This window comes from Larkinella knui (assembly GCF_003858645.1).
GTDB classification, from domain to species: domain Bacteria; phylum Bacteroidota; class Bacteroidia; order Cytophagales; family Spirosomataceae; genus Larkinella; species Larkinella knui.
Window position 1 is genome coordinate 1,038,087 of the sequence record NZ_RQJP01000003.1, and the last position, 57,671, is coordinate 1,095,757.

Below are 57,671 nucleotides of genomic sequence, written 5' to 3' on the forward strand. Positions count from 1 at the left end.
TATGTTCTGAAACAGGCTCCCAAGCCGCTGAACTGTGCCCCCAATAGCCGGCTGGGCGCGTCGGTGGACAACGAACCCGACCTGCGGGTGACGCCTAATCCAACCGACGGAGAATTTGAAGTGCTTTTTTATACGGCCACCCGGACTACCAGCGAGTTGTCGGTAGTCGACGAATTAGGGCGGTCGTGGTATAAGCAGACTCTGGACGGCATCGGGCAGCAACGGCAAAAAGTGCGACTATCAGGAGCGCGAGGTACGTATGTGGTGGTGCTTCGGCAGGGGCAGCAGCTCCGCACAAAAAAAATCCTGGTTACCCGCTAATCGCTTCAACGCATTCAAAAACCCTGGTTGCCGGTGGGCAACCAGGGTTTTTGCCTATGAACCGCAGGCGTTTTCGCCGAAACTTAATTGGCAGACCGCCCGATCAGCCGGTAAAACCGTTCCCGGTAGGTTTCCGAAACCGGAATGAGGGCCTGCCGAATTTTGATCCGGTCGCGCTCGATGGATTCGATTTTATCCAGCGCCACCAGCCAGGATTTATGAACCCGGCAGAACCGCTGCGGGGGCAATTGCTGCTCCAGATCACCGAAGGTTTCCAGGGTCATGATTTTTTCGTCACCGGCATAAATGCGCCGATAATCGCGCATGCCTTCAATGTACAGAATGTCATCGAAGGCGACTTTCTGGAGTCGGTATTCGGTTTTTACGAACAGAAACGGATTGCGGTTTTCCCGCTGACCGGTTTTCAACCCGTCCTGAGCGCGGGTCACGGCCTGCAAAAACCGGTCGAACGTATACGGTTTTACTAAGTAATCGACCACCTGTAAGTCAAAGGCTTTCAGGGCATATTGATCGAAAGCAGTGGTCAGGATCACGGCGGGGCGTTTCGGCAGGGCTTCCAGCAACTGGAGGCCCGAAAAACCATCCATTTCGATATCCAGAAATACCAGATCGATCGTCTCCCGCTGCAGAATTGGAATCGCTTCCAGGCCGTTGTCAACGGCGTAGCTCAACGTTAGAAACGGGATTCGTTGCACGTACTCCCGGAGTCGTAACATCGCCAAAGGTTCATCTTCAATGAGGAGACAGTTCATGCGTTTTTACGGGTAACAACAGAGTAACTGAATAGTGGTCGTCAGTGACCTGAACTGTCAGGCTATACGTTTCCCGGTATACCAGTGCTAACCGCTGCCGAATCAACTCATTACCTAACCCACCTTGACTATCGGGCCCGGTTTTCGCCTTGTCGATCAGGTTGATACACTGAAACCGGATTTGGGTTTCGTCAATCACGAAGTGAATGCGGATGGCGTCGCTGACCTTCTTGTTGGTCGCATATTTGAACGCATTTTCAAGGTACGGCACAAAAACCATCGGCGCAATCATCAAGCCGTCGGCCGACCCTTCAATTTGCAAGGTTACATACTGGTCGTTGGTGGTCCGGATTTTCTGCAGGTCGATGTACTTCTGGATGTATTCCAGTTCCTGCGCCAGCGGAATCTGATCAGCCTGGGTCTCGTAAAGCACAAACCGCAGTAAATCAGACAGTTTGTTCAGGTACATCGACGCCCTCGGCGCATCGTGTTCAATCAGAATGTCGATGTTATTCAAGGTATTGAACAGAAAATGGGGATTGATCTGGGCTTTCAGCAGGGCCAGTTCCATACGCAATGCCTTGTTTTCCAGCGTTTCCCGGACGTGAATGTCGGTATACCAGGTGATGAAACCCCGGATGGTGGTGCCCAATATGCCGTTGACCAGCGAAATCAACGCAAATACGATAAATAGAATTTGCAGGTCCTTAGCGGAAAGCAGGATGAGGAAAAAATTCTCGAAGACCACCGACATCAGCAGCGAGAGCGCCACTGCAATCAGCGCAATGATTCCCCCGGTTACGGCGATCGTAACCACCAGACCCCAACTGATAAATTTCTGTATCCTTCGGGTTGTCAGATAGTTGGGAACCAGCCATGCATAAAAGGAATAAAAACTGATGAACCCGGTTAGTAACGAAATTGCCAGCATGATCAGCCAGTCGTCCCAATCTTTGAATGCCTGTTCGGGCTCCTCGCTGGACAGCACAAACAGCAAAGAAACTACCAATGCGTACAGCATCCAGTAACCAACGTGCAACAGAATAACCGTCGTTTTTTTCATCGCTTGACACTAAAAAAATAACCGGCAATGGTTTCCACTTCGGGCAGATTGATGCTCACTCCACTCATGTTGGCAGTAATGGCCACGATCAGATCGTTGTCCGGATACAGGATCAGGAAGGTGCGGCCGCCGTCGATCAGCCCGCCGTGGTGAATAATCTTCCGCCCCTGGCGATCGGTGCCGATTCGCCATCCCAAACCGTACTGCGTGTTCTTGCCGTCGAGCAGAAGCTGGGGCGTCAACAACAACGTTACGGTTTCTTTCCGAAGCAACGTATTTTTCAGCAAACCTTCGCCCAGTTTCACCAGATCGACGGGTGTTGACAAAAGACCGCCACCGGCCCACTTATAACTGTTGTCCACCGGCGCAGCATTGACCAGTTTCTTGTTCTGATGCTCGTAAAACCGCACCCGGTTCGCCACGATGCTGTCGCTGTAATCCGCGCCGGTATCGGTCATCCGAAGCGGAGCAAATACCGCCGTCTGCATGTACGACAAATAATCGGTATGACTCGCGCCTTCGATCACCGCACTCAACAATGAATAGCCGTAAGTGGAATAGTTATAAGCCGTACCCGGTTTGAACAGAAGGCTGTCCTGATCAAAGATCGACAGCCCCTCCTGCACACTCGAATACCGCTTTGGGCAGCTCAACGGATCGTTGTTTCCGTAATGCCGAATCCCGGCCGTGTGCGTCGCCAGCTGACGGCTGGTGAACGGGTATTTTTTCGGCGGAAACCCCGGCACATACTGCTGAACCGGCGCGTCGAGGTCCAGTTTACGGTCTTCAACCAGTTTGCCGATCGCCAGTGAAGTGATTGATTTAGAGACCGAACCCATCCGAAACTTCGTACCGATCGTTACGGGTAGACGCGCTTCCAGATCGGCATAGCCGAACCCTTCCGCCCACAGGATTTTATCAGCCGTACCGACACTAACCGAAAGGCCCGGAATGTCCTGCCGGGTTCGTAGCGAATCGACAAACCGTTCGGCCCACTGAATGGCCTGGCGATAGGCTCTGTCTTTGATCGGTCCGCCGGGTTGCCCCCAAACCGGATGGAAATAAAAGAGGAAGGCAATGGAAAGGAGTTTTTTCATGATGCACGAAGTCTGATTTAAACTTGCATCAAAATTGGATCAACTCCGCCCCGGCTCAAAAATAGTTCTGCCAACCGGGGCAACTTGTCGGTCAAATGCCGGTTTTATGCGGTGTCTTGCGCCTTAATGCCGTCAGATGATTCCGCCTGCCATCATGTTATCTTCCGAAACCGTAATGGCCGCCCCGGAACATTTCCGTAACAACCTCATTATCAAAAGCAAACCAACACCTTAACTGATCACCAGATCGTATTTGGTGAGCAAACCCGGCAGGCTGTGGAGGGAGAACTTTGTCTTTTTCAGCTTGTTCTGCTCGGGGTCTAACGCCAGGTTGTAGGAAGTCGAAAAGTCGGCCTGCGTCAAGGTGTCATTGACAAACACGGCCAGTTCCAGGTTGCAATCCTGAAAAACCGCCCCGCTTAAATCACAATTAATAAAACTGGCTCCTTTCAGTGCGCACTGCACAAACTTCGTCTTTTTCAGGTTGCGGTTAAAAAAGTAGGTCTGATCCAGGTTGCAATTCTGAAAACCAACCGAAAATGCGAAGGGATTGCAGTGCTCAAAATTGACGCCGATCAGTTTGCATTGAACAAAAATCACCTCGTTGAGCTTGGTCCCTTTCAACAAAGCCGAATCCAGCGTACAGTCTTCAAAACGGCAGTTGACCAGGTTCGCATGGGACATTGCGGCTTTGGAAAGATTCAGATTTTTGAAGGTACATGCCTCAAAATCCTGGTAGGGCCATTGGGCCGGTGCGCCCGTTGTCTGGTCAAAAATCTGGTTAAAAACATCCATTTTAGCTACTGTATGCGCTGGACTAGTGAGCAATCCGGCGGTAAAATAAGCCATAAAAGGGCGAAGAAAACAGGTGTTATAGTTTATTTCAGTATTTTTGAAGGGTTTCCGCCTTTCTACAAAAAGCCCAGTCCCTTTACTTTTTCGCTTTATGAAACCACTCTTCCGATTAAGTATTGCGCTGGTGGTTCTGCTTACCCTCTCTTCTGTCGTCTGGTTGACGGTTCGGGAAGATCGCGTCGATTTTAATACGCAAATCAAACCGCTGCTCAACAAAAACTGCATTGCCTGCCACGGTGGTGTCAAAAAAGCGTCGAATTTCAGTGTCCTTTTTGAGCACGAAGCCCTTGCTGCGGCCAAATCCGGCAAACACGCGATTGTGCCCGGCAACGCCGACGCCAGCGAGCTGATCCGCCGGTTGACCCTCGACGATCCGGAAGAGCGGATGCCGCTGGAAGCACCGCCATTGAAAAAAGAAGAAATTGAATTACTCCGAAAATGGATCGATCAGGGGGCCGAATGGGGAAAACACTGGGCCTATCAACCCGTTGAAAAACCGGAAGTTCCCCAAATCGGCACCTTCTGGTCGAGGTTGGGATTGGCGAAAAACGATGAAGTAAGCTGGGCGAAAAATGAAATCGATCACTTCGTGCTGGACAAGATTGCCCACGATACAGAACTCGCTCCCTATTTAAAACCGACACCCGAAGCCGACCGCGTCACGCTCATCCGGCGCGTATCGCTCGATCTGACCGGCTTGCCGCCGACTGAGCAGGAAGTGACTGATTTTCTGAAGGATACATCGCCAAATGCGTACGAGAAAATGGTGGATCGGGCCCTGGCCTCTCCCACCTATGGTGAACGCTGGACGGGCATGTGGCTCGATCTGGCGCGCTACGCCGACACCAAAGGCTACGAAGCGGATCTGTCGCGGCCGATGTGGCGATACCGCGACTGGCTCATCAGAGCCTTCAACGAAGACAAACCGTTCGACCAGTTTACCGTTGAACAACTAGCCGGCGATTTGGTGCCCAACCGCAACGGCAGCCCGCCAACGGATGATCAGCTGGTTGCCACCGGTTTTCACCGCAACACGATGACCAACGACGAAGGCGGTACGCAGGACGAAGAATTTCGTGTGGCCGCGGTGCTGGATCGGGTCAACACCACCTGGGATGTCTGGCAGGGCACCACCTTCGGCTGTGTGCAGTGTCACAGCCATCCGTACGATCCGTTTACGCACGAAGATTATTACAAATACCTGGCGTTTTTCAACAACACCCGCGACGAGGATGTACCCAGCGACACGCCGACGCTGCGGTTTTATAAGGGTCAGGACTCCGCAAAAGTGCAGCAGTTGCAGACCTGGGTGCGTCAGCATGCGACCAATCCGCAGCAGGTAAAAACCGCCGAGCGACTCACGCGACTGACGGAGCCGAAGGTCAATTCGCACAGCTTCGATCAGTACGTCAATGCCTCGCTGATGGGTGCCATGTATACCGCCATTCAGGATGGCGGTTCGGCACGGATCAAAAATATGGATCTGAACGGAAAAAACCGGCTGATTCTGGCGTGGGGAACGAAGGCCGAAAACGCCGTGATGACCATTCATCAGGATAGCGTAACCGGGCCGGTATTGACCCGGCAGCCCGTGCCGAAAACCGGTAGCCCGTGGCGCGACACTACGCTGGTTTTTGCCCTGCCACAGGTTTCGGGACGGCATCATTTGTATCTGACGCTTAGCAGTCCGAAAAACCCGAAAGAATGGGTGATGATCAAATGGGTTTCGGTTCAACCGGCCTTACCGGGCCAGCCGGCAACGGTTTTGGGCGAAATGGATCATAAATTGACGGAAATACTGAATGCCAAAGCCGAACTGGTTCCCATTATGCAGGAAGGCGTTGGTGATCAGGCGCGGGAAACCTTTGTTTTTCAACGCGGTAACTGGCTGGTCAAAGGCAAAAAAGTAACGCCCGACGTCCCGCATTCCCTACCGCCGATGCCCGGGGACCTGCCCCGAAACCGGCTCGGTCTGGCGCGCTGGATGGTTAGTCGCCAGCACCCGCTGACGGCTCGCGTGGCCGTCAATCGCTTCTGGGAGCAGTTGTTCGGCACCGGAATCGTCGAAACCGTGGAAGACATCGGAACGCAGGGAATTCCGCCCTCCCACCGCGAATTGCTGGACTGGCTGGCGGCTGAGTTCATGGAAACCGACCACTGGAGTGTCAAAAAACTGCTCCGGCGCATTGTTCTGTCGGCCACCTACCGCCAAAGTTCCAAAGTATCGCCCGAAGCGTTGGCGAAAGATCCCTGGAACAAAATGCTGATGCGGGGGCCGCGCGTTCGGCTGACGGCCGAACAGGTGCGGGATCAGGCGCTGGCTACCAGCGGTTTACTCAGCAAAAAACAGTTTGGCCCCAGCGTGATGCCCGTCCAGCCCGACGGCATCTGGCAGTCGCCCTACAGCCCGGAAAGCTGGAAGTTGAGTCAGGGCGAAGACCGGTATCGGCGGGCGTTGTATACCTACTGGAAACGGACGGCCCCGTATCCGTCGATGATTACCTTCGACAGTCCCAGCCGGGAATTCTGTCAGTTGCGCCGGTTGCGTACCAACACGCCGTTGCAAGCCCTGGTGACGCTCAACGACCCTGTTTATGTGGAAGCCGCCCAGCACCTGGCCGACTGGATGCGGTATCAAGGAAAAACGCCGGAACAGCAGATTCAGGCCGGTTTTCAGCGGATAATGCTTCGCCCTTTGTCGACCGCCAAGCTGGCCGTTCTGGCGCGGTTGTACCAAAAAGCGAAAATGCAGTATCAACAGCAACCCGAAGAAGCCCGCAAGCTGCTCTCCTGCACCGACGGCACCCCCGAATTGGCCGCCCTGACCATAACCGCCAACACGATGCTGAATCTGGATGAGGTGGTGACCAAGGAGTGACGTAAGAAAAAGACCAGCGAAAGGATGGAGGAAGTAAGAGATTCTGTAACCGCCGAATTGATTTTGGCCAAATACTCTCGGAATTCAGCCATAAAGTATTCCGGCGGGTAATTCATCTGAATCCTTCATGGTGTGATTATCGTTGCCGGAATCCCCGCGTGCGCGACCAGATCGACCCCGCCAGTCCCGAAACATCGTCCGACACCCGAAACCACAAAACCAGGCCCACAAACAGGCCCGCCAGCACCAGTGAGCGTCCGATAATGCTGAGCAAAATCAGCCACAACGAACCGTTCCACTCGGGCAGAATCAGCGATACGCCATAGACCAGCGCCAATACCGCAACGGCTTTGACGCCCGAAAACGTGAACGGCAGAATCCGGAAAAACACCCAGACCAAACCGACTTTACTGAGCGCAAAAAGCAAGGTGGTGAGCGTGGTGGCAAAAGCCGCTCCGTCGATACCGTAGCGCGGAATTAAATAGGCGTTGGCCCCAATGGCGATGCAGGCCATCACGATCATCAGAAACGTGGCATACCGATAATACCGGGAGTAATTGATAATCTCGCCGTTCACGCCGGTGGCCATTTCAAACAGCTTTGCCGAAGCCAGCAGAAACACGACGTGTTTGCCCTGGCGGTAGATGTCGGCTTTGGGCAGCAGACTGAAAATACCGTCGATGTTGGTCCAGATCAGCAGAAAAACCAGACCGCCCGCCAGCAACTGATTCAGGGATGATTTGTGATAAAGCTCCTGAACGTGCGCCATGTTGTTCTGCCGCAACGAATTGGAAACCAGTGGCGTAGAAATCTGCGTGATGGTTTTTCGGGGAATCTCGATAATCCCGGCAATGTAGGTTGCAATGATAAAAATAGCGGCATTAGTCAGACCTTTCCCGCCCGAAAGCATCGTGCGGTCGATGAAATAGACCACCTGCGTGCCGACGCCCCCCATGACCACAAACAGGCCGAAATAGATCATCTGGCGGAACATGCCGTCTTTCAATCGGGCGAAATCGAACCGCAGCGAAAACTTGCCCAGCTGATAAATATACACCAGCAAAATGACCACCGCCAGACCGTACGACGCAATCATGAGGTACAGCATCCAGTCGAAATTGTACCAGCCCAGGCCGAACAGCAGAATCACCAGCACATTCGCCAGTTTCAGGTACACTTCCCGAATAAACGTCGGGATGGCAATGCGGGAATTGTTGCGGCAATAGGCTTCCAGAACGGAAATGTAAATCCAGAAAATCGTGAGCGGCACCACCAGCACATGGTAGGGAATCAGGCCCGCCGATTTTTCGGCAAAATAGTCCTGAATGGGTTGTTCAAACAGAAAATAAGCCGCCGTAAACAGGCTGATGCCGATCAGCGGGAAAGCCAGCAGAAAGCCCAGAAACCCGTTATTTTTCGTTTTATCGTCGCGGAAATAGCCAAAAAACCGGTCGGTGATAAACGGAGCACCGAGGTGCGCAAAGGCGGCAAACAGCAGGCTATTTTCCAGTAATAAACGCGAAATCGCCAGCTGATCGGTCGACAGAAAATGCAGCGAAACGTACAACTGGTTAACAATCCCGATGCCGACTCCGATGTAGGAACCAATGCTGGCTTTCAGGCTTTGACGAATGACAATTCCCATGTGATTTGGTTACCCTCCCTTTCGATAAATGGCGACCACCGTGGCGCCGTCGGACATAATCGGCAGGCGTTTGGCCACAAACCGGGTTGATTTATAGAGCAAAGACGAGAGCAAATTCCGGCCCAGATGCTTTTCCAGCCACAGGCGATAACCGAGGCTCCGGTGCGTGACGGATGCGGGTTCGTTGCGGGTTTCGACCACGGTCAGACCCATTAACTCACCGGCATATTTCAACGAAACCGGGTCCCAGAGCAGCGTGTGGTGGGGCGGCAGATTCAGCGTGTGATACGGGTCTTCCCGGAAATAATACGAGGCATTGTTCGGAACACCGATGGCCAGCAAACCGCCCGGCTTGACGCACCGGGCCGCCTGCCGAAAGAAATCACCGACGTTTGTAACGTGTTCAAAAACCTGGAACGCACAAACCACATCATACTGACCTTCATGCTGTTGCGCGTGGACGTTCAAATCTTCGTTGATGATGTTGACGCCCATTTTCTTGCCGAACGCAATCGCGTCGTCGTTCAGTTCCAGCCCCAGACCGCTGGCCCCTTTTTCGGGAAGCCGCTTCAGGAAATACCCGTTGCCGCTGCCGATTTCCAGTACCTGATCGCCCGACTTGAGGTGCTGAAAAACCAGTTCATGCTCCCATTTCCACGGGCTGTAATAGCCTTTGTAGTGGTGGCCCAAATCGGCGTAAAAGTCCGCATCGCCCGCCAGCGAAAACGGGTAATAAAACCGCAGTTTCGACTGGTTGCATTCATAAATCATCACCTCGTCCAGGCCGGCAAAATACCGGCTGACGTCCATCCCGAACTGATCGCGGTACCGCTGCTCGATGGTGCGGGCGTTCAGGCTCCGAACGGGCGAAACATCCGGCGAGTTGGTGAGGGGGGAGAGTATAGTCATATTTCTATCCAGTTCACGGACTAAACGGAAGTGCCCGCCGGTCCGTGAGCACGTTCTAAAATCTCGTTTAACGCGTTGATTCGGTCGCTCATTTCATATTCGCTGATCATTTTTCGGCGCGCGGTCCGGCCCAGTTCTCCGGCCAGTTCGGGCTCGTCAAGCAGTTGAATCATGTATTTTGCCATGCCCTGAAAATCGCCTTCCTCGACCAGAAAACCGGTCACACCGTGCTCGACGGCTTCCTTAATGCCCGCGTGGCGGGTGCTGACAATCGGCAAACCGGCCGCCGACGCTTCCAGCACGGTATTGGGCGTTCCTTCCGAATCGCCGTTGACCGGATTGACCATCGAATGCTGGGCAAAAAGCCGGGCTTTTTTATGCCATTCGGCAATTTCGGCAGCGGTTTTTACCCCCACCAGTTGAACGGCGTATTTCAACTGCAATTCATCGACCAGCTTCTTACAGGATTCGAGTAGTTCGCCCCCGCCAATCATCACCAGCCGCGCATCCGGGTGGCGATCCAGCACTTTGTCGAACGCCCGAATGGTCAGTTGCGGTGCTTTTTTGGCCGTAAACCGCCCGACGGTCACAATCAGTTTTTCGGCTTTTTCCGGTTCGGCCCCCGAAAACAATTTCGTCTCAACGCCATACGGATTTCGGTGAACTTTCTGAGGGTCAGCGCCCAGCCGGATCAATTGCTCCACCATGTCATTGGAAACCGCCACAATCGCTCTGGCCTGAACAAAAAGCTGGCGGTAGCGGGTTTCAAACATTTTAATCGTCTCTTTCTCAACGGCATCGAATCCATGAAAATGCACGACCAGCGGCACGTTGGCCCGTTTGCAGGCCGCCATCACGTTGCAAGCCGTCGGTCCGTATTCGGCCAACACCACATCCGGGCGGTTTTCTTTCAAATAGCGGGTCAGGAAATGGGTGTAAAAAGCCGGGTACAAGGCCGACACCATCCGCTTCACCCCCACCCGAACCGGCTCGGCCAGCGGCATTCGGATAATCGTGTCGCCGTCGGCCGTGCGATACGGTCGCCAGCCGCCGGACAGCGTCAACGCCGGTTTCAGGTACGCAATTTGGTTGTGAATAAACGTCTCCGAATAGCTATTTTTATTCGGATAGGCAATGCAGAGTTTCATAGTTTCCTCCCGACGACCAAATACGTACACGCGTCCTTATCCTTCGTTTCCTGGGAAGTCGTTTTATCAAACAGACTGATCGATGCCTGCATGATGAGCGCAAACGGTGGCCACAGCCAGCGCGGAATTTTGAACAGAAAACCGTCCTGAAACAACTGCAACCCCATCGCCGACCGTCCGATAATGCCCCGAAACGAAACAATTTCAAACCCGTTGCGGGCCACGATTTTCTGCAAACCGGCCGACGTCCAGCGCCAGTAATCCGTCGGGTCGGGATGGTACATCCAGTAGCCGTGCGTCGTCAGCAACAACAAACCGCCCGGTTTCAGAATTCGGCACGCTTCCTGCAAATAGCCTTCGGGATCTTCGACGTGTTCGAGCACCTGCGTCGACAACACCACGTCCACCTGGGCGTCGTCCATGCCAATGCGGCTGTCGGAGCCGATATAGACGTCAGCGTGGGGATTCCAGTCGAGGTCGATGCCGATGTACTGCACCTGTTCGGGCGGAAAAAGCGACACGTAAGGCTTGGTGCCGCAGCCGTAATCGGCCAGTTTGATCCGGCCGGTTTTCGTCAGCGGATCGATAAACGTGGTTCGGGCATACTGCACCAACTCCCTGAGTTTGATCAGATAATACCGCCGGGGATTGGTCAGTGGAGGTTTAATCCGGTAATGCTCAGACGGATCGTCCGGCATCGCTTCAGCGCGGATTGTTGTCATAATGAAATAGAAACGTCGTGGTGCGGCCCGGTACGGACGGGAATCGGCGGATTGTTAGAAATTCCAAACAAACCAGCCCTGACACACGTACGGTTTGTGATGCGAATTGGCATTGTAAACACAAAGAAAGCAGAGACGATGCAAATAATTAAGTAATCTTGTAATTAGTTTGGGGTTTACGGGATTCGGTTTTCGGTTTTCGGTGGCTGACGCGTGCTTTTAAACACACGATCAAGTGTGTATAGCTATCATGCGCCAGCCACCGAAAACCGAATCCCGAATCCCGTAAACTGAATACCGTAAACCGAATACCAGAATGCCCCTCGCTCCCATCGTTTTATTTTGTTACAACCGGGTCGATCACTTGCGTGAAACGATTAACTACCTGTCGAAAAACCCTTTAGCGAAAGAAAGTATTCTTTATATTTTTTCGGATGGACCGAAAATCAACGCTCCTGCCGGGAAAGAAGACGCGGAAAAAGTAGAAAAAGTTCGGTCGTATTTACCCACCATCGAAGGCTTTGCGGACGTCCGAATCAAGGAAGCGGCAACGAATCAGGGGCTGGCAAACTCCGTAATCCGGGGCGTTTCGGAGGTAATCGGGCAGCACGGACGGGTGATTGTGATGGAAGACGACATCATTTGCACGACCGATTTTCTGGAATTTCAGAACGAAGCCCTCGACTTTTACGAACACCATCCGCTGGTTTTTTCGATTTCCGGGTACTTGTATCCGTTCTCGATTCCGCCCGGTTATTCCGGGGATGTTTTGCTGCTGCCGCGGGCGTCGTCGCTCGGCTGGTCGACTTGGAAAAACCGCTGGGAACTGGCCGACTGGTCGGTGGCCGACTACGCCCAGTTTATTCAGGATTCGAAAGCCCGGCAGGCGTTTTCGGCCAGTGGCAGCGACCTCATTCCGATGTTCGCCAAACAGCAAAAAGGCCTCATCAGCTCCTGGGCAATTCGGTGGAGTTATACACATTTCAAGCAGCAACGGTATTGTTTGTATCCGATCCGGTCGAAAGTCGAACACATCGGGTACGACGCCGGTACCAACTTTGGCCGGTTCAGCCGGTTTCAGAACACGGCGCTTCATGAAGGGAAAATCAGGCTGACGCCCGATGTCCGGGTCGATCCGGAGGTGGTTCGTAATTTAAAAAAACACTTTCGCCCGAGTTGGCTGCGGCAATTGATTAACCGCTACAAATACGGTATTTAAACCGCCCTGCTAATTGCCTTACCCGGGAGGAGTTTTCTGTTAATAGACTGACCTATACCCACATGACAAGCTCCAGCGGAGCGTACTAGCCTATTAGTCAGGGCACTCCGCTGGAGTTTTCGTTACATTCAGGACTAGTTCCTAGTACCAGGTAGCCCCTCCGGGGCTGAATTATCCACAATTCATGTGCGTTAGTCCCTGCTCCGAAAGCCACAGAATTTTGAATCTGGACGGCAGTGGCTATTTTTGCCGACACGCGGGCCTGTTCCCGCTCAATCACGACCAACTTGACGCTAACCGACCACACATTCTGGCTCAATTACTGGGAATCGAAAGAAGGGCTTATTTTCCAAATCCCGGACAAATACCCGTTTCTGCCCTTAATCCGGCAACTGGTGACGACGCATCCCATCCAATCCGTGCTGGAACTGGGCGGTTTTCCCGGCTATTATTCGGTCTGGATGAAAAAACACCTGAACACCGACGCCACGCTGCTCGATTACGTCGTTCATCCCAAAATTCTGCACGAACTGGAAAAAGCGAACGGCTTGCCGGAAGGCTCGGTTGGCGTCATCGAAACCGATTTGTTCCAGTATACGCCCCAACGCGGGTTTGATATGGTGACGTCGAACGGCCTCATCGAGCATTTTGACGACACGGCGGTCATTCTCGAAAAACACGTCGAGTCGCTGAATCCCGGTGGGTTACTGCTCGTTACCTTACCCAATTTCCGGGGACTCAACGGCTGGTTTCAAAAAACGTTCGACCCGGAAAACTACGCCAAACACAACATCCGGTCGATGGATATGGATTTGCTACGGACCACCAGCGAACGGCTGGGTCTGAAAAACATCAGCGTGTATTACGACGGGCGGTTTATGCTCTGGTTCGAGCGCGAATCCGAAAAACCGCTCCTGGGCCGACTGCTCAGAAAGCTCCTGTGGCTTCCGTTAAAGGTGTTTTTTAAACTGGTGCCGGTTGAAACCAAAGCGTTTTCGCCCTACATCGTTCTGACGGCTACCAAATGAAGGTTCTCCACCTGAGCACATTCCATCAGTTTGGCGGTGCGGCCATTGCCGCCAACCGGATCAATCAGGCGCTGAATCGGGCCGGTTTTTCGTCCGACATGCTGGTGGCCGAAACCAGCGTGGAAGAACCGTTCGTGACGTCACTAGCAAAAACGGCCTGGCAAAAACGCTGGAATACCGCCCGGTTTGCGCTCGACCGGCTTACTTTTCTGCCCTTCGAACGCAGCCGAAACGTCCGGTTTGCGTTCTCGCCGGGGCTGGTCGGGACCGACATTAGCCAGCACCCGCTGGTTCAACAGGCTGATATTCTGCATCTTCACTGGACCACTTTCGGCTTTTTATCGACCCGGTCGTTGAGCAAGCTGTTTGCGCTGCCAAAACCGGTCGTCTGGACGATGCACGACATGTGGGCCTTTACGGGCGGCTGCCACCACAGCGGTACCTGCGAGCATTACCAAAACCAATGCGGCAACTGCCCTTTCCTGCGCACCTCGGCCCCCGACGATCTGTCTCACAGCGGCTGGCTTCGGAAACAAAGGGCCTATCAAAATGCCCGGCTGACGCCGGTGGGGTGCAGCCAGTGGCTGGCAAATCGGGCGCAGCAAAGCCGTCTGTTCGGCGAATTAGCGGTTCAATCGATCCCGAATCCAATCGATACCAAGGTATTCATTCCGCTACCAAAAGCCGTTGCCCGTTGGGAATTGAAGCTCCCCGAAACCAAACGGTTTATTCTTTTTGCGGCCACCAAAGTTTCGGCGGTGGGCAAAGGATTTTCCTATTTCCAGAAAGCGCTGGCTCTGTTGCGGCAACAACTGGCGAAACCGCATGACGTGGAATTGCTGATTTTTGGCGCTGGTGATGAAAGTTTATTGCGGGAATTGCCGTTTAAGTACCATTTTTTAGGGTCCCTGAAAGATTCGCGGCAGATCGTTGCCGCCTACAGTGCCGCCGATCTGTTTGTGATTCCGTCGCTGGAAGAAAACCTGCCCAATACGATCATGGAGTCGATGGCCTGCGGAACACCGGTGGTCGGTTTTGAGGTGGGCGGTATTCCGGAAATGGTTCAGCATCAGCAGACGGGATATCTGGTCAGCTACCGCTCGGTGGAGGATCTGGCCAACGGCATTCAGTGGATTCTGGATCAATCCGAAACCGCTTTTCAGCAATTGTCGGCAAACGCCCGCAACCATGTGGTCACACATTACGACGAAACGGTGGTGGCCCGGCAGTATCTCGCATTATACGCAGAGATTCAAAATAAAGCGTACTAGTTACACAGGGTTAATCAGAGGTAATCTGAGCTTACCAGAGTTTTCTCTGATTAACCCTGTGTAACAACTCGCTAGAAAATAGCCAGATCGGTTTTTTTCCGGCACAAAACCGCAAATGCGCTGGGTTTGATTTTCCGCAAAGCCGGAACGGATTTTAGCACCTGGGTTTTCAGCCAGATGGCCCAAAACGTCAGCGTAGTCGGTGCCGAGTGCCGAATGGCGGCCGTATCGTAGAAAACGCTGTGTTCGGCAATGATTTCAAACCCTTCGGATTTGAGCAGAAACTTGAACAGCGAGGGCGTGAAAATATTGATATGGCCGTACGACAGGAAATGGTCGGTTTTTTTGTCGACAAAAAAGCTGAAATCGATCGGCACTTCAAAAAACTGATACTCCGAAACCCGGGCGATTTCGCGCAGCAAAAGCCGCGGGTGTTCGACGTGCTCGAGCACGTGCGAGCAGGTTGCCAGGGGGAATTCTTTCGGACCATACGGTATTTTATAGCCGTCGAACAGTTGGACGTTTTGCAGCGACGTCAGCCCGCGCTCCCGGATCCGGCTGGCGCCACTTTCCGAGATTTCGAGGGAATACATGGCGGGCGAAAACCGGTTCTGATCGAGTTGCTGCAACACCGCGCCATCGCCGGAACCCACGTCCAGCATCTTCGAAAAGTGGTAGGACTGACACAGACGACGAATGGTTTCGGCCTTCATCCGGGCGCCCATATTCCGCCAGCTGCGGTCAGAATCAGCGTATTGTGACCGGTACGCATCCTGAAGCGCCGATGAGGTTGTTGAATTCGTTTCCATTCAGCCGTTGGTTAGCACGTAAAATTACCGTTTTTTTGTGAATTGCCCGCGCCTTTACTATGCCCATACTTTCCATCATCACCGTCACCTACAACGCCGAACGTTTTCTGGAGCGCACCATCCAGAGCCTGATCGCCAACCAGCCCGGCAGTGCGGTGGAATACCTGATCATCGACGGCAATTCCAAAGATCGCACGCTGGACATTGTTCGAAACTATGAAAAGCACGTCAGCCGCTGGATTTCGGAGCCGGATCGAGGGTTATACGACGCCATGAACAAAGGCCAGCAGCTGGCAACGGGCGATTACGTCTGGTTCATGAATGCCGGCGACGAAATTTACGACGCTGCGGTTCTTTCCAAATTACTCGATCAGATGCAGAATAACCCCGCCGATGTCTATTACAGCGACGCGCTGTTTGTCGACGATACGGGCAAAGCGCTGGGTTTACGCAGTCAAATTACGCCCCATACGTTGCCTCACCACCTGATCTGGCGCGATATGGCGATGGGCATGAAGGTTTGTCATCAGGCATTCATTGCCCGCCGGAGCCTGGCCCCGCCCTTTCTGGTCGACAACCTCAGCGCGGATGTCGACTGGGAAATTCGCTGCCTGAAAGCCGCCAAAAAAGTAGTTTGGCTCGATTTTGTCTTGTGTAAGTACCTGGTGGGCGGTTTGTCGGTTCAGCGGCACCGGCAGTCGCTTACGGATCGGTTCAAGGTCCTGGCCGATCATTTTGGTGTGGCAACGGCCCTGTGGAATCACGTTCGCATTCTGGCGCGGGCCGTGCGGTTTCGGTTTTCGGGGTGAGATAGAAAGTCGTTGAAACGACTCGGGACGGGTAAGGTTCCCGGTTTTATTTCCCACGGTTTTAACCGTGGGCTGGTTTTAATACCAACCACGTCTTCAAACCATTGGCAATTCAACAGCCCACGGCTTTAGCCTTGGGGAACCGGATCGAAACTCCGTTCGCTATTCGAACGGTTTCAACCGTTTTACTACATTTTATAAAGCATGACAATGATTCAACGACTCTACTTTATTTTCGTTTTCTGGCTTACCACGGTTCCGCTTTTTGCCCAAACGGCCGGGGATTCCATTCCCACCGAGCGCCGGTTTCCCCTGCGTTCGTTCATCGTTCCGGCCACGCTCGTTGGCGGAGGAGCGGCCTGGCTCGGCCACCCTACCCGCGAACCCTTCAACCATACCGGTACGGTCAGTTCGGCGGATGAGTATCTGCGGTTCGGCCCGTATGGATTGCGGGTTGCCCTGCAACTGGCGGGCGTGAAACCGGCGGTTAATCTGGGCGACGAAATTGCCGTTACGGTTTTGTCGAATGTGGTGATGGGTGGGGTCACTGAAGGACTCAAACGCACGATCCATTCAACCCGCCCCGATGGTTCCGATCGCCGGTCGTTCCCGTCCGGTCATGCCGCCGTTGCGTTTACCGGGGCGGAATTACTGCATCAGGCGTATAAGCATAAAAGTCCCTGGATCAGTATTGCGGGCTACGCGATGGCCAGTGCCACGGCGGTGCTCCGGGTGGCCAACGAACAACACCATTGGGCCGATGTTTTGGCCGGTGCAGGCATCGGAATCGCATCGGTAAAGGTAACGTACGCAGTTTATCCGGTTATTAAACGCAAGTTGTTAGGTCATCGACGGCAATCGAAAAATCAACTATAATTACTTAGTATCCAGCGAATTGGTCAGTAATTTCAACGCACTAACAGCCTGTAAATCATTCCTTTTCTGCTTTACGCCTGTATTAAATTCGTTTTTCATTCAGCACATTTGTCGGTTTGTCCAAAAATGAAAATAAATTTGCGGTTCGCGAGCAAAAGGCCGACGATTATTTTTTTGCACACAGAAAATTTAAAATAGACTTTTATCATGAAGCGCTTAGCTGTTTTTACTTCCGGCGGTGACGCACCTGGCATGAATGCCTGTATTCGGGCGGTTGTCAGGGGGGCAGTTTACCACGGCGTCGAAGTATTCGGCATCCGTCGGGGGTACAACGGAATGATTAACGGCGATATTTTTCAAATGACGTCCCACTCGGTCAGCAACATTGTTCAACGCGGAGGGACTATCCTGAAATCAGCTCGCAGCAAAGAGTTCATGACCCCCGAAGGCCGTCAGAAAGCGCACGATCAACTGATCAAACATGGCATTGAAGGATTGGTTGCCATTGGCGGAAACGGGACTTTTACCGGCGCATTGAAGTTTTTTGAAGAATATCAGATTCCTACCGTTGGCGCACCGGGTACCATCGACAACGACCTCTACGGCACGGACTACACCATCGGTTTCGACACGGCCGTGAATACCGCCCTCGAAGCCATCGACAAAATTCGGGATACGGCCGATTCACACGACCGGATTTTTTTTATCGAAGTAATGGGCCGCGACTCGGGTTACATTGCCATTCAGTCCGGAATTGCGGGCGGGGCCGAAATGGTGATGGTTCCTGAAGTTCTGACCCCCATTTCGGAAGTGGTCGAAACCCTGAAACAGGGGTGGAGCCGTTCAAAATCCTCGTCGATCATCATTGTAGCCGAAGGCGATGAAGAAGGAAATGCGGCCGAAGTAGCCGAAAAAATCCGGACGCAGGTGGGCGTCGACGTCGACATGCGCGTAACGACCCTGGGCCATATTCAGCGTGGGGGCATCCCAACCGCTTACGACCGCATTCTGGCCAGTCGCCTGGGTTTGGGTGCGCTGGAAGGCCTGTTAAACGGCGAAAAGAATGTCATGGCTGGCGTCGTGAACAACGAACTTCGGTATACCCCGTTTATCGATACCATCAAACTGCCCAAACCGATCAACGAGGATTTGCTGCGGATGGTACGGATTCTCAGCGTTTAGAGGTAGCCCATGATTCGGTAGGCCGCATACCCGACAAACTCATGAATAAGCCAGTAGAAGTCGAACAAGGCTTTTTCGGAAGGAAGCAACAGGTGGTTGGGGGCAAACTCGCGCGGGCCGCTGGCAAAAGCCGCCGGGTAGGGCGTTACCGGAATGTGCTGTTTTTGGAAACAGCCAATGGCCCGGCGCATGTGCCAGGCCGACGTAATGAGTACATATTCATAGCCCTTGAATCGTTGTTGAAGCACCGGGGCCGAGAAAAGCGCATTTTCATGCGTGTTTCGCGACCGGTTTTCGAGCAACACATCCTGCGCCGGAATGCCCGCCAGGATCAGGAATTGCCGCGTCATTTGCCCTTCATCGGCCACCTCGTGCTGCAAAATACCGCCAATGCCCCCGCTAATCAGGATTTTCTGAATCTGCCCGGATTTGTACAGCAGCAGGGCCTGACCCATGCGGTCGGCCTGATCGCCTAAATAGATCCGATGGCGCGGCTGGCCATTCACCTTTACCATCCCACCCGTCAGGACAACGCCCACCCGCGGACTGGTGCGAGCAGGAAGAACAGCGGGCGGTATTTCCCACCAAAGTGACAATTCATTGGTAAGAAACCCATTTCCCGAAATCAACAGCCAGACAACGGCAAAAACCAGTGCTTTCCGTCGTCGGGCCTGATTTTTGGTCAGTACCGCTACCAGTAAAGCGATGGTCAGCAGGCCCATGGGCATGAGCAAAAAGGATAGTACTTTGGAAAGAAAGTAGAACATCGTATATGCGAAGGCCAACGCCCCAATCGTTATAAGTAGTATCTTTGTATGTATGCCAAATTCTGGTCAATTAACTGCTCTATTCATGAATCGACGATTCTGTTTTACGGCACTGCTGCTGTTCCTGTCTGCTCCGCTCCTGCTGGCGCAATCGTCCGGAGGTCACCTGGTTACGGCCCGCATCAAAGGGTTGGCCAACAAAACCGCCTATCTGGCTCATTTCTACGGCCAGACGCAGTTTACACCCCAGGATACGGCCACGGCTGACGCCGAAGGTCGCCTGGTGTTCGACGGACCGAAGGAACTTCCCGGCGGGTTATACATGATCGTGGTGGACGCCAAACCCGTTCTCCAACTGGTGATTGGCGAACAGCGGTTTTCGATCGAAGCCGATACGGTAAACGTCATTGAATCCATGAAAGTGACCGGTTCTCGCGAAAATGAGCTTTTTTACGGCTACCAGAACTATCTGAGCAAAAAGTACGGAGAAATCGGTGCTTTGCAAAAAAAAGGCGGATCAGCCAGCGACCTGGCCGCTGCCCAAAAAGAAGTGGAAGCGTATCGCAAGGATTTTATTGCTAAAAATACTAATACGCTGACTGTCAAGCTCTTTAAAGCCGCCGAAGAACCCGAAATTCCGGAAGCGCCGAAGCTTGCCAACGGCCGGCCGGATTCCAATTTTGTGTTTAATTATTACCGGAATCACTTTCTGGACGGTTTTGATTTTTCGGACGAGCGGTTATTGCGAACGCCTTTTTTACAAAGCAAAATTGATCGCTACCTCAAGGAGCTGACCGTTCAAACGGTCGATTCACTCATCCCGGCGGCTGATTATCTGGTGAACAAAGCGAAGGCAAATGAAGCCATTCTTCGGTATACGATCTGGTATATCACGAACCAATATGAAGAGCAGAAAAAAGTATTGAATACCGACGGTTTGTTCATTCATATGGCCGAGAAATACTGGCTGACGGGTGTGATGCCCGTCAGCGATACGTCGACGCTCACCAGCATGCGGGAGCGTGTAAAGATTCTGAAGCCGCTGCTGGCCGGAAAAACCCTGCCTAACGTAAGTTTGAAAGATACGCTGGGGCGTTATCAGCCCCTGCACAACCTAAAGGCCGAGTATACCATTGCCTTTTTCTACGATCCCGAATGCGGACACTGCCGGGAGTCGGCACCGGCCCTGAAGAAATTCTATGATCGAAATAAAGCCAAAGGCGTGCAGATTTACGCGGTAGCCATCGGAAAAACCGAAGCCCTCTGGAAGAAGTTTATCCGGGAATTTAAATTGCAGAACCTGGTAAATGTATACGGCCCCAGTGCGCCCGTCGACTACAAAACGAAGTACGACGTGTATTCCACTCCGACGGTTTATGTACTCGATAAAGACAAGAAAATTCTGGCCCGTCGATTGCCGGTTGAAGATCTGGAAGGGTATTTTAATTTCCTGCAACAGCAGAAAATGACCAAAAAACCGGCTCCGATGAAGGATGTAAAAGCGAGTGTCAAAGGGAAATAAAGAGCGTAATTCCGTGCTAACCGCGCTTACTCCTGACGGACATACACTTTTACACTGTCCAGAATGGAATGAACCCGATAGTCGGCCATAAACCGGGCATCGATCGCCTGAAGGCGGGTCTTATTTTTTTCGTTGCGAATATCCTCTAGAATAAACCGGGGGCGATTACGATGCAGATCGTCGATATACCGGCGGATAAAATACGGCTGCAAGGTGGACGGATAAATTTGCCGGGAGGCAAACACATCACGCGTTCCCGGCAGCAAACCCGTGTGGCAATAAACGTGCGCCAGATTGCCATGCCCCCAGATACTGATCCGATCAGTGGGCTTCGCCATTGATTTGATGACCGAAACCAAGGGATCAGGGCGCTCTCTGGGCCGGTAAGCATACTCGATTCCTTTGTTTCTTTCCAGAATGGGGAGGAGAAAAAACAGCAGGAATGGGACAAAAAGCGCGTATTTGTAACGTGAAGTGGTTACAAGCTGCTGGTTTTCTCCGCATACAACACCCAAACCCCAAAACAAGGGAGCAAAAAAGAAAAACAGGTAGTGCTGAAAGCCATGCCCCGGTTTGATAACTGAAAACCAGGCCACTCCCACTAATAGAAATGCATAAATTACGCGCCTTTTTGATGCCATCGGTGCTTGGGACACCAGAAGACGGGTACCTAACCCCAGAATGCAGAAAAAAGTAAATAAAAAGAAGGGCAGAATATCGGACGCCATTCGTGGCATATCCGCATTACCAAATACCATTTTTACCGGTAATGTCCAGTTCAGATTACTCGATGAACTGCTATAATTCAAATTATAAAGAATATAGGACGCATAAAAGTCAGGAAACAAATCAGTAAAATACAGGTATAACCCAACGCCAATGGACGGTACTAAACCCAATACGCCTAATAAAACCGCTCGTTTAACCGTTAGCTCCCTGGCTCTTTCAATAAATAAGAAAACGACAATAAGGCCGGCAATAGGAACACCCTGCAGCTTGGCATAGGGCATTAGTCCGGCTGCAAAACAGAGAAAACCAGCGTATACAAATTTACGGCCCGCCAGGATGGCCGACAAGCACAGCAGTTCAATTAAAATGATCAGGTGGGGTAATACTTCTGAACTGTAGGCAATGAACTCAAAAAAAGTAATTCCGGCCATGCACAGCGTATAACCAAATACAACGATTGAGGCTATTTCCTGATTATACAATAGACGGATGGATCTGTAAATCAGAAAAATACTGGGCAGAATAGAGAATAATAAGCCCAGTATTCGAACTGATGTATAGTTGAGCGGACCCATCAACCAGTAAGAAAGTGCTAATAAATAGTAGTGAATGGGCCCGATCGTTGTGCCGTCAAATGATTTAAATACGAGCGGTTTATTGAGCATCGTTCCTGCGCCCGTAATCATAAAACTTTCGTCCAGATTCTGTTCGGGAAGAACCAGATTGGGCAAACGCAAGCTAAAAACAGCCAGTAAGGCAAGAATTAGTAATCCGGTTTGCTGTTTGCGAGTTGGGTTTTTCCGGGTTGCCAGAAAGAATAAACCAGCCGCAAATCCGATTTTCAGGATGAAATAAATCTTATGGCTAAGCCGGGTAAAAGTCATCCATTCGATCAGAAAATTATGCACGGAACCCGGATAATCCATATAGGGAACTGATGGATTTACGGCTAAATAAAATAAACTCATAAATTTGATTGGGCGAAGTAAGCAGCGGCTGTTTTCTTGAATTAAACAAACTATAAACTACTCAAATCCAATTTTACCCGAAAGAGAATGCCCATAAGGAATAAAGTCAGTCTCCATTCCCATTACTTTACAAGCTTCGGCCGACACTCTGATGGCATTGTTGGTACTTCTTTCATCGGGGTAAATGTGGGCCATATTGGCAAACCACATGCCATTGATCAGCTGTTTACACGAGTTTACTTTTTTAGAAAAATTCAGATCACACACGGTTGCTGCCGTGTTGGTGCGGAAAACATGGATGTCATTGATGGAGTTGTGATCAAAATCCTTGTAGATCTTTTTCAGGTAAGGAAGCATATCCGCAATAATCTCGTTCGTGTTCTGTCCGGCTATTTTTTCAGTCTGGGAATAATAGCGTGATAGATAAACGATGTGTTTATTGTTGTATTCACTACTTGGAATAAAGTTAGTATGCTCAATAATACCGCCAAATGGAAATCCGGAATCGGCGACGTTGAGCCAGTAGGTTTTACTAAGCGGTTTTTTCAAGTCGAGAATAACGCAGACCGCACCAAAATACTGTATATTATTCAGTTGGTTAAAAATCGCGTTATCAACTCCTTTAAAAAAATCTTTGACGTAAATGGTTGGTATGGTAAACAAAAAATCACCGCCTGAATAATTCTCCCCTTTCGTCTCAACGCCCTTTAATGATGCCCCTTCCATGTTGAGTTTTGTTACGGCGCTGGAAGTAATTAATTCAACATTATAGGTTTTTAGTTTCGCGAGTAACGCCTGCAATAAAGTATCCAGGCTGCCTTGAAGATAACCCAGTTTTTCCTCACCCTGCTTCCGCGAACTCATTCGTTGTCGTAACCGGCCAATCATCCACGCTAATGGAACTTCGTTAGCGTAAGGTCCGAATTTTATATCCAGTAAGGGCTTCCATAAGGAGTTGGTTGTATTTTTACCGGCATATTTATACAGCCATTCCATGCAGGATATATCTTCATAATCCTGCCAGTTTGCAAATTTACCAAGGAAAAAACTGGTTGCCGCAAAACGGCCCTTATCCGCAAATGTCAGTGGAGAAAAATTCAGCAGGTCTCGTGGAGAATTAAAATTATAGATCTTTCCGTTCCGGAAAACCCCCATCGAAGTCTTCTTGAAGTACAATTTATTCTCAATTTCAAGCTCTTTTACCAACCAGTTTAATTCGACATCGTGCGTAAAGAAGTGGTGATAATAATGCTCTAAACGGTTATCACCAATTGAAAATGTATTCAATAAACCGCCAAAAGAATCGCTGGCTTCCAATACTCTAACTTTATACCCATTTTTAGCGGCAATATAGGCGCAGGTAAGCCCGGTTATACCACCACCGATAATCGTCAATTGTTTTGTCTTCGTTTCAGGATGCTTCATGCTGTCGGTTTACCGGCAAATAAGCGCATAAGGCCTGTCCTAAAAAAATTAAAACATTGAAAGGCTGTTTTAGGGACTTAAATCGTGTGAAATAAGGATTAAACCGCAGAACGCGTTTATTTCATCTTGGTCCGCTTCACCAGATAGCTGGTCAGAATCTGATCGAAGCCTTTAGCAATGTCGGCTTCGATAAAGTCGATCCGGTATTGGCCGCAGCGGATTTTCAATTCGTGGTAAAAATTCCTGATGGCGCTCTGGTAGCTATCCCGCACCTGGTTGGGCTGCACTTTTACTTTATCCCCCGTTTCGAGGTCGATAAACTCGTAAGGGCGCTCGTCGAACGTAAAATCCTCCTCGGTTTTTTTATCCGTTACGTGAAAAATCAATACTTCGTGGAGGTTGTGGCGCAGGTGTTGCAGAGCGGAAAAAAGATGATCGACATCCGACACGTTTTCAAACATGTCACTGAAAATAACCACCAGCGAGCGTTTGTTGATTTTTTCGGCCAGTTGATGAATCACCTCAGCCGCCGACGTTTTCCGAAGCAGTGGAGGTTGTTGCAGTAAAGCGTTGAGTTGCTGGAAGATTTTATGAACGTGCGAGGGCGTCGACTTCGTCTGGGTTTGAATATCGATTCCTTCCGCAAAGGTCGTCAGGCTAACGGCATCTTTCTGACGCTGCAGCAGATAGGCAATGCAGGCAGCGGCCATAATGCTGAACGTGATCTTGCCGTAACCCGGTTCGGGGTAATACATTGTCGACGAGGTGTCGAGCAGCAGGTGACAGCGCAGATTGGTTTCTTCTTCGAAACGCTTGACAAATAAACGCTCCGATTTGGCGAAAACTTTCCAGTCGATGTAGCGCGTACTTTCGCCGGTATTGTAGAGCCGGTGTTCGGCAAACTCGACCGAGAAGCCGTGGAACGGCGACTTGTGTAAACCGGTAATGAACCCCTCCACCATCTGACGGGCCAGGAACTCGACATTACCATATTCCCGGACTTTCAGTAAATCTACTTGCGTTGCCATAATTGTAAAAATACATATCGCGGCCAGATCATCAAAGTGAATCAGGTTGTAGTTCGTGCATCCGGGGCATTAAATTTGCCTTGTGTCTGAAATGCGTCCAGCGCAAACTATAACTTGTTCCTGTGATCCAGCCGCGATATGAAAACGTCCTCCGCGCTTAAATGGTATCGATGGGTGAAAGCAGCGGTTCGAAACGGTTGTTAATCGGAAATAACACGGCCGTGGCCGGGTCCAGTGATTTCCGATTATGACCGACAACCCGGATCGCCACATTGGCAATGCCCGTTTTGACGATTCCCAGGGTTTTGGCGGCTGCGTAGGCCAGATCGATGATGCGACCTTTGCCGCCGTGCGGCCCCCGGTCGTTAATCCGAACGACCACGGATTGATTGTTGGCTAAATTGGTCACTTCGACCATGGTGTTCATGGGCAGAGAAATGTGTGCCGCCGTCAGTTTTTCGTTCTGATAACGTTCTCCGCTACTGGTTTTTTTCCCATGAAAGCGTTTTGAATAGAAAGAAGCCTTTCCTTTCTGTATGAGACCCGAATGGGCCTCCGTTGATTTCATGCCGCCAAAAAGCAACATGATCGTGACGATTATACTCATACAGTTTGAGGTTTGGTGGAAAACAAAAAAAGGTTGAGCGCCAGACACTTACGCCCCACCTCCAGCAGAAATTTAACAATTCCCTCATTACAAAGATAGCAGCAACTGCTTAAGAAGCAATATGTTTTCTTTCTTTATTCTAGTGTTCTCTTCAATCCGTCCAGTTTGGACCGTACGCTATGAAAATTAATTTAAGGCAATGTTTTTGCTAGTTATACTAATCCGACTATTTTAGCGTTTAAATCACCTCAAACCACCAGAGATTGTGGAAGAAAAAGAGAAAGAAAAAATCTTTTCCAAGCGCGTCAGAGCTGGAAAACGTACCTACTTCTTTGACGTCAAATCCACTCGCGCCAACGACTACTATCTGACCATTACTGAAAGCCGCCGACATCCGCAGGGCGACGGTTTTATTTATGAGAAACACAAGATGTTTCTTTATAAAGAAGATTTTGATAAATTCTCTGATGCCTTGCACGATACAATTCAATATATTAAATCTGATTTGATGCCGGAATTCGACTTCTCCCAGTATACCGTAAAAGACGAACTGGAAGATGTGGGCGGCAGCGAATTAAAGTGGGAATAACCAATCTGACTCTTCTTCCACAACTTAGCCTCTGATACTCCGGAGGCTTTTTTGTTTTTCGCCCCCGAATGTTCGAACTTTGCGAGACAATTGTGAATGAGTGATTTTTTGATTGAGTGATTGAGCGATTTGTGATTGAGTGAAGAAATAGATGCCGAAAGTTTGTCGAAAAATTCTTCCACCTCACAAGTACAATTCACTCAATCACAAATCGCTCAATCACTCAATCAAAAATTATTATTCATGAGTCTTCAATGCGGTATTGTCGGGCTGCCCAATGTTGGGAAGTCCACGTTGTTTAATGCCATTTCGAGCGGGAAAGCCGAAGCTGCCAATTACCCGTTCTGCACCATAGATCCCAACGTCGGTGTCGTAACGGTTCCCGACGAGCGTCTGGACACGCTGGAAAGTCTGGTAAAACCTCAGAAAGTGGTGCCGACCATTATTGAATTTGTCGACATTGCCGGCCTGGTCAAGGGAGCCAGCCAGGGCCAGGGTTTGGGCAATAAGTTTCTGGCCAATATTCGGGAAGTCGATGCCATCGTTCACGTCATCCGGTGTTTTGAAGACGATAACATCGTTCACGTGGAGGGGCGCGTCAACCCGATTTTTGACAAGGAAATCATTGATATTGAACTTCAACTGAAAGATCTGGAGTCGGTTGACCGGAAACTCCAGCGCACCGAAAAAGCCGTTCGCGCCGGTAGCGATGCCAAAGCCAAAGCCGAACTGGAAACGCTGATCAGGTATAAAAAAGCCCTGGAGTCGGGCCTGAACGCCCGCGCCGTGGATGTAACGCCCGAAGAACAGCAGGCGGCTGTCGGCGAACTCCAGTTGCTTACCGTAAAACCGGTCATCTACGTGGCGAATGTCGATGAAAAATCGCTGCCGGGCGGCAACCAATACTCCGAGCAACTGAAAGAAATGGCCAAAGCGGAGGGCGCGGAAGTGGTCATCGTGTGTGCCGCCATCGAAGCTCAGATTGCCGAAATCGAAGACCCGGATGAGCGTCAGATGTTCCTGGAAGAATACGGGTTGCAGGAATCCGGTCTGGATCTGCTCATCAAGGCGTCGTACCGTTTGCTAAATCTGATTACTTATTTTACGGCGGGTGTCAAGGAAGTTCGCGCGTGGACGATTCAACGCGGCTGGAAAGCGCCACAGGCTGCGGGCGTGATTCACTCGGATTTCGAAAAACACTTCATCCGGGCGCAGGTCATCAAGATTCCGGATTTTGTTCAGTACAAATCACAAGCCGCCGTTCGGGAAGCGGGCAAACTGTCGGTCGAAGGCAAGGAGTACGTCGTGGCCGACGGCGATGTGATGGAGTTTCTGCATAGCGCATAACGATAGCGGGCTTCCGGCCCGCTTTTTTTATACCAACAGACCCAGAATGGCAGAGATAAGCGTCAAACCGGCCCAATCTTCCCAGCTTCGCGATATTCCGCTGTTTCTGGGCCTGATTCCGTTTATCAACGTCCTCAATTATTACCTCACCTACACGCATATTCCGTCGGGCTGGCGGTTGGTAGCTACGTTTCTGATCGACACGCTGGAAGGATATGCCGCCTGGTGGATGATCCGGGTGCTGATTCACAGGCTGGATCGGCAGTTTCCTTACGAGCGGAGTTTCGTCCAACGCATTCTCCTGCAGTGCACGGTCACTTCCGTTGCCGGTATTCTGGTGATTGCTTTAACGACGGAGCTGGTCAATTTTCTGGCGACCGACCAACCGGTTCCACGCCGTTTTTACACCCACGACATTTTCATTTTCTTCATCTGGATTCTGGCCATCAACGGGATTTACATCGGTGCGCATTTTTACGATCAGTTTCAACAAGCCGACCGGACCAAACACGAAGCGCTCCGCGTCCGGCAGGAAGGGTTTATGGTTCGTTCGGGCAAACAGAATATCGCCATTCCGTTCGACGAAATTGCCGGATTTTATGTGGATGGTGACTATACGATGGTGCTGACCGATCAGCAGAAACGCTACGTCGTCGACCAGTCACTGGACAAACTGGAAGAGGAACTGCCCGCCGAATGGTTTTTCCGGCTCAACCGCCAGTACATCCTGCACCGCCAAACCTTGTCCGCTTTCGACCGGATGGAGAACGGCAAGCTCACGGTTCGACTCAAAGCCACCCCCGGTTTCCCGGAGAACATTCAGGTAAGCCGCACCAAAGCGCCGGTTTTCAAAAAATGGTTTTCCATTGATTAAATCCAACCACACTTCACGGACGATTTTGCTACATTTCACCGAAAAACCGGCCTATACGCCGTAAAAGCCTATTTTCCTGGCCGTACTTTGCCTTCGCAAATACGAACACGCCATGAAAAAATTACTTTTATCGAATCTCATTTTACTCGCACTGGCCGGTTTATTCCCCGTTTGTGCGCAGCAAATCCCCTCGCCGGAGTCGACCAGACGCAACTGGCCATTGATCGTCAGTTTACAGTTTCACGCCATCTCGATGCCGTTCCGGGATTTGAAAAGTACCTTCTCCAACGTCGGCTTTAGCCTCGGAACGGAGGTGATGTACAACCGCCGGGCGAATCTGCTCCAGCAGGTTCAGGTCGGTTTTTACCGGAATCGGAACGCCGGAAACGGGCTGTCGGTTTTTACCCAAACCGCCTATCGCCCGCATTTCGGACCGGTTTACGCGGAAGTCAAAGCGGGCCTGGGCTACCATTTTGCCTTTCACCCGAACACGACGCTGGTGTTCAAAAACGGCGAATGGCAGTCGGCGGGTCAGCGCGGCAAAGGGATGCTGATGGTGCCGGTTGGTGTCTCCATCGGGTATCAGGGGACGAATACGAAACCGCTGTTCGAACCTTTCGTCAGTTACCAGTTTTTCATTCTCCAGGGCTACAATCCGGAGGTTCCTCTCCTGCCCAATCAACTGATTCAGATCGGCTCCCGAATTCATTTTTCCCATTAATTCACACCGTACAACCTCATGAAATCACTTTTATTCGGAGCCTTGCTGGCCGGACTGCTGGCCTGTGATCCACACGATTTAACCACGCCCACGGTTTCCTGCACCGAAACCACTCCGCTCAATACAACGTATTCCAAAGCGCAGCAAATCCAGAACCTGCTCGACGGTTTTACGGCCCAGGGGGTGCCGGGCGTTGCCGTGGCGGTTTATACGCCCAAAGAAGGCTACTGGGCCGGCGCTTCCGGTTTTGCGCGGCTGGAAGATAAAACAGCCCTGCAAATTTGCCACCTGCAATACAGCCAGAGCGTTGCCAAGAGTTACATGGCTGTCGGTATTCTGAAACTGGTGGAAGCCGGTAAAATTGAGCTGGACAAGCCGATTACGACATACCTGCCCACCAGCCTCAGCGACAATGTGACCGATGCCGGAACGATTACGGTCCGGATGCTGCTCAACCACACGTCCGGGATTCCGAGTTACTCGCTCGACACGGATTACGTATCGGTTTTGCTGCAAAATCCGCTGCGTTCGTTTACCGGTGCCGCGTATTTGTCGTACATCCGAAAAGCCCCGTTGCTCTTCAAACCCGGTAGTTATTTTCAGTATTCCGATACCAATTACCTGCTGCTGGCCCTCATCGCCAACCAGGTTCACGGCGACCACGCCCGGCTGATTCAGGAGAGTGTTTTGACACCGCTGAACCTTCGGCAGACGTTTTACCATCATTTCCAGGACAATCCCAACCTGGTAAACAGCTATTTCGACCGGTTTGGCGATGGAAAGCTGGAAAACGTCTCGCAGATGCAACAGGTTAATGTCAACTCCCTGATGGGCGACGACGGCCTGGTGGCGGCTCCGCTGGATTACATCAAATTTCTGCAGGGATTGCTGGGCGGCAAGCTGTTATCAGACAAAAGCATGAGCACTATGATGACCTGGGTGAAGAACAAGGATGGGGAGCCAAGCTACGGCATGGGTTTGTATCACGTTCAGTATGACGGGCAACTTGCCTACGGCCACGGCGGAGCCGGGCTGGGTGCCGGGTGTGCGCTTTACTATTTTCCGGAGAAACAGCTGTATGTCTTTATGGGCACCAACATAGGCACCCTGACCGACGGCCCCTACGTACGCAAAGTGGGCGAAATGAAAGACCAGTTGCTGGATTTGCTGTTGCAATAAGCTATTTCCGTTTGTTGATCCCGATTCGCCGGTAGCCCACCAACTGGTCGGCCCGCGACGCCGGAGGGCGGTGGTAGACAAAGATTTCATACTCATTTTCGGTAGCCGAATAATTTCCCTCGATCAGGGTTTCGTTGCCGGTCAGGTTCATACCGGAACGCGACACGGGCGGGGGAATTCCTTTTACGGAATAATTATAGTTGTAAACGCCCTGCTTCAGTTGAATTTCGGCCTGATACGCCCGCAGATCGGGCACGTAACTCATCCGGTTGAGATCGTTTAACTGCCAGAAATTGAATGGCCCATTGACGAACACTTCCGCAGTACCGATCTCATCCATGCGCAGCGTAAAAACCGTCGTGATGTAATCGGACTGCGTCGCGCCGATATGGGTTTCCAGGTGGTCGATGACGTATTGCCCATTAAAATCGTCCGTTTGAACATACGCGCCCACACTCCGGATGCCGTCGGTTTGCACAAACGCCGTGTTCCGGTCTTCCTTGCGGTCAATCCGTTCCACGTAATTTCCCCGCGACAATACCGTCCGGGTGTCAAAATACCGGTATTCATTGCCGCCCGGAAACGTATTTTTCAGATCGAAAAGCCGGTATTCCAGCAGGTTGTCGAAAGCCCGGACGTTGGTGGGGCGCAGGCCGGTAATGATGCGGTCGTCGCGGTAATCCTGCCGGATCACAATCTTCAGGTCGTCCTGCGGAGAGATGAGCGGATACCCCCGGTAGCTAATTTCGAAATTAATCTGCTGGTCGGTGAACCGCAGTTGCGGGTCGTTGGCAAACTCGGCCGTTGCCGAAACGCCCACGCGATTCTGATAGGCACTAAACCGACGGCTGAAATAAATCTGGTTCGGATTGCGCTCGTTATACACCAGCAGCACATAATTGCCCGGCAGTTTCATTTTTGGTATCGGAAACCGGTAGTGGTAATACGGTATTTTCGTGTTTTGCGAAATCTGGTAATCCTGAATCGGGTAGTCGTTGTATTCGTACGTAAACTCGATGTCGTTCAGGATCGAGCGTTCCCAATTGACATTACAATGGATGAATTTGGCGCGAAACGGGCGAAAGCTGGCCGTCAGATCATCAAATTCCAGCATGAGCTGAGTTCCGACCGATTGATCGATGACGGGCGGATTGAGGGTTTGGGCCGGATTGGCGGGATCATTGCCCAGCACCGGATATAGCAATACGGTTTTGATGGTTTGTTCGAAAATACGGTCTTCCGTCGGCAGGTTCTGGGCGAAAGTCGGGAAAAATACAATGCCGTTTAACAGCAGGAAAAGTCGAAAGAATCGAATCATTCAGGTAGTGATAACTTTATGATTAGGAACGAAATTTCGGGTTGGGCGGTATAAAAAACATTTCAGGGTATATTTTTGGTTAAACAAGATACAAACCTGAGAACAATGGTCAATTATAACACGAAAGAGTGGCTGCGGTTTCTGATTAATTTCCCCAGAGCCGATACGGTCCGCAAGCTGCTACCGTTTCTGGGGATTATGGCGGTTTATTCGTTTATCATTGCCTTCGTCATTCTGGAAATATTTCACATGGCCGACAATTCGGATCTGCGAAATATTTCCCTGATGCATTCGCTGTTAGGCTTCGTGATTTCGATGTTGCTGGTTTTCAGAACCAATACCGCCTACGACCGCTGGTGGGAAGGCCGCCGACAGTGGGGGGCTCTCACCAACAACAGCCGAAATCTGGCCCTGAAACTGGAGCCTCTTCTGGACGGAGCCACCACCGACGACCGGGAGTTTTTTCGGGCTATGATTCCCAATTTTGCCTTCGCCCTGAAAAACCACCTCCGGACGCATTTTGTCGAGAAAGAATTTACCGAATGTGCGGCATTTCACCTGGCGGATCTGAACCGGCACGAACATATTCCGGCTCAAATCGCAGCGGCCATTACCCGCAAAGTGTATGAACTCCAGCGTCGGGGAATACTTTTACCGGAGCATCTGCTTTTTCTTAATCTGGAATTACAAAGCCTAATGGACGTTTGTGGGGCCTGCGAACGGATTCATAAAACACCGATTCCTTATTCCTACAGCTCATTCCTGAAAAAATTCATTTCCATTTACTGCGTTACGCTCCCCCTGGGCTATGTTTTCAGTCTGCATTACCTCGTTATTCCGTTTGCCGTCTTCATTTTTTACGTTCTGGCCAGTCTCGAAGTCATTGCGGAGGAAATTGAAGATCCGTTCGGAGTCGACGCCAATGATTTACCGGCCGAAACCATCTGTACTAACATCCGGCAGTCGGTTCGGCAACTGATTCCGGTTTCCGAAGTTGCCCAGACAACGGCTTCGGGCCGTCCCTGAGTGGCAGGTTTGCGGGAGAAGCTACGAGTTTACAGGTAGCTTCATCCCACCGTAACGCCAGGTCCGACAACTCAGGCGACCGCCCGGTTTTGTCAGCTATCTAACAGGTACTGCATCGAGCTTGCCGTTGATTCACCACTTACCCCAGCTTCTTTTCCAACTCCTCCGCTTCCAGCATCACCTCTTCCCACTGGGTCTGAAAGGCATCGAGTTGCGTCCCAACCCGTTTGTAATCAGCGGTTTTAGTCTGAAAAAGTTTGCCGTCGGCCACGACTTTCGGCTCAGCCATTTCGGTTTCCAGTTGCTTTTTCTGTTTTTCCAGCCGGGCGATCTGCTGCTCGAAATCTTCGGCTTGCTGCGTGGCTTTTTTCAACGCCCGCTGCCATTCCCGGCGCTCTTCGTCATTTGCCAGGCTCTTTCCGTTGGCAGAACCATTGGAACGGTTTTGACCATTTTTCTCCGCCGGTTTGACGGTTTCGGCCAGTTTTCCGTTCGAGTTGCCGGAAGGCTGAGCCGCAGGCGCAGGCGTTTCGACCGGGTTCGACTTCCGTTCTTCCAGCCACCATTCGTATTCGTCGTAGGTGCCGGGGTATTCCTTGATCTGCTCGTCTTCGATGTACCAGATTTTGTTGGCAATCTGCGAAACGAAATACCGGTCGTGGGAAACCACCACAAACGTGCCTTCGTATTGGTCCAGGGCCTGAATCAGAATATTGACCGACTGCATGTCCAGGTGGTTGGTCGGTTCATCCAACAGCAGGAAGTTGGCCTGCGAAAGCAGCACCTTCGCCAGTGCCACCCGCGACTTTTCGCCCCCGGAAAGCACCTTGATTTTCTTGAAAACATCGTCGCCCGAGAACAGGAAGCACCCCAAAACCGTCCGCAGTTCGGATTCGGACTTGGTCGGATTGGCCGATTTCAGTTCTTCCAGCATGTTATCTTCCACGTTCAGCGACTCCAGCTGGTGCTGGGCGTAAAAGCTGAACGAAACGTTATGACCCAGCCGCCGTTCGCCCTTCGTGGTCGGTTCGGTTCCGGCAATGATCCGCAACAGCGTCGATTTACCGCGGCCATTGGCCCCGATCAGCGCCACGTGATCACCCCGCTCAAGCCGGGCGGTGGTATGGGTCAAAATCTTTTTCTCGCCGTAGTTTTTCGTTACTTCATCGAGGTGCAGAATATGCCGGCCGGGTTGCGTCGAGAAATTAAACCGGAAGTTAACGCGGGCATTTTCATCGATTACCGCGTCGACCCGGTCCATTTTCTCCAGCATTTTCACCCGGCTCTGGGCCTGCTTGGCTTTGGTAGCTTTTGCCTTAAACCGCTCGATAAACCGCTCGGTTTGCCGGATTTTGGCCTGCTGGTTTTCGTAAGCACCCTGTTGAATTTCGTTGCGCAGGGCTTTTTCTTCAATGTAGAATGAATAATTCCCCGCGTAGAAATTCAATTTCGCCCCCGACACTTCAACGATGCTATCAACCACATTATCAAGGAATTCACGGTCGTGAGAAACCACAATCACCGCGCCTTCGTAATTCAATATGTATTTTTCGACCCACACAATGGACGGTAAGTCCAAGTGGTTGGTCGGCTCATCGAGCATCAGCAGCGACGGCTTTTGCAGCAGCAATTTTGCCAGCATCACGCGCATCCGCCAGCCCCCCGAAAACAACCGGAGCGGTTTGTCCAGATCGCCGGTCGAGAAGCCCAGCCCTTCCAGAATTTCCTCGGCTTTGGATTGAATCGTATAGCCGTCGAGAGCCGCGAATTCGTCCTGCGCCCGCGCCAGTTTATCAATCAGTTCGTCACGGTAGTTGACTTCCATTTCGTGCAGGAGCCCATCGATGCGCTTTTGCAGGTGGTTCTGGCGTTCGAAAGCCTGCATGGCTACCGACAGAATCGAGTCGTCGGTCTGGTAGGAAAGCAAATCCTGGTTCAGAAAGCCAATGGTTACGTCGCCCGCTTTCGAGATTGTTCCGCCGTCGAGCTGGTATTCACCCATAATCAACCGCAGTAGGGTTGACTTTCCGGTTCCGTTGAGGCCAATGAGACCAATTTTCTGACCGGGCTTGATGTGCATTGACGCGTTTTCGTAGAGCGCCCGGCTTCCGAGATAATAAGACAGGTTTGTAAGAGAAATCATAACGGCAAATTTACGCAATTTTGCCGCGTTTGCTTGCATGGTTTGTGAAGATCCCGCTATATTTGCAACCCGTAAAAGTAGCAACAAGCTATTTTTGCCTCCTTAGCTCAGTTGGTAGAGCGACGCATTCGTAATGCGTAGGTCGCAGGTTCGAGTCCCGTAGGAGGCTCATGGTTCGTATTAAGGCTAATTCGTTGCAGAGCATACACGCTCAAAATCAACGAATTAGCCTTTTTGCTTTATACAGCCTTAGTAAAAATTCGCTCCTACCGTGGGTCCACAGGCGCCATTGCAGGTTGCCAATCTTTAACACCACGTCGGCAATTGCTAACGCCTGTTGGCGGGCGGTCTGCATCATTTGTACCCATTTAGTCGTTCCCCGCAAGCATAATCTTTCCGGCGTTTTTCGGGCGGCAAACCCAATTCAGCGCGTTCAGCGGCCTTTTATTGGTCGGGCGTTTCGGTTCCCTGTTTGGTTTCCAACACAAAACAGCCCGTTTATAGAGATCGATACCTCCTATGCTTTGTTTGCCGGGCATGGAACGCAACCGCCCGTTCGAGTACGTAGGCATCTTATACGGATTGTCAACGGGGTTTACGACCGTTAGCCCCCTCAGAACGAAACACGTGCAAAATCCAGAGGGGTAGGCCAACTTTTCAGAACCAACCTTTCTCAAAAAAGGAGGGTTTTTGCGAGGCTATTAGGCAACGTTTTTGTACAATATGCCCACCTGGTTAGGAGAAAAAATTCACCGCAGTCAGTAAAAGCAGCTTTTACGTTTCGTTTACATTCTTTTACCAACCCTTCAATACATTTCAGCATAAAGACTGGTAGGTTTGTTGAAATCCGACTGACGATGAAAGTATTTGATTTGGATGGTTTGGATTTATGCACGGAGTGTATTATTACGATGGAAAGACCATCATAGTCTTTTAAAGTAAAGAGGGGCAGAAAAATAATGTCTATTGCCTCACCCGTTACTTTCCGCTAATTACTACTCAAGATGGTTTTACTTTAATTAAAAAAAATGAAAAAGTTATTTGTGTTTATTCCGGCTATCCTCCTGGTATCATTTCTACTAAATTCTTTTGTGCTAAAAGAAGAGGAGGCAAAAAAGAAACCGAAAAAAGAGGGCAAATCAGCGGGAGTTGTCAACATCATTTTCAAATCTACGGATGGCGGACAAACCTGGCAGGACATTAGCAAAGGGCTTCCTGAAAATTTGCAGAGAGCAGGTGTACCTAGAGATGGTTTCTTTGCAAATGACCGTGGGGTCTATTTACGGGCCGGAAATGGGGTTTATCACAGTGAGCCAAATTCCACAACTCCTTTCTGGACAAAAGAGGTCTTCCCCGGTAATCAACGTAACATTGTCCCTGGCAAGAATGGGATATTTGCCTATGATTTCAAGGGTCAATTTTTACAAAAAATAAACGGAACGAGTTATTGGTCACCCGTGTATGAGAATTTTCAAGAGCAAGCCGTACGCCTAAACGGAACGGAAGATTATTATTACACGAATTATAAAGTAAAATTTGTACGCACCGTTTTTGAAACGGCCGGAGGCACCGTTTTCATCGTTTCCAGCAACAGCCTTTTTAGGTCAACGAACCATGGAAAAACCTGGAAACAAGTGCATGTTGGGGGCGGGGCAATGAAATTGGTTGAGTCAAACGGTGTACTTTTGGCTACCTGCAGAGAGGGAATAGTAAGATCGACCGATGATGGTCAAAACTGGGATCGTGTGATCAGTGAAGAGGGTGTTGGCATCGCTGTGGAACGTATTGATGGAGGATTTGCTGCTATAGTAAACAACCCAATAACCGAAACAAACAGCATACACATTTCAATGGATAGTGGAAAAACCTGGGAGGTCATAGGTGAAGACCTTCAGCCTTCCTGGAGTAGTTCATTAATGAAAAAAATAGGCTTACTTCAATCTTCATCGGATATTTTATCCATCAAACAGATGGGTAACTATCTACTATGTGGTCGCTCAGATGGTATATTCCGGTCCTCTGACAGGGGCAAAACATGGCAACAATTAATCCTTCCTCCTATAGAAAATTTTGGTTTCAATTTATCGGTTTCGGGCAACGTGATTTATGTCATACCCAATAAAGGATGTTGAAAAACTCCAAACTCAGAAATAATAGGTATGCTGTCTCGCCAAACGGGCGTTTGGCGAGACAAGTATCAATCTTATAAAAACTCCTGGTAAGTTTATTTAGGCCACATCAAATTGCTATCTCACAAATCAAAGCCTCAAAATTTAAATTTGGCTGGAGTACATGAGACGGTGATGATTTGCTATAGTGTAAATAAGCGGTTCGAGGGAATTACCAACCCGGCTCAGACCTGAGAAGTACGGTTTTATAAAGTTTATTCGTCCCGGTATTGAGTTAGTAGTATGCCTTTTGACCCAACCAGCCAATACCGGCCGCAAAGCACTTATTGAAAGACCCGTGCGCCACTTCGCCGACTCTGATCTACCTCCTTTTTTGCTATCAGGATACCGGGTTTAAGACTTCAACCTGACAAAGTATCTTAGCTGATCGTTGGGATTTTGAAAATGGCCGCGCCCGTAAAAATACAAAAAATCGGGTTGTACTACGGGAAAATGGGACAATAAACGCTCATTTTAACCGCCAAAAGTCGGCATTACGAGAAGTGCTGAATCGCCTACAGTGGCCAGGAGCAATCTCCTTTTCCACAAAATAAAAGTTGTTTTAAAAGCAAGGTTCTTAAAAAAGTAAGAGACCGACAGGGCATAGTTACTTTTGAGTCTCTTGAAAATACATATTCTATTAACAGGCCTGTTTCAGGTACATACGATTCTCAGGATACCGGATTTTATGTACTCCTTCCGATTCGTTAAGGCAAGCTGGCCGGTTGGTTATCTTCGATGGCTATTATTACAGATATGACAAAAAGCGCGCCCCTCGAATAGGTGGCGAAACTTATTACTACTTAAAGATTACCAAACTTAAAGCGCAATAGTTTCAAGAATAGAATATTAGTTGTATTACTTTATACAACAGGGCCTAATTAGCTACTACAATCAAATTTAAATCTTGGTTTTGTCGAATACCATAATCTTAGATGTAGAGCTACAGCGGGAGAAAGGCAATTTCTTCTTAAGCTTCTTATTTGTATTTAGTCAAGAATCCCTCCAATTTTAATTCAACGCTATATGGATGGCTTTCAATTTATATGCGAATATATAAACTAAATTAAAGATCACTTTAATTGCTCAAACCATAGATAAAAAGTCGCATCAGCGAACCCAGCCACAATCAGCCCATTCTGGTACTTTTCTATAACACTGATTTGACTTTTAATCTTAACCGTATCAGCTGCTACTTTAGTCAAATTCCAGGTTTCACTGAATGGGCTAGTGCCATATGGCGTTGTATAGGTTGCTTTCGCAGAAGTTGGGGTAATTTTTGTGACGACTAGGGTAGAATAGGGCTTTAAATTCGCCAAAGCCACGTCTGGATTCATGGGCCCCGTTACTTTGATCAGTTGATAAGTACCGGACACAATTGTAGCGGCATTAGGCTCACTTGGCTCAACGTTCCGATTGCAACCTGCCATTAACGTAACCAAAAGATAGAGAGCAAGTAGCTTTTTCATCCGGGTTTAGATTAAATGTTAATATAATCATAAAGATAAAAAGAATGCCAATCAATAAATTCTCCCGATAGCTTTTTGGTTCGTTGCTTATTGCCCTGCTCACGATAGGGTATCGTTCCTACCAGGCAGCGGTTCTAAATCCCGGCGTCCCGGTATTTCCTAGCTCCAATGGTATATGGATTACAGGAGTTACTACCAATATTCCTGATTCGGATCTTTCCAGGTGGCAGAGTGATCGGAAAGCGGTATTTTTGGAAAGAGATCAACCAACTGTACGATGGATACGCTGCGACGATTTGAAACCATCAGCGATTATAATGCCTTCAATAACAATGAAACGCTACACCCGCTGGTCAGTGTGGTGGACTTATCGAAGGCGGCTCCCCGCCAGAGTTCCCGCCTGTATTTTGGCTTTTATACTGTCTTCTTGAAAGATGTAAAATGCGGGGATTTGGTGTATGGCCGGGCGACATATGACTATCAGGAAGGAACGCTGGTTTTTCTGGCACCGGGTCAGGTGGTGGGCATCAATAGCAATGGGGAAACCTATCAGCCCAAAGGCTACGCCCTGGTCTTTCATCCCGATTTAATTCATGGTACGGCCCTGGGGCGGCATATTCAGGAGTATACCTTCTTTGGATACCAATCGTTTGAAGCCCTGCATTTATCGAGTCGGGAACGGGACATGGTACTGGATTGCTTTGCCAAGATTCAATATGAACTGGAGCACGCCATCGACAAGCACAGCAAACGATTGATTGTATCCAACATTGAACTGTTTCTCAACTATTGCACCCGGTTTTATGACCGTCAGTTTATAACCCGCAACCATGTACACGAAGGCGTTTTGGAGCGGTTTGAGCATTTGTTAAATACATTTTTTCAGACGGACAAACCGCAGCTTATCGGGTTGCCTTCGGTAGCCTATTGTGCCGGAGAATTGAACTTGTCGGCCAATTACTTTGGCGACCTAATTAAAAAAGAAACGGGCAAAACCGCCCAGGAATATATTCAGGCGAAGGTCATTGATGTTGCCAAAGAACGCATCTTTGATCAAAGTAAATCGGTCAGTCAAATTGCCTATGATTTAGGGTTTAAATATACCCAACACTTCATCCGCCTGTTTAAACAACGGGTTGGCGAATCGCCTAACGAATACCGGACAACTCACAGCAACTAATTGCCTTTCCTGGCAAATTATATTACTCTGAAATAGACTTACACCAATTTCGGTTCCGCTCGCTCAGTGCCCGCTAATGAATCACTACCTCACCGGTCTTCTGCACTGACATGCTGATCCCGTTCTTTTAAGACGCCAAAAGGCTTAAACTACAAAATAAGTTGCCTTACTACTACCTAAATTCAATTTCATTCAAGACACTTTTCATTTTTCTTGCCACCTGATATTTTACAAAATAAATAGGTAAAAAGACTCCTATTTTTACTTTTTACCCCAAGTAGGATGCGTAGCAAATGCCGATACTAATTACTAATTATAGGATGGTCTGAACCCGAATTGGCTCCCTATAGACCTAATTTAAGTCAAATTTTACCATAATTTCTCGTGGTAAACAGGTTTCATTCCAGCGTTCCTCACGGTTTTCATTTTGAGTCAATCCGAACGATTGGCGTAGATAAAGGCTTGTGCCCGCGTTGTAGAAAAGAGTGAACAGGTTCAAAGCAGGTGCCTTCCATCGGACCTTCTATCAATCGCTGCAGGTGACCTAACGCATAACCTATTTTGTCCAGGAGGGAGTAATCTAAAAATTCAACTAACGAGTCTGTCTTCCCATTTTAACCTTTAACTTTAAACCAATATGAAAGAGGATTACAATGAAAAAAACTTTAATGATGAAATAGATAAAATTTTTAAAGACTTACATGACAAAATAAATTCTACATTGAATATTCTGGTAATAGGAAAAGTCAGTTCAGGAAAAAGCTCATTTCTAAATGCTTTTTTTGACGCCGAAAAAGACAAACCCATTTTTGAAGTTGGTGCCCAGGCGGGTGTAACGAAGGATGTAAAGTTCAAAAATATAGGTAAAACAATTAAAATATGCGATACTCCGGGCCTGGATGATGTCATAAAGGTCAACTCTGAAGAGACCCTAAAAATGCTGGAAGAAGGCGTAGACATCGGGATTTTAATAATTTCCGGTGCAGCCGACTCTTCACAAAAGAAGCATTTTGATGATTTAAAGAAAAGAGCTGCAAAAGTATTTATCGTATTGAACAAGAGAGATGAATTTACTAAAGAAAATTTAGCGATTGTTTTAAATCAATGGTCGGGACATTTAGCCCTTTCAAAAGACGAAACAATATACACGGTTGTTTCTAAAGGATATGATCCCAAAGATAGGTTGATCAACGAATTAACGGATGAGGAAACAGAAATTCCTGTAGATAAATACAAAAGACCCGTCACATTAAAGGGAATTGATACCGTACGCGACGATGTATTAAAATTCCTGGAAAAAAGCGGTAAAGATATTTTACTGGCTAAAGAATTAAAAAACAAAACAAAAAGTGCAATCGCAATAATCGCAACAGCCTGCCTGACAGCTACCGGAGCCGCCTTTTTACCAGGTAGCGCAGCTATCATAGGAACAATACAGGTGGGAGCCATCGCTTCATTAGGTTATTTATATACAGGCGAATTGATCAGTAAATCACAAGCCCTTTCAGCCGTTGGGGTCGTCGTTGCCAATTCAGTAGGCCGCACTTTGTTTTTGGTTGTCAAGAGTTTTATGCCACCCACGGGCGTTTTGGACCTGGCAGCTGCCACCATAGCACTCACTGTAACAGCCGCAATGTTAACTGCTGTTGCCAAACTACTTGAACGAGGTTATACGCTTGACGATAAGGAACAGTTGAAGAAGATCTTCGACGAATTAATGACCGCATCAAAAGAATTATTCAAAAATGCCAACCTTAGTGATTTGAAGGATAAAAGTTTCTTTATAAAAATTCTAACTCAATTATTTTCTGCGGGCAAATAACACCTGAACGGTATATAGATCCCCAAATACCGCTTCTGAAAGCTTCAGATAATTTCAATAAAAATGGCAGTACTTCATTTGAAACTGTCATTGCTAACCCGCAGGAGAAAATCGCAAGAACTTTATTGAGAAGTATTATCCGGCTATACGTTGAACAATCCGTAAACAATTGTCCTGTTCAACGTATTAATAGAGGTACTGATTCCTGTTTATTACATCCCAACTGTGGGCTGTCGAGGATCTTTAAAAAGTGTCTTTGTATTTTCAGGCAGGATTAAACCCCTGTAATCCCCACCCAGGTAGCGTATGAAATTTGACTTTCAATCCGTTTTTATTAATGATTTAGACTGGAGCCTGGCCCTGGAAATTGTGGTCAGAACGCTGATTATGTTTACGATCATTCTGGTCTTCCTGCGGTTAACCGGCAAGAAGGGGATTCGCCAGCTGTCGATCTTTGAAGTGGCTATTATTATCGGCATGGGATCGGCTGCGGGTGATCCCATGTCCAATCCGGATAATGCCATTTTGCCCGCTTTTCTGGTTTTTGTGACCATTCTGGCATTCTACCGGCTCATTACGTGGTTTGCTGCCAAAAATGAACGATTTGAAAGCATTTTGGAAGGCGATCCCGTGTATATTATTGAAGACGGCGTTTTTTCCCTGGTGGAAACCAGTGAACAGACCTATGCCAAAGACGAATTCTTTGCCGAGATGCGTCAGCAGAACATTGAACACGTCGGTCAGGTGCAAACGGCGTTGTTGGAAACGAACGGGAATGTGAGTTTTTTCTATTTTGAGGAGAAAGATGTCCGGCCAGGCTTGCCCATATTGCCCAAGGTGTACCAGAAAAGAAGTTCGCTGGTTTCGGTAGCGGGCGAGTACGCCTGTACGAGCTGCGGGCAGGTAGAGAAACTGGCCCCGGGCCGATCCGGTTGCAAGCGGTGTCACAAAGAGGAATGGGTAGGGGCTATTAAAACCATTCGAAGAACCTAAGCCGGGATCGTTCATGAAAAATCCTGCGTAAGAATTCGGATTGGCCTACCTTTCCGCCCATTAGTGTAACTTCGTCCGCGGTGCATTCGCGGCTAAAACACCCTACTTCCTGCCGAACAGAACCCGAAATGAACTTCGATACCCAACCTCTATTTTTTGCCGACCAATCCGATTTCCGTCAGTGGCTGGAGAACAACCATGACAAGGAAACAGAATTGTTTGTGGGATTCTACAAAGTGGCAAGCGGGAAACCGAGCATGACCTGGCCCCAGTCGGTAGACGAGGCACTTTGTTTCGGATGGATCGACGCTGTACGCAAATCGATTGACGACGAAAGTTACATGATCAGGTTTACACGGCGTAAGTCCACCAGCATCTGGAGCAATGTCAATATTAAAAAAATTGAAGAGCTGACGGCAAAGGGGCTGATGCATCCTGCCGGAATCGAGGCATTCAGACACCGGACAGAAAGCAAATCGGGGATCTATGCTTTTGAGAAAGAAGAAGTTAGGCTTTCGAAGGAATTTGAGGACGAATTCAAAGCGAACCAAAAGGCCTGGGCCTGGTTTGAGAAAATGCCTGCTTCCTATCGAAAGTCCGCAACGCACTGGATTATGGAGGCAAAACAGGAAGTGACGCGCAAAAGCCGTCTGGATGAATTGATACGCGATAGCGAAGCCGGAATAAAATTAAAACGGTATCGGTATTGATAGGGTTAAATTGTGTCAATCATTACGCAGTGAGACGTCGCCAGAAACGCTGCGTATTTCCGAACCACTCCCTCCTCATGGGATTAAGATCCCGACGGTTTGGGGGCACCACGTAAAGCCTTGATTAGGGCCATAAGGCCGGCCACGACCAATCCAACCACTAAACCAATCCCAAATTCTTTGACCCAGGCGGGAAGGTTTGGAAACAACGTGTGCAGGTAGTGGATGTTATGCACAAAGATGCCGCCTGCCACCAACAACAGGGCCAGGGTCCCCACCACGTTTAAAATCCTGATGATAAACGGCAAAGCGCCCACCAGCCCCTGGCCCAGCTTTGCCAGCAACCCCGCAGGGCTCGATCGTTTAATCAATTGATAGCCAGCATCATCCATTCGAACAATGAGCGCCACGAGGCCATATACACCAACGGTCGCCAGCAAGGCAACGACCGATACCGTCAGGATCTGGGTCAAGGTGGCTTCTTCAGCCACCGACCCCAGGGCAATGATGACAATTTCCACCGACAGGATAAAGTCGGTGGTGATGGCGGATTTGACCTTTGCTTTTTCGGGATCGCCAGCGGGATCCGCTTGTTTATCCGCCGGGATGCCCGGCGGTTTCGTGTTCTTGGTTTTATGGAAGTACTCAATGATTTTTTCGGCTCCCTCGTAGGCCAGATAGCACCCACCCAGGAGCAGAATGAACGTGATGGCCGCAGGAAAGAAGGCATTCAGTAACAAGGCAATCGGCACGATAATCAGTTTGTTAACCAGGGAGCCTTTGGTAATGGCCCACAGAATCGGCAATTCTCTTTCCGCCAGAAACCCCGTCGCCTTTTCGGCGTTGACGGCCAGATCATCCCCCAATATCCCGGCGGTTTTGCGGGTGGCTACTTTGGTTGCCAGCGCAACATCATCCATTAAAGCTGCTATATCATCCAGGAGTGCGAAAAAACCCGTTGCCATTCGTCTCGTAATTTTAAATTTGAATACCTACCACTTGCCAGGGCTGTAAGATAGGGAGATTGATTCTAAAAGTACGGCCTCGCTGAACAATCTGATTCTTGGAGAGGGGCTACAAGCGGTTTTTTTAGCAAAAATGGATTGGGCAAGCCGCCAGGGCGGGTCTGCTCCCTGTAAATTTTCGTAGCTCGCTGCTCTAAAACCGTTCAGGCCAGTCCGCCTTCCGGCCGATCACCGCATTCCCTCCCCGGAGTAACCCGACCAGCAACCTGAGGGCGAGCTTTTGCCGAAGGGGCCTTCTCTTGAAAAATACGTTGAGTTTTTAGCCCGAAGTTTCCGTACTTTGGCTACTATAAAGCGCGTATACAACCTTAGATTATACCCATCAGCACACCCGATCATTCATGGCTGATAACAACTCATTGCCTGCTTCACAACTTACACCCGACGAGCAAGACAAGCTCCGGGAATTAACCACTCAAAGCTGGAACCTCGAATTAGCCATCTCCGGGGTTGCGATGTTCGCCATCCTGCAATTGCCCGATCTGCTGGAGTCGGCCTTCAGCTACCTCCGGTATAATTACATGACGCACACCGATGGCGTAGCGGCCATGTTGCCGTCGCTGACCTACAGCCTGATTCGGGCCACCTGTCACGTCTTGTTTGCGGCTTTTCTGGCCAATTTTGTGATGCGGGCGTTTTGGGTGGGTCTGGTAGGTCTGCTGGCCGTTTTTCCGTCGGGCATCCATTACGACCGTATTCCGTTCTCTACGCCTTATGCGCAGCAACGCCTTGCCGACGACCTTGGCCCGCTGGACCGGTATATTCTCTGGCTCGACAAACGCTGCAACATCGTGTTTGCCCTCGCTTTTCAGTTCGTGTTCCTGCTGGTGGTGGTAGCCCTACTCTACATGCTGGGGTTACTGTTCTACTTAGTTATTCAACCCAATGTATCCGCCACCGTCTGGTTTGGGGTCAAAATCGCTTTAGGCTTGCTGGTGGTGGTCTTCTACTTAGCCCTTGTAGTGTTAAATCAGAAGAAAGTAAAAGAAACCCCCAGGGGCATGCAATTCAACTACCGATTTATGAAGGTGGGGCAACTGATCATGATGGGCATGTACAGACACACTTCCTATGTAACCAACACGTTTTACAGCAATATCCGGCCCGGCAAATTACTTCAAACGGCAACGATTTTCATGTTGGTATTTTTTGTCGTGTTCTTCCTCGAATACATCAACGATATCTCACGTACCAGTGGGCGGATGTCGTTTTTCAACAGCCGACACCTTTACTCAACCCGAATCGATAGTCTCTATATCGAGCCTACGGCCTATGACAACCAGCGCCCCGAGGGTGCGTTTATTGATGGAGCCTCCATCCAGTCAGACGTGATTCGGGAACCGTACCTACGCTTGTTCATTGCCTATCCCAAATCTCTCGACACGCTGCTCAAGCAGGTTGCGCCCGAACCGGTCTGGAGCGATACGCTGTCGAGGCAAGTGCGTCGGCAGCAATATGCGATCTGGAGCAACCAGCAGATCAACAAACTGATTCGCATCACCGTCAACGATTCGGCCTGTGCCCAGCCTAACCTGCTGTTTACCAAAACCGGGATCCAGGAACAACGCGGCTGGCAAACGGTATTGGTGCCGGGCAATCTTAAAACGGGCCGCAACCTGCTCCGCGTAGCCCTGCAAGACCCCCGAAAAAAAGAAGCCGATGAACTGGTGATGATTCCATTCTGGTATGTACCTGAACCCTAACCTACCCACCCTTAAGTAGCCAGACCTATCTGCTTCGCACGCCAACAGCCCCTCCTTCTTGAAGACGGTATTTAAGTATACCGTCTTGGGTTTCATCTTCCATAGGCAACTAACGGGAGTTGAAAAATAATCGTCCTCTAGAACCTCATTTTCTTGAGGACAAGTGCAGTTCCTTAGCGTAGAAAAGAAAAAGGTGCCTTCAGCTGACAAGCAGACGCACTTTTGTGAATTACATGACGAGATGACCACCCCAAAGTCTTTTAGAAGTTCACAATGAATAAGCTTTCCTGATTGAACAGGAAGCTTGCCCAATCAGGAACTAGCAATCAGCGGAATCTAATTACTTCACTTGAATAACAACCTTCCCTTTCGCGCGTCCGCTTTCAACATAGGTTACTGCTTCATGGGTCGATTCAAAGGGAAATAACTTATCGATTACAGGTCGTATGATCCCCGATTCAATCAACGATGTAATTTTAGTGAGCTGGTTACCACTGGCTTTCATAAAGAGAAACGAATAGTGCACGCCATACCGTTTTGCTTTTTTTCTGGTGGAGTAACTCAACAAGTACAGGACTGCTTTTAATACCGGATTCAGGCCAATCTCGGTAGCAAAATCAGGATCAGGGGGACCCGAAATGGAAATAAGTTTTCCTCCCGGTTTTAAGATGCGGAGTGATTTCTCGAGCGTCTTTGGGTCCTGACTGTTCAGGACCACATCATAATCATGCAGAATGGTTTCAAAGTCTTCCTTCCTGTAATCAATGACCACATCCGCGCCCAGACTTTTCACCAGCTCACGATTTTCGGCACTCGTTGTCGTGGCCACCGTAGCACCCAAATGCTTGGCCAGTTGAATGGCAAACGTGCCTACGCCACCCGAACCAGCTTGAATAAACACGTTCTGGCCTTTCTTCAGGTCAGCTTTTTCAACCAATGCCTGCCAGGCAGTGAGCCCGACCAGCGGAATCGAAGCGGCCTCTTCCATCGTGAGGTTTTTGGGCTTAAGGGCGATGTCGTCCTCATCGATGGCAATGAACTCGGCGAATGTTCCGATTCGATCTTTGTTGGGCCGGGCATATATTTCATCACCTACCTTAAAGTTCCGGACGCCAGCTCCGATCCGGGTAATAACCCCCGCCACATCATTGCCTAAAATGAGTGGGAAGCGATACGGCAGAAGGAGCTTGAATTCGCCATCCCTTATTTTTGAATCGAGTTGATTAACACTGGCCGCGTGGACCTGGACCAGTACGTCCTTATCCTTCAGGATGGGCTCTGGCAAATCGGTAGCTAATAACGGCCCTTTTTTGGCATACCGGTTTATATTAAATGCTTTCATGGTTTCGTCCGTAAGAAATGAGTGATTATAGCCGTTTAAGGGTGCAGGAACTGGTAACTTTTTGTCGGGTTAACCAGACTATAAGCCAATTTGGGCGAAAGCCGGCTGAGGATGTAAAGCGATTTTGTGTCGCCGACCCGGATGGTCAGCTGATTCTTTCTGAGCCCTTTGATGAGCGCATGGACCAACGCTTCGCTCGTTATTTTTTTATCCGTCCGATCGGCTGTCATGTCGGTGGCAACCACCGGGGGGATAAGCTCGAATACCTTCACCGGACTATTCACAATCTGCAGATGTTTCCGGAGCGATTCGGTATAAAATCGTAGCGCTACCTTGGAAGCGGAGTAGGTTGCTTCCAGTATGGAGGGAACATAGCTCAGAATGGAGGTTGTGTTGATAATGGCACTTTCTGGTCTTGTAGTAAGCATGGGCATAAATAAATTAGCCAACCGAATGACTCCCAGGTAATTGACATTCATTTCATAGGCTGCATCCGCCACATGTTTCTCACTGGCTACGGCCAGATTAAGTGGTTCTGTCAGAACACCCGCATTGTTGTATAAAATATCGATTCCGCCCAGTTGCTGCACCTGTGCGACGAGTTGGCGCGCATCTTCGTCCCTGGAAACGTCACTGTTGATGGTAATCAGGGCCGGGTACATTTTTTTTGCGGCTTCTAATTTAGCGGTGTTTCTACCCGTGATGAGTACGCTTGCCCCGTTGGCTAAAAACTGTTTGGCAGCCTCCAGGCCGATACCGCTTGCTCCTCCAGTGATCAAAACTACTTTCCCTTTTAACTTCATGATTTTCTGCTTAAAATTTGTTACTCACTCGTCCTTTCAACGTTGAGAATAAAAGACCAAAAAGTATATTTTTAGTGCCGGTGAACGAGTAGAAACTACTCCGGTTAAATTTAAAATATACCTTTTAGTCTTTTTTAGGCTAAAAAATTAGACAGAATAGCTATCCAATTCTGACTTCAGGCTCTTGATAAGCCCGTGCATCGGTTTTGCCGTATTCATGGCACGGCATAGGACAACGCCCCCTTCGACAGCGGCAACCATCTTGAACGCATAGATAACCGCATCAAGGTCAGGGGAAAATTCCCCGCTTTCAATCCCTTGCTTTAAAATAGTGACTGCCAATTCCTGCCCCTTGCGAATGACACCCGCAACCTTTTCTTTAACGAGCGGGTAATGATCATCGGACTCTACGGCTGTATTAAATATGGGGCATCCACCGGGTATGTACGTATCCAAGGGGTTTTTGTAAAGATCCAGAAACGCGAATATTTTTCCTTTAGCCGTATCTGCTTTACTGATGGCTATCCCTATTTGCTCACTCATTTTTGCCAGGAGCAAGTCAATAACCTGCAAGGAGAGATCTTCTTTACTTTCAAAATGCCCATACAGGCATCCCTTGGTTAGCTTGGTTGCGTCCAGCACGTCATCGATATGGACACCGGCTATCCCTCGCTGGTTGAACAAAGGAGCTGCCGTTTCCAGTATAAACTGTTTCGTTCGTTCTGACTTAGTAAGCATGGAGCAAAAATAGACTAAAAAGTTTATTTTATACTATACAGATTAACTATTTATTGATCCAGGGTCAAATAGAGCGAAAGAATAATCTGGAGCGGGCTTCCTTAAGAAATACGGGTGGTCACCTGCTTGTTCTGGCAGCGAACCCGGTAGACAGGAGCGCCCGGCTTCAGAACTGAAAAGGTAAAGACGGGCCATTGGGAAAGGTCAGTTGGATAGAATCAGCGGGCAAGGCTAACGACAACGTTCGTAAAAACAGCAGAAAAGGGAAGGCAAATGTGAATGTGCTGGTTCTTGTCATCATAGTTTGTAAAAGGAGGAGGACAGCGATTCCTATGATGAATCGGTTCGCCGACGGCGGGTTAGAAAGGAGCTTCATTTGTTTCGTAGCCGCTCATCAATCAGTGGCTATTTTCAATTCGGTCGCCTTCTTCTGTTCCAGAAACGGGTAGACGTAGATGAAGCCGTCGACGTTCGGGTTTGATTATCCGGGCCTTTCAGCACCCACGCGAAGGGCATAAATGGATAATAATGAGACCGGTATGCGGGTAAAAAAAGAAGGAAAACACATACCCGATTCTCCATTTTGACTGTCCAAGATTTGGGCTAAGGTCAATACTGCAGCAGTGTCGATCACTCTATAGCCAAGAGTTAACGCATTTAGCACAGCCTGCTCACATGCCGAACCGTCCCGAAGCAAGTAAGTGCCAAAATCCAGCAGCGGCATTTTTATGCCGTTATTCAATAGTGTGTCATCACTTTATAGCCATCTGTATTGGTGTGGCTCAGTGGCAATACCGGTAGCTGACTCTGTTTATAGAGTCAGCTACCGGTCCCGATGGAAATCGCCAATCCGGTCGATTGCACGATCGTCTACGCTTTCCGGTCTATCACCTTGTCCAGATTTTCCGGATACCGGCCACCCCGGGCTTCGATGTTATCAGCACCCCGGGTGATCGTGCTTAGCTCCGTGGGAGAAAGCTCCAGAGCCGACGCGCCGATATTTTCCTTCACACGTTCCGATTTCGTGGTACCCGGGATCGGAACGATCCATGGCTTCTGTGCCAGGATCCAGGCGAGCGCCACCTGCGCGGTGGAGGCTCCCTTCTCCGTCGCAACGCGGTCGAGAACTTCCACAAAGGCTTGATTCGCTTCCCGGTTTTCTTTCTGAAAACGGGGGAAGTAACTCCGGCCATCCTCTTTCCCGAAGACCGTATCGGCATTTATTTTGCCGGTCAGAAAGCCTCTGCCGAGGGGGCTGAAGGGCACAAAACCGATTCCGAGCTCCTCCAGCACGGGAAAGATCTTTTCTTCGGGTTCGCGCCACCAAAGGGAGTACTCGCTCTGCAGTGCCGTCACCGGTTGCTCGGCGTGGGCTTTCCGGATGTTTACCACCCCAGCCTCTGATAGCCCAAAGTGCTTCACCTTACCCGAGGCAATGAGATCCTTCACGGTGCCCGCCACCTCCTCCATGGGAACGGTCGGATCCACACGGTGCTGGTAGATGAGATCGATCGTATCGATGCGCAGGCGCTTGAGTGATGCGTCCACGACGTTGCGGATGGTCTGCGGGCGGCTGTCGAGTTCAGCGTTCGATCCATTCCTGAATCCAAATTTGGTGGCGATCACCACCTGGCCCCTGAACGGTTCCAGAGCCTCTCCCACGATGTCCTCGTTGGTGTAAGGGCCATAAACCTCTGCCGTATCAAAGAAGGTGATCCCCTGTTCCACCGCGTCGCGTAACACGCGAATGGCTTCTTTCCGGTCCGGCTGGTTCGCGTACCCGTGGCTTAATCCCATGCAGCCCAAACCCAGTTCGGACACGGTTAATCCTGAAGTTCCTACTTGTCGTGTTTTCATGTTGTCTGTTTTGTGCTGCAAAATTGTGGGCGAAAGACCGGCCCTTCTGTATACAGATTACGGGTTTTCCTACCACTATTACGGATTGGGATGGCCGGCATCGAAGGGACTTGCCGGAACCTGTAAGTTTGTATCGATATTTGTAGCGATAAAAGAATACGCCATGGAAGAGATCGTAAAAATCAGCAGCATCGCGCAATACAATACCCTGCGGGGCGTACCGACCAAACATCCTCTGGTTACGGTGATTGACCTCTCGAAAGCGCAACCGATGCCCGCCAAAACATTCAACTTTGGTTTGTATGCCGTGGGGCTGAAAGAAGGGAACCATGGCCAGTTACGCTATGGCAGAAGGCACTATGACTACCAGGAAGGAAGCCTGATTTTTGTCGCGCCCGGACAGGTGGTAGGTGTAGAAGCCGGCGTTGAACCATTTGCTCCCAAAGGTGGGGTATTGCTCTTTCATCCCGACCTGATCAACGGCACTCCGTTGGGCAAACACATGCAGGATTATTCGTTCTTTTCGTATGATGTCCATGAAGCACTCCACCTGTCGGATAAAGAGCAGCGTATCGTGCAGGATTGCTTCTCAAAAATCGGGTATGAACTCGATCAAACTATCGACAGGCACAGCAAAGGACTGATTGCGGCCAACATCGAGCTGCTGCTCAAGTACTGCATCCGGTTTTATGACCGCCAGTTCATTACACGCGACCAGGCAAATAAAGGCATCCTGGAACGGTTTGAATCCGTATTGACAGGCTATTTTTCATCCGATAAACCGCAGAACGAAGGCCTGCCTTCGGTCGCTTACTTTGCCGAAGTCCTGCATTTATCCCCCAACTATTTTGGTGACCTGGTGAAGAAAGAAACCGGCCGATCGGCTCAGGAATACATTCAATCAAAAGTGATCGATGTGGCCAAAGCGCGCGTGTTCGACAGGAGTAAATCGGTGAGTGAAATTGCCTACGAACTGGGCTTTAAATACCCGCAGCATTTCACCCGTCTGTTCAAACAAAAAGCAGGCGTTACGCCGAATGAGTACCGATCCCTAAACTGAAGCGCCAACTAGCCAACCGCAGATTCTGTAGGGGTATCCGAAAAATCAAATGAGGCCGACCGGAAACGCACCGATTGCAAATTGTTGGTCTTTACTCATTTGCGTTGACGTTGGGTTACAACCCGGAATTTTGGCCACCCCGCCGATTTACGGGCTGCTTAGTTTACTTGATACGTATTTCGGAAGCCAAGCCTACGTAGCCAGATTACGTTTTGTTGTAGCCCAAATGAGACTGGTTGCCCGGCCTTCTGAAAGCCGTTCGCTGGCCCCTGTTCAACACACACAAAAGGCGGAGACGCGCTTTCCTTTTGTCAATTAAAGGACTGCCGGAAGGCCAAGGGTGACAGATCGGTTTTGCTTTTAAACAAGCGACTAAAGGACTGAGCGTGCTCGAAGCCCAGCGCATAGGCAATCTCGCTGACGGAAAAATCGGTTGTCGATAGCTTCTCTTTAGCGGTTTCGATGAGTTTATCGTGGATGTGCTGCTGGGTATTTTGTCCGGTTAAGGAACGGAGCATGTCGCTTAAATAACTAGGCGACATGTTTAGATGGTCGGAGATAAACTGAACGGTGGGGATGCCTTGCAACACGGTTTTTTCGGTACGGAAATAATCATCCAGCAGGGCTTCCAGTTTTTGCAACACGTCGTGACTGGCGGCTTTCCGTGTGATAAACTGACGTTTGTAAAAGCGGTTGGCGTAATTCAGCAACAACTCGATTTGTGAAATCATGACATCGTGGCTGAAGTCATCAATTCTGCTTTTCAATTCCTGGTCAATGATGCCGAAAATAGAGAGAATGGTTGTCTTCTCCTGTTCGGATAGATGCAAGGCTTCATTGGCAGTATACGAAAAGAAACCGTACTGTTTGATTTTCGAGGCTAGTGGATAGGACAAAAGAAAATCAGGGTGAATGAGCAGCATCGAGCCGGATTTTACCGTGTCGTCCGGCGTTTCAAACAGCTGATTGGGAGCGGTAAACACCAATCCGCCCTCGCCAAAGTCATAATAGTTCTGCCCGTATTTCGCCCGGCTGCAAAGAGTGGTTTTGTAGGCAATCTTGTAAAAATTCAGCGCGAACGAATCGGCTAATTCATGCCGCTGAACGGTGATGTCCCTGATATCAATAAAACTGATCATCGGATGCAGGGGCGTTGGTAGCCCAAACACCCGATGAACGTCAGAGAGGGAGTCAAATTTGCGTAGTGAATGGTCTTGCTTTCTCATCTTGTCGATCGGAACAACACGTTGTTACTTTTTACCAGGGAATCTCGCCGGTTTCCGGGTTGTGCTCAAAACTGATGAACCTTCCCGTTGGGCCATCCGTGCCAATCAGCGCGTACGCTGCGATGCGTTTACCACCCTCCTGAACGGTACCGGTGCCCCGATGAGCGTTAAAATCAGTGGCGACAAAACCAGGGTCAACCGCGTTTACTTTGAACGGTGTATCACGCAAATCATAGGCCAAATCAATCGTGTACATGTTCAAAGCCGCTTTTGAGGGTTGGTACATAGCTCCTTTATGATGGTAGTATCTCCAGGTAGGGTCACTGCTCAGAGTCAGCGAACACCCGCTCGACGACACGTTCACGATACGGGGCTGATCCGCCTTTTGCAACAGATCAAAAAATGCCTGCGTAACCCGCACCACGCCATACACGTTCACGTTGAATACCTCGTTCAATGTAGCGACGTTCGTCGTAAGGGCACCCTGCGGCATCCCCCCGTTGATTCCGGCATTATTGATGAGAACGTCCAGTACGTCGGTCTTCGTTCCCAGGTCAGCCCGGGCCGCTTTCACCGATTCGTCATCGCTTACGTCTAGCTGAATGACCGTTACGGCGGTCAGGCCTTCCGCGTTCAGTTTCTCTACGGCCGCCTGACCCCTATCGGCGTCACGGCAGCCCAGATAGACGTAATAGCCCTGCTGAAGCAGTTGACGGGCAGTTTCAAAGCCCACCCCTTTATTGGCTCCGGTAATGAGTGCTTTCTTCATGGTTTTGCTTTTTGGTTGATATACTGAGTATAGGCAAGCGCAAACTCGTTGGCAAAGTCGGTCAGTTTCACCTTGCCGAGGGCTGGCGGGTTGCGGTAGTAGTCTTCGTATAGCCTGCCACTGCCCTGACTGGCCTGCATCCCAATAAAGCCATGGGCAATCCACGGGTTCATGCCTGCCGACAGCATCCCCTGTAACAGTTGCTCGTCGGGGATGACAACCCAGGCCAAACCGGGCTTTCCGATAGCCGCGCCCAGGATTTTAGCGACTTCGTTCGGCGACACTTCATCACTGGCGATGTACTGAATGGTTCGGCCTTCAAAAGGGGCTTCCATTTCCCGGGCAATAGTAGCCGCAATATCCAGGGGTGATACCCAGGGCTCTTTTTGGTCACCGCCGTAGCTTTGCATGATCGCGCCCTGCAATTTGATGGTTTCCATGTACCGGAACAGATTGGTGTAGAAGCCAACGGGGCGCATGAACTTGATGGACACCTCAGCCGGCAGTTGATTCAGAATCGTCTCCACGGAATGGTGCAGGTAGAGACTGCCGGTTCCTTCGTTGGTATGGGCGCCGATGCTGCTTAAATGCACAATTCGTTTAACTCCGGATTGTTCCACCGCCTGCTTGTACGTATGGCCAATCCGGTTGAAGGCCGCCACAAAGTCCATGTCCTTGTCGAAGATGCTGCCAATGCCTTCCCAAGCTTCCATCAGGTAAACGATATCTGCCCCGTTGAACGTGGCGGATAAAAAATCCTGGTCCTGAAACGTGCCTATGGCGGCTTTTGCCCCTAAAGCCTCAATAGCGATTTGCCGTTCGGCCCTGCTGCTGATGACCGTAACGGAATGGCCCTTTCGGACTAAATCCTGAGTAAGTGGTTTTCCAATGGTTCCCAAAGAACCGGTCAATACGATGTTCATACTGCTGCTTTTTTGTGATTACAAAGGTGGGGAACCGTCAAAAAGCAATGTTAACCGAATTGAGGAATTACCTAACTGAAACGAGTCTGTGCCGGGTCGGATCACCGCACTCCGATTCCAATCCTAAGTAAACGCAACAGCCCCTCCCACCGGCAACCGATTAGCAGGATAGTATTGCTTTTTGAACACCTTGACGGAATCACCAATCGTCAGCATCATCCCGATTAAGGTTAAAACCTACGCCTTAGCGGCAAACGGGTTAGTTTGCCGTTGCGTACCGCTTTTTTCGGCTGGTTTGGTAAAGTGGAACATCCCTTATCGTATTTGGAACAGGCGTTATGTTCCGTCCGTTTTTCTTCCCTTAGGTTTGTGAGCAAACGTTTTTCCTAATCTTTTCCAGTTATAGCCTTTTTTCTCAGGGCGGGCTTCCGGCTGCCCTGACCGCTTTTTATCGACCCGGAATGAACGACCCGGCAATCCGACCTCAACAGTCGGACGGACCCTATTTTCTAACTCTATCCCAATTACCCTCACATCCCATGAATTCAATTTTACCAACGTTGATCAAATCTCCTGATTTCCTGCGCCGAATCCCGCTCGCCCGCTGGGGGCTCGTCTTGCTGCTATTGGCCGGACTTACTAGTGGAGCCAGGGCCATTTCTACCGCTCCCATCCACGCCGTTAAAGCTGGATTAGCGCCTTCGAAGAGCAAAGTTGCCGGAGGACCCCAATCCGGGCGCACCAGACCCCAATTGGCCAATCCCTGTTCCATAACGATGGCGGCTCCGGCCAGCCAGACCCTGTGTGCCGGCAGCACCACCGCTCCCATTCCATTTACCGGAAACGGAACCGTCTACCGCTGGACCAATTCCAACCCTTCGATCGGCCTGCCCGCCAGCGGCACCGGCACCATCGACTCCTTTACCGCACTCAACACCACCGGTTCAACCCAGACGGCCACCATCACTGTCACGCCCCTGGGACAGGGACCGACTCTTGCTTATATTATTCATAATAATTATCCAGATTATAACGATCAGGTCCCGAGCTATCTAAGCATCATCAATACGACCACCAATACGGTTTTGCCAACCACCATCCCGTTGGGCCGTTACCCATCAGGCATCAGCGTGAGCCCCAACGGCACCCGTATCTATGTCGGAAATTTTTTGTCGAATAATGTCACCGTCATCGATGCGGTCACCCAAACGGTGTTGACGACTATCGAGGGGGTTGACTCCCCGGCAGGGCTCAACGTGACCCCCGACGGCACCCAAGTCTATGTTGCGAATTTTAATTCGTACATGGTCAGCGTGATCGATGTTGCTACCAATAAGGTCACGGCCACGATCCCGATGGAGGATTCGCCAAATGGCGGTATCGTTATGAGCCCTGATGGCAAGCGCGTTTATGTTACCATTCAAAACCTGGGAAATCCGTCGTATCCTTACAGTGTGGCCGTGATCGATGTAGCAACTCAAACGGTGATCGCCACTATTCCGGTGAACGATGGCGCGGGAGCTATCTGCATAACTCCCGACGGCACCCGCCTTTATACCTCGACGATTTCTACCAATAAAGTGACCGTGATCAATACGGCCACCAATACCGTTTCGGCCACCATTGAGACGGTTCAATATGGACTCCAGTTTTCCATGTGCGCGAGCCTGGATGGCCAGCGAGTCTATGTCTCGACGAATCCGAAAAGGGTGACTGTGATCGATGTAGCTACCAATACCGTCTCGGGCAAGATCGACTTCGAGCCTTTTTCCCCGGCAGGCCTTGGTATTACGCCCGATGGGAGTAAAATCTATGCCATGGAACCCAGTCAGGACAGGGTGAGCGTGATCGATGTGGCTACCAACACGGTTTTGCCAAACCCCATTCCGGTGGGCAACAATCCGATTGCCAGTGGTAATTTTTTTGGAACAATCTCCTGTGAGGGTCCTTCCCAAAGTTTCACCATCACCGTCGATCCTGCCGTAACGGCCAGCATCACCCCGGCGGCACCGACCGTTTGTGCCGGCAGCACCACCCTGCTCACCGCCAGTAGCAGCCCGGCTTCCAATACCAGCACCTACCGGTGGAACACGGGTGCGACCACGGCGGACTTGCCGGTTTCCACCAGCGGCCCCTTTTCGGTGACCGTAACCACGGGCAGCTGTTCCGCCACGGCCTCCACTTCGGTAACCGTGAACACACCGCCCACGGTCAGCATTTCAGCCAACCCCTCCACCACCGTTATTCAGGGCCAGAGCGCCAGTCTGACGGCTTCCGGAGCCACTTCATACCGGTGGTCGACCGGCGAAACCAGCCCGGTTATTTCCGTCAGCGTCGCCGGGCCCTATTCCGTGACCGGAACCACCTCGGGTTGTTCAGGCAGTACCAGCGTCACGCTGGTGGTCACCAATCCGGCCTCCGCCAGTCTTTCAGGGAATACGACCCTCTGTCCCGGCCAACCCGCCACGCTCAGCGTCGCCCTGACCGGAACGCCCCCCTGGTCGTTCACCTATACCGATGGAACCACGCCGGTTGCGCTCAGCGGAATCACCAGTTCTCCTTACACCTTTACGGTCAACCCGGCTGCCACCACCACCTTCAACCTGCTGGCCGTCGCCAGCTCCGAAGCGCCCACCGGCGGAACCGTTAGTGGGTCGGCCACCGTCACCCGCCCGGAAGTGCCGCCCGCTCCCACCCTGACGCCTTCGAGTATCAGCGTGATTCAGAATACACCCAATGTAACATTGACCATCAGCGGCTGTCCGGGGGCGCTCACCTGGTCGGGCTCCAACGCCACTAGCGGAACAGAAACCACGATTTCCGTTCCGACTTCGGCTACGGGGACTATCGTCTATTCGGCGAGTTGCGTCGGTACCTGCCCCGGTGTAGCCGGTTCGGCCACTGTCACGGTTACGGCACCAACCGCCACCGGATCTTTCGACGGTTTTGTCAACGGGGCCGATTGCGGCACCTTTCGGGGCTGGGCCTGGGACCGGGGCAAGGGAAATACGGTCGTCAACGTCGAAATCCTGGAT

At 50.1% G+C, this 57,671-nt stretch carries 48 protein-coding genes and 1 tRNA gene (2 of these 49 cut by a window edge); 24 read left to right on the forward strand and 25 right to left on the reverse strand.

All coding sequences use genetic code 11. From position 1 onward, the window contains the following. Positions 1-321: the 3' portion of a CotH kinase family protein gene (locus EHT87_RS18205; protein ID WP_124908066.1), read on the forward strand. 2,901 nt of this gene lie to the left of the window's left edge; the window shows 321 of its 3,222 coding nt (coding positions 2,902-3,222); its start codon lies beyond the left edge, outside the window; its stop codon occupies positions 319-321. A gap of 83 nt (positions 322-404) precedes the next feature. On the opposite strand, the gene EHT87_RS18210 is transcribed toward EHT87_RS18205, so the two are convergent. The 4 genes from EHT87_RS18210 to EHT87_RS18225 form a co-directional block, all read right to left on the reverse strand. Beyond that, a complete protein-coding gene (locus EHT87_RS18210; RefSeq protein ID WP_124908067.1) occupies positions 405-1,094 on the reverse strand; it encodes a LytR/AlgR family response regulator transcription factor in 690 nt (229 codons plus the stop codon). Then, a complete protein-coding gene (locus tag EHT87_RS18215; protein WP_124908068.1) occupies positions 1,075-2,157 on the reverse strand; it encodes a sensor histidine kinase in 1,083 nt (360 codons plus the stop codon). The genes EHT87_RS18210 and EHT87_RS18215 overlap by 20 nt, the downstream gene beginning before the upstream one ends. Continuing rightward, complete coding sequence (locus EHT87_RS18220) at positions 2,154-3,254, reverse strand: serine hydrolase domain-containing protein (protein ID WP_124908069.1); 1,101 nt, start codon at positions 3,252-3,254, stop codon at positions 2,154-2,156. Before EHT87_RS18220 ends, EHT87_RS18215 begins: the two co-directional genes overlap by 4 nt. A 231-nt stretch (positions 3,255-3,485) precedes the next feature. Further along, positions 3,486-4,049 carry a pentapeptide repeat-containing protein gene (locus tag EHT87_RS18225; protein ID WP_124908070.1) on the reverse strand — a complete coding sequence of 188 codons (564 nt, stop codon included), beginning with the start codon at positions 4,047-4,049 and terminating at the stop codon, positions 3,486-3,488. 151 nt (positions 4,050-4,200) lie between these two features. Here EHT87_RS18225 and EHT87_RS18230 point away from each other — a divergent pair, with 151 nt between their 5' ends. Then, the gene (locus EHT87_RS18230) at positions 4,201-6,987 is read left to right on the forward strand and encodes a DUF1553 domain-containing protein (protein WP_124908071.1); all 2,787 of its coding nucleotides are present in this window, start codon (positions 4,201-4,203) and stop codon (positions 6,985-6,987) included. A 136-nt stretch (positions 6,988-7,123) separates the two neighbouring features. On the opposite strand, the gene EHT87_RS18235 is transcribed toward EHT87_RS18230, so the two are convergent. Genes EHT87_RS18235 through EHT87_RS18250 form a run of 4 tightly spaced genes read right to left on the reverse strand, consistent with a single transcriptional unit; the run spans position 7,124 to position 11,411 of the window. Continuing rightward, on the reverse strand, positions 7,124-8,632 hold the full coding sequence (locus EHT87_RS18235) for a lipopolysaccharide biosynthesis protein (protein WP_124908072.1): 1,509 nt from the start codon (positions 8,630-8,632) through the stop codon (positions 7,124-7,126). Between the two features lie 9 nt (positions 8,633-8,641). After that, positions 8,642-9,541: a class I SAM-dependent methyltransferase gene (locus tag EHT87_RS18240; RefSeq protein ID WP_124908073.1), complete on the reverse strand. Its 900-nt coding sequence runs from the start codon at positions 9,539-9,541 to the stop codon at positions 8,642-8,644. Positions 9,542-9,561: 20 nt separating this feature from the next. After that, a complete protein-coding gene (locus EHT87_RS18245; RefSeq protein ID WP_124908074.1) occupies positions 9,562-10,689 on the reverse strand; it encodes a glycosyltransferase in 1,128 nt (375 codons plus the stop codon). Further along, positions 10,686-11,411 (reverse strand): class I SAM-dependent methyltransferase, encoded by a 726-nt coding sequence (locus EHT87_RS18250; RefSeq protein WP_114405314.1) that lies wholly within the window; start codon positions 11,409-11,411, stop codon positions 10,686-10,688. The genes EHT87_RS18245 and EHT87_RS18250 overlap by 4 nt, the downstream gene beginning before the upstream one ends. A gap of 316 nt (positions 11,412-11,727) precedes the next feature. Here EHT87_RS18250 and EHT87_RS18255 point away from each other — a divergent pair, with 316 nt between their 5' ends. From EHT87_RS18255 to EHT87_RS18265, 3 genes are all read left to right on the forward strand, one after another. After that, the gene (locus tag EHT87_RS18255; RefSeq protein ID WP_124908075.1) at positions 11,728-12,630 is read left to right on the forward strand and encodes a glycosyltransferase family protein; all 903 of its coding nucleotides are present in this window, start codon (positions 11,728-11,730) and stop codon (positions 12,628-12,630) included. A gap of 236 nt (positions 12,631-12,866) precedes the next feature. After that, positions 12,867-13,658: a class I SAM-dependent methyltransferase gene (locus EHT87_RS18260; RefSeq protein ID WP_221622036.1), complete on the forward strand. Its 792-nt coding sequence runs from the start codon at positions 12,867-12,869 to the stop codon at positions 13,656-13,658. After that, positions 13,655-14,929, forward strand: coding sequence for a glycosyltransferase family 4 protein (locus EHT87_RS18265; RefSeq protein ID WP_124908076.1), 1,275 nt, complete (start codon positions 13,655-13,657; stop codon positions 14,927-14,929). The genes EHT87_RS18260 and EHT87_RS18265 overlap by 4 nt, the downstream gene beginning before the upstream one ends. 71 nt (positions 14,930-15,000) lie before the next feature. Here EHT87_RS18265 and EHT87_RS18270 read toward each other — a convergent pair whose 3' ends face one another. Beyond that, positions 15,001-15,738 carry a class I SAM-dependent methyltransferase gene (locus tag EHT87_RS18270; RefSeq protein ID WP_124908077.1) on the reverse strand — a complete coding sequence of 246 codons (738 nt, stop codon included), beginning with the start codon at positions 15,736-15,738 and terminating at the stop codon, positions 15,001-15,003. Between the two features lie 59 nt (positions 15,739-15,797). On the opposite strand from EHT87_RS18270, the gene EHT87_RS18275 reads away from it, so the two are divergent. The 3 genes from EHT87_RS18275 (at position 15,798) to pfkA (ending at position 18,605) form a co-directional block, all read left to right on the forward strand. Beyond that, on the forward strand, positions 15,798-16,547 hold the full coding sequence (locus EHT87_RS18275) for a glycosyltransferase family 2 protein (RefSeq protein WP_124908078.1): 750 nt from the start codon (positions 15,798-15,800) through the stop codon (positions 16,545-16,547). A 210-nt stretch (positions 16,548-16,757) separates the two neighbouring features. Further along, positions 16,758-17,423, forward strand: a complete 666-nt coding sequence (locus EHT87_RS18280) for a phosphatase PAP2 family protein (RefSeq protein WP_185716277.1) — start codon at positions 16,758-16,760, stop codon at positions 17,421-17,423. Positions 17,424-17,630: 207 nt separating this feature from the next. Beyond that, positions 17,631-18,605, forward strand: a complete 975-nt coding sequence (pfkA, locus tag EHT87_RS18285; protein ID WP_124908080.1) for a 6-phosphofructokinase — start codon at positions 17,631-17,633, stop codon at positions 18,603-18,605. On the opposite strand, the gene EHT87_RS18290 is transcribed toward pfkA, so the two are convergent. After that, entirely contained in the window at positions 18,602-19,372 is a 771-nt protein-coding gene (locus EHT87_RS18290) for a YdcF family protein (protein WP_124908081.1), read from the reverse strand. The two genes, pfkA and EHT87_RS18290, sit on opposite strands and share 4 nt — an antisense overlap. Before the next feature lie 85 nt (positions 19,373-19,457). On the opposite strand from EHT87_RS18290, the gene EHT87_RS18295 reads away from it, so the two are divergent. Continuing rightward, positions 19,458-20,894: a TlpA family protein disulfide reductase gene (locus tag EHT87_RS18295; protein ID WP_124908082.1), complete on the forward strand. Its 1,437-nt coding sequence runs from the start codon at positions 19,458-19,460 to the stop codon at positions 20,892-20,894. A 26-nt stretch (positions 20,895-20,920) separates the two neighbouring features. Here EHT87_RS18295 and EHT87_RS18300 read toward each other — a convergent pair whose 3' ends face one another. The 4 genes from EHT87_RS18300 to EHT87_RS18315 form a co-directional block, all read right to left on the reverse strand. Then, positions 20,921-22,591: a glycosyltransferase family protein gene (locus EHT87_RS18300; protein WP_124908083.1), complete on the reverse strand. Its 1,671-nt coding sequence runs from the start codon at positions 22,589-22,591 to the stop codon at positions 20,921-20,923. A 57-nt stretch (positions 22,592-22,648) separates the two neighbouring features. Next, the gene (locus EHT87_RS18305) at positions 22,649-24,016 is read right to left on the reverse strand and encodes an FAD-dependent oxidoreductase (RefSeq protein ID WP_124908084.1); all 1,368 of its coding nucleotides are present in this window, start codon (positions 24,014-24,016) and stop codon (positions 22,649-22,651) included. Positions 24,017-24,132: 116 nt separating this feature from the next. After that, the gene (locus EHT87_RS18310; protein WP_124908085.1) at positions 24,133-25,044 is read right to left on the reverse strand and encodes a DUF58 domain-containing protein; all 912 of its coding nucleotides are present in this window, start codon (positions 25,042-25,044) and stop codon (positions 24,133-24,135) included. A gap of 157 nt (positions 25,045-25,201) precedes the next feature. After that, the gene (locus tag EHT87_RS18315) at positions 25,202-25,651 is read right to left on the reverse strand and encodes a septal ring lytic transglycosylase RlpA family protein (RefSeq protein ID WP_124908086.1); all 450 of its coding nucleotides are present in this window, start codon (positions 25,649-25,651) and stop codon (positions 25,202-25,204) included. Positions 25,652-25,916: 265 nt separating this feature from the next. Between EHT87_RS18315 and EHT87_RS18320 the strand changes: the two genes are divergently transcribed. The 5 genes from EHT87_RS18320 (at position 25,917) to EHT87_RS18340 (ending at position 30,361) form a co-directional block, all read left to right on the forward strand. Further along, positions 25,917-26,240 carry a DUF3276 family protein gene (locus EHT87_RS18320; protein ID WP_124908087.1) on the forward strand — a complete coding sequence of 108 codons (324 nt, stop codon included), beginning with the start codon at positions 25,917-25,919 and terminating at the stop codon, positions 26,238-26,240. 243 nt (positions 26,241-26,483) lie between these two features. After that, the gene (gene ychF / locus EHT87_RS18325; RefSeq protein WP_124908088.1) at positions 26,484-27,587 is read left to right on the forward strand and encodes a redox-regulated ATPase YchF; all 1,104 of its coding nucleotides are present in this window, start codon (positions 26,484-26,486) and stop codon (positions 27,585-27,587) included. Positions 27,588-27,633: 46 nt separating this feature from the next. Continuing rightward, a complete protein-coding gene (locus EHT87_RS18330) occupies positions 27,634-28,461 on the forward strand; it encodes a LytR/AlgR family response regulator transcription factor (RefSeq protein ID WP_124908089.1) in 828 nt (275 codons plus the stop codon). A gap of 112 nt (positions 28,462-28,573) precedes the next feature. Further along, complete coding sequence (locus tag EHT87_RS18335) at positions 28,574-29,182, forward strand: hypothetical protein (protein ID WP_124908090.1); 609 nt, start codon at positions 28,574-28,576, stop codon at positions 29,180-29,182. 18 nt (positions 29,183-29,200) lie between these two features. After that, positions 29,201-30,361 carry a serine hydrolase domain-containing protein gene (locus tag EHT87_RS18340; protein ID WP_124908091.1) on the forward strand — a complete coding sequence of 387 codons (1,161 nt, stop codon included), beginning with the start codon at positions 29,201-29,203 and terminating at the stop codon, positions 30,359-30,361. Between the two features lies 1 nt (position 30,362). Here the strand turns inward: EHT87_RS18340 and EHT87_RS18345 are convergent, their stop codons facing one another. Then, on the reverse strand, positions 30,363-31,679 hold the full coding sequence (locus EHT87_RS18345) for a type IX secretion system plug protein (protein WP_124908092.1): 1,317 nt from the start codon (positions 31,677-31,679) through the stop codon (positions 30,363-30,365). A gap of 105 nt (positions 31,680-31,784) precedes the next feature. Here EHT87_RS18345 and EHT87_RS18350 point away from each other — a divergent pair, with 105 nt between their 5' ends. Beyond that, a complete protein-coding gene (locus EHT87_RS18350) occupies positions 31,785-32,705 on the forward strand; it encodes a bestrophin family protein (RefSeq protein ID WP_124908093.1) in 921 nt (306 codons plus the stop codon). 139 nt (positions 32,706-32,844) lie between these two features. Here the strand turns inward: EHT87_RS18350 and EHT87_RS18355 are convergent, their stop codons facing one another. Beyond that, entirely contained in the window at positions 32,845-34,848 is a 2,004-nt protein-coding gene (locus tag EHT87_RS18355) for an ABC-F family ATP-binding cassette domain-containing protein (protein ID WP_124908094.1), read from the reverse strand. Between the two features lie 96 nt (positions 34,849-34,944). Here EHT87_RS18355 and EHT87_RS18360 point away from each other — a divergent pair. Together EHT87_RS18360 and EHT87_RS18370 are read left to right on the forward strand one after the other, a co-directional pair. Next, a tRNA-Thr gene (locus tag EHT87_RS18360) sits at positions 34,945-35,017 on the forward strand. Positions 35,018-35,876: 859 nt separating this feature from the next. Further along, the gene (locus EHT87_RS18370; RefSeq protein WP_124908095.1) at positions 35,877-36,980 is read left to right on the forward strand and encodes a WD40/YVTN/BNR-like repeat-containing protein; all 1,104 of its coding nucleotides are present in this window, start codon (positions 35,877-35,879) and stop codon (positions 36,978-36,980) included. 1,109 nt (positions 36,981-38,089) lie between these two features. Here the strand turns inward: EHT87_RS18370 and EHT87_RS18380 are convergent. Next, the gene (locus EHT87_RS18380; protein ID WP_124908096.1) at positions 38,090-38,485 is read right to left on the reverse strand and encodes a hypothetical protein; all 396 of its coding nucleotides are present in this window, start codon (positions 38,483-38,485) and stop codon (positions 38,090-38,092) included. Positions 38,486-38,762: 277 nt separating this feature from the next. Here EHT87_RS18380 and EHT87_RS18385 point away from each other — a divergent pair, with 277 nt between their 5' ends. The 4 genes from EHT87_RS18385 to EHT87_RS18400 all read left to right on the forward strand — a co-directional run bounded on the left by EHT87_RS18385 (position 38,763) and on the right by EHT87_RS18400 (position 43,190). Then, positions 38,763-39,665 carry a helix-turn-helix domain-containing protein gene (locus EHT87_RS18385; RefSeq protein WP_124908097.1) on the forward strand — a complete coding sequence of 301 codons (903 nt, stop codon included), beginning with the start codon at positions 38,763-38,765 and terminating at the stop codon, positions 39,663-39,665. Positions 39,666-40,302: 637 nt separating this feature from the next. Further along, positions 40,303-41,487, forward strand: a complete 1,185-nt coding sequence (locus tag EHT87_RS18390; RefSeq protein ID WP_124908098.1) for a GTPase domain-containing protein — start codon at positions 40,303-40,305, stop codon at positions 41,485-41,487. Between the two features lie 306 nt (positions 41,488-41,793). Then, on the forward strand, positions 41,794-42,480 hold the full coding sequence (locus EHT87_RS18395; protein WP_124908099.1) for a DUF421 domain-containing protein: 687 nt from the start codon (positions 41,794-41,796) through the stop codon (positions 42,478-42,480). Positions 42,481-42,608: 128 nt separating this feature from the next. Then, a complete protein-coding gene (locus EHT87_RS18400; protein WP_124908100.1) occupies positions 42,609-43,190 on the forward strand; it encodes a YdeI/OmpD-associated family protein in 582 nt (193 codons plus the stop codon). Between the two features lie 83 nt (positions 43,191-43,273). On the opposite strand, the gene EHT87_RS18405 is transcribed toward EHT87_RS18400, so the two are convergent. Further along, complete coding sequence (locus EHT87_RS18405; RefSeq protein WP_124908101.1) at positions 43,274-44,155, reverse strand: DUF808 domain-containing protein; 882 nt, start codon at positions 44,153-44,155, stop codon at positions 43,274-43,276. 401 nt (positions 44,156-44,556) lie between these two features. On the opposite strand from EHT87_RS18405, the gene EHT87_RS18410 reads away from it, so the two are divergent. Continuing rightward, on the forward strand, positions 44,557-45,918 hold the full coding sequence (locus EHT87_RS18410) for a hypothetical protein (RefSeq protein ID WP_124908102.1): 1,362 nt from the start codon (positions 44,557-44,559) through the stop codon (positions 45,916-45,918). A gap of 340 nt (positions 45,919-46,258) precedes the next feature. Here the strand turns inward: EHT87_RS18410 and EHT87_RS18415 are convergent, their stop codons facing one another. The 4 genes from EHT87_RS18415 to EHT87_RS18435 all read right to left on the reverse strand — a co-directional run bounded on the left by EHT87_RS18415 (position 46,259) and on the right by EHT87_RS18435 (position 50,658). Next, the gene (locus tag EHT87_RS18415; protein ID WP_124908103.1) at positions 46,259-47,260 is read right to left on the reverse strand and encodes an NADP-dependent oxidoreductase; all 1,002 of its coding nucleotides are present in this window, start codon (positions 47,258-47,260) and stop codon (positions 46,259-46,261) included. A gap of 35 nt (positions 47,261-47,295) precedes the next feature. Continuing rightward, positions 47,296-48,063 carry an SDR family oxidoreductase gene (locus EHT87_RS18420; protein ID WP_124908104.1) on the reverse strand — a complete coding sequence of 256 codons (768 nt, stop codon included), beginning with the start codon at positions 48,061-48,063 and terminating at the stop codon, positions 47,296-47,298. A 147-nt stretch (positions 48,064-48,210) separates the two neighbouring features. After that, the gene (locus EHT87_RS18425) at positions 48,211-48,801 is read right to left on the reverse strand and encodes a TetR/AcrR family transcriptional regulator (protein ID WP_124908105.1); all 591 of its coding nucleotides are present in this window, start codon (positions 48,799-48,801) and stop codon (positions 48,211-48,213) included. A gap of 870 nt (positions 48,802-49,671) precedes the next feature. After that, positions 49,672-50,658 carry an aldo/keto reductase gene (locus EHT87_RS18435; protein ID WP_124908106.1) on the reverse strand — a complete coding sequence of 329 codons (987 nt, stop codon included), beginning with the start codon at positions 50,656-50,658 and terminating at the stop codon, positions 49,672-49,674. A 163-nt stretch (positions 50,659-50,821) separates the two neighbouring features. Here EHT87_RS18435 and EHT87_RS18440 point away from each other — a divergent pair, with 163 nt between their 5' ends. Beyond that, a complete protein-coding gene (locus tag EHT87_RS18440) occupies positions 50,822-51,718 on the forward strand; it encodes a helix-turn-helix domain-containing protein (protein ID WP_124908107.1) in 897 nt (298 codons plus the stop codon). A 311-nt stretch (positions 51,719-52,029) separates the two neighbouring features. On the opposite strand, the gene EHT87_RS18445 is transcribed toward EHT87_RS18440, so the two are convergent. Genes EHT87_RS18445 through EHT87_RS18455 form a run of 3 tightly spaced genes read right to left on the reverse strand, consistent with a single transcriptional unit; the run spans position 52,030 to position 54,636 of the window. Then, the gene (locus EHT87_RS18445; RefSeq protein WP_124908108.1) at positions 52,030-52,944 is read right to left on the reverse strand and encodes a helix-turn-helix domain-containing protein; all 915 of its coding nucleotides are present in this window, start codon (positions 52,942-52,944) and stop codon (positions 52,030-52,032) included. A 31-nt stretch (positions 52,945-52,975) separates the two neighbouring features. Continuing rightward, on the reverse strand, positions 52,976-53,713 hold the full coding sequence (locus tag EHT87_RS18450) for an SDR family oxidoreductase (RefSeq protein WP_124908109.1): 738 nt from the start codon (positions 53,711-53,713) through the stop codon (positions 52,976-52,978). Further along, complete coding sequence (locus EHT87_RS18455; protein ID WP_124908110.1) at positions 53,710-54,636, reverse strand: NAD(P)H-binding protein; 927 nt, start codon at positions 54,634-54,636, stop codon at positions 53,710-53,712. The genes EHT87_RS18450 and EHT87_RS18455 overlap by 4 nt, the downstream gene beginning before the upstream one ends. 539 nt (positions 54,637-55,175) lie before the next feature. On the opposite strand from EHT87_RS18455, the gene EHT87_RS18460 reads away from it, so the two are divergent. Next, a protein-coding gene (locus EHT87_RS18460) for a putative Ig domain-containing protein (protein ID WP_185716278.1) crosses the window boundary here: on the forward strand, positions 55,176-57,671 show its 5' portion. 1,107 nt of this gene lie beyond the right edge of the window; only the first 2,496 of its 3,603 coding nucleotides appear in the window; it begins with the start codon at positions 55,176-55,178; its stop codon lies off the right edge, out of view.

What these genes read in the sequence shown, in the direction of transcription:
- EHT87_RS18395 (WP_124908099.1), top strand. Translation starts at nt 41,794, where the DNA reads ATGAAATTTGACTTTCAATCCGTTTTTATTAATGATTTAGACTGGAGC.
- EHT87_RS18355 (WP_124908094.1), bottom strand. Translation starts at nt 34,848, where the DNA reads ATGATTTCTCTTACAAACCTGTCTTATTATCTCGGAAGCCGGGCGCTC.
- EHT87_RS18435 (WP_124908106.1), bottom strand. Translation starts at nt 50,658, where the DNA reads ATGAAAACACGACAAGTAGGAACTTCAGGATTAACCGTGTCCGAACTG.
- EHT87_RS18275 (WP_124908078.1), top strand. Translation starts at nt 15,798, where the DNA reads ATGCCCATACTTTCCATCATCACCGTCACCTACAACGCCGAACGTTTT.
- EHT87_RS18335 (WP_124908090.1), top strand. Translation starts at nt 28,574, where the DNA reads ATGAAAAAATTACTTTTATCGAATCTCATTTTACTCGCACTGGCCGGT.
- ychF (WP_124908088.1), top strand. Translation starts at nt 26,484, where the DNA reads ATGAGTCTTCAATGCGGTATTGTCGGGCTGCCCAATGTTGGGAAGTCC.
- EHT87_RS18420 (WP_124908104.1), bottom strand. Translation starts at nt 48,063, where the DNA reads ATGAAGTTAAAAGGGAAAGTAGTTTTGATCACTGGAGGAGCAAGCGGT.
- EHT87_RS18390 (WP_124908098.1), top strand. Translation starts at nt 40,303, where the DNA reads ATGAAAGAGGATTACAATGAAAAAAACTTTAATGATGAAATAGATAAA.
- EHT87_RS18255 (WP_124908075.1), top strand. Translation starts at nt 11,728, where the DNA reads ATGCCCCTCGCTCCCATCGTTTTATTTTGTTACAACCGGGTCGATCAC.
- EHT87_RS18295 (WP_124908082.1), top strand. Translation starts at nt 19,458, where the DNA reads ATGAATCGACGATTCTGTTTTACGGCACTGCTGCTGTTCCTGTCTGCT.
- EHT87_RS18245 (WP_124908074.1), bottom strand. Translation starts at nt 10,689, where the DNA reads ATGAAACTCTGCATTGCCTATCCGAATAAAAATAGCTATTCGGAGACG.
- EHT87_RS18425 (WP_124908105.1), bottom strand. Translation starts at nt 48,801, where the DNA reads ATGCTTACTAAGTCAGAACGAACGAAACAGTTTATACTGGAAACGGCA.
- EHT87_RS18310 (WP_124908085.1), bottom strand. Translation starts at nt 25,044, where the DNA reads ATGGCAACGCAAGTAGATTTACTGAAAGTCCGGGAATATGGTAATGTC.
- EHT87_RS18445 (WP_124908108.1), bottom strand. Translation starts at nt 52,944, where the DNA reads ATGAGAAAGCAAGACCATTCACTACGCAAATTTGACTCCCTCTCTGAC.
- EHT87_RS18455 (WP_124908110.1), bottom strand. Translation starts at nt 54,636, where the DNA reads ATGAACATCGTATTGACCGGTTCTTTGGGAACCATTGGAAAACCACTT.
- EHT87_RS18265 (WP_124908076.1), top strand. Translation starts at nt 13,655, where the DNA reads ATGAAGGTTCTCCACCTGAGCACATTCCATCAGTTTGGCGGTGCGGCC.
- EHT87_RS18240 (WP_124908073.1), bottom strand. Translation starts at nt 9,541, where the DNA reads ATGACTATACTCTCCCCCCTCACCAACTCGCCGGATGTTTCGCCCGTT.
- EHT87_RS18405 (WP_124908101.1), bottom strand. Translation starts at nt 44,155, where the DNA reads ATGGCAACGGGTTTTTTCGCACTCCTGGATGATATAGCAGCTTTAATG.
- EHT87_RS18305 (WP_124908084.1), bottom strand. Translation starts at nt 24,016, where the DNA reads ATGAAGCATCCTGAAACGAAGACAAAACAATTGACGATTATCGGTGGT.
- EHT87_RS18385 (WP_124908097.1), top strand. Translation starts at nt 38,763, where the DNA reads ATGGATACGCTGCGACGATTTGAAACCATCAGCGATTATAATGCCTTC.
- EHT87_RS18290 (WP_124908081.1), bottom strand. Translation starts at nt 19,372, where the DNA reads ATGTTCTACTTTCTTTCCAAAGTACTATCCTTTTTGCTCATGCCCATG.
- EHT87_RS18440 (WP_124908107.1), top strand. Translation starts at nt 50,822, where the DNA reads ATGGAAGAGATCGTAAAAATCAGCAGCATCGCGCAATACAATACCCTG.
- EHT87_RS18400 (WP_124908100.1), top strand. Translation starts at nt 42,609, where the DNA reads ATGAACTTCGATACCCAACCTCTATTTTTTGCCGACCAATCCGATTTC.
- EHT87_RS18380 (WP_124908096.1), bottom strand. Translation starts at nt 38,485, where the DNA reads ATGAAAAAGCTACTTGCTCTCTATCTTTTGGTTACGTTAATGGCAGGT.
- EHT87_RS18235 (WP_124908072.1), bottom strand. Translation starts at nt 8,632, where the DNA reads ATGGGAATTGTCATTCGTCAAAGCCTGAAAGCCAGCATTGGTTCCTAC.
- EHT87_RS18350 (WP_124908093.1), top strand. Translation starts at nt 31,785, where the DNA reads ATGGTCAATTATAACACGAAAGAGTGGCTGCGGTTTCTGATTAATTTC.
- EHT87_RS18370 (WP_124908095.1), top strand. Translation starts at nt 35,877, where the DNA reads ATGAAAAAGTTATTTGTGTTTATTCCGGCTATCCTCCTGGTATCATTT.
- EHT87_RS18215 (WP_124908068.1), bottom strand. Translation starts at nt 2,157, where the DNA reads ATGAAAAAAACGACGGTTATTCTGTTGCACGTTGGTTACTGGATGCTG.
- EHT87_RS18410 (WP_124908102.1), top strand. Translation starts at nt 44,557, where the DNA reads ATGGCTGATAACAACTCATTGCCTGCTTCACAACTTACACCCGACGAG.
- EHT87_RS18270 (WP_124908077.1), bottom strand. Translation starts at nt 15,738, where the DNA reads ATGGAAACGAATTCAACAACCTCATCGGCGCTTCAGGATGCGTACCGG.
- EHT87_RS18225 (WP_124908070.1), bottom strand. Translation starts at nt 4,049, where the DNA reads ATGGATGTTTTTAACCAGATTTTTGACCAGACAACGGGCGCACCGGCC.
- EHT87_RS18340 (WP_124908091.1), top strand. Translation starts at nt 29,201, where the DNA reads ATGAAATCACTTTTATTCGGAGCCTTGCTGGCCGGACTGCTGGCCTGT.
- EHT87_RS18330 (WP_124908089.1), top strand. Translation starts at nt 27,634, where the DNA reads ATGGCAGAGATAAGCGTCAAACCGGCCCAATCTTCCCAGCTTCGCGAT.
- EHT87_RS18280 (WP_185716277.1), top strand. Translation starts at nt 16,758, where the DNA reads ATGATTCAACGACTCTACTTTATTTTCGTTTTCTGGCTTACCACGGTT.
- EHT87_RS18220 (WP_124908069.1), bottom strand. Translation starts at nt 3,254, where the DNA reads ATGAAAAAACTCCTTTCCATTGCCTTCCTCTTTTATTTCCATCCGGTT.
- EHT87_RS18450 (WP_124908109.1), bottom strand. Translation starts at nt 53,713, where the DNA reads ATGAAGAAAGCACTCATTACCGGAGCCAATAAAGGGGTGGGCTTTGAA.
- EHT87_RS18300 (WP_124908083.1), bottom strand. Translation starts at nt 22,591, where the DNA reads ATGAGTTTATTTTATTTAGCCGTAAATCCATCAGTTCCCTATATGGAT.
- EHT87_RS18415 (WP_124908103.1), bottom strand. Translation starts at nt 47,260, where the DNA reads ATGAAAGCATTTAATATAAACCGGTATGCCAAAAAAGGGCCGTTATTA.
- pfkA (WP_124908080.1), top strand. Translation starts at nt 17,631, where the DNA reads ATGAAGCGCTTAGCTGTTTTTACTTCCGGCGGTGACGCACCTGGCATG.
- EHT87_RS18345 (WP_124908092.1), bottom strand. Translation starts at nt 31,679, where the DNA reads ATGATTCGATTCTTTCGACTTTTCCTGCTGTTAAACGGCATTGTATTT.
- EHT87_RS18315 (WP_124908086.1), bottom strand. Translation starts at nt 25,651, where the DNA reads ATGAGTATAATCGTCACGATCATGTTGCTTTTTGGCGGCATGAAATCA.
- EHT87_RS18210 (WP_124908067.1), bottom strand. Translation starts at nt 1,094, where the DNA reads ATGAACTGTCTCCTCATTGAAGATGAACCTTTGGCGATGTTACGACTC.
- EHT87_RS18250 (WP_114405314.1), bottom strand. Translation starts at nt 11,411, where the DNA reads ATGACAACAATCCGCGCTGAAGCGATGCCGGACGATCCGTCTGAGCAT.
- EHT87_RS18230 (WP_124908071.1), top strand. Translation starts at nt 4,201, where the DNA reads ATGAAACCACTCTTCCGATTAAGTATTGCGCTGGTGGTTCTGCTTACC.